Annotated in this window: 55 protein-coding genes and 3 tRNA genes; 18 read left to right on the top strand and 40 right to left on the bottom strand. The window is 60.0% G+C overall.

Annotation, left to right across the window (positions count from 1 at the left end; genetic code table 11):
• Window positions 1–237 precede the first annotated feature (237 nt).
• A complete protein-coding gene (locus QP891_RS09910) occupies window positions 238–1,182 on the bottom strand; it encodes an MsnO8 family LLM class oxidoreductase (protein WP_284771067.1) in 945 nt (314 codons plus the stop codon).
• A 20-nt stretch (window positions 1,183–1,202) separates the two neighbouring features.
• A complete protein-coding gene (locus tag QP891_RS09905) occupies window positions 1,203–2,408 on the bottom strand; it encodes a L,D-transpeptidase (RefSeq protein ID WP_284771066.1) in 1,206 nt (401 codons plus the stop codon).
• 210 nt (window positions 2,409–2,618) lie between these two features.
• Between QP891_RS09905 and QP891_RS09900 the strand changes: the two genes are divergently transcribed.
• Window positions 2,619–2,691 (top strand) — tRNA-Lys (locus QP891_RS09900).
• 104 nt (window positions 2,692–2,795) lie between these two features.
• Here QP891_RS09900 and QP891_RS09895 read toward each other — a convergent pair.
• The 5 genes from QP891_RS09895 to QP891_RS09875 all read right to left on the bottom strand — a co-directional run bounded on the left by QP891_RS09895 (window position 2,796) and on the right by QP891_RS09875 (window position 7,485).
• Window positions 2,796–3,563 carry an ABC transporter ATP-binding protein gene (locus QP891_RS09895; RefSeq protein WP_284783360.1) on the bottom strand — a complete coding sequence of 256 codons (768 nt, stop codon included), beginning with the start codon at window positions 3,561–3,563 and terminating at the stop codon, window positions 2,796–2,798.
• Window positions 3,554–4,609 carry a FecCD family ABC transporter permease gene (locus QP891_RS09890; protein ID WP_126319676.1) on the bottom strand — a complete coding sequence of 352 codons (1,056 nt, stop codon included), beginning with the start codon at window positions 4,607–4,609 and terminating at the stop codon, window positions 3,554–3,556. Before QP891_RS09890 ends, QP891_RS09895 begins: the two co-directional genes overlap by 10 nt.
• Window positions 4,609–5,787 carry an ABC transporter substrate-binding protein gene (locus QP891_RS09885; protein ID WP_284771064.1) on the bottom strand — a complete coding sequence of 393 codons (1,179 nt, stop codon included), beginning with the start codon at window positions 5,785–5,787 and terminating at the stop codon, window positions 4,609–4,611. The genes QP891_RS09890 and QP891_RS09885 overlap by 1 nt, the downstream gene beginning before the upstream one ends.
• Window positions 5,788–5,870: 83 nt before the next feature.
• Window positions 5,871–7,148, bottom strand: a complete 1,278-nt coding sequence (locus QP891_RS09880) for a glutaminase (RefSeq protein WP_284771063.1) — start codon at window positions 7,146–7,148, stop codon at window positions 5,871–5,873.
• Between the two features lie 58 nt (window positions 7,149–7,206).
• On the bottom strand, window positions 7,207–7,485 hold the full coding sequence (locus QP891_RS09875; protein WP_005277817.1) for a DUF3618 domain-containing protein: 279 nt from the start codon (window positions 7,483–7,485) through the stop codon (window positions 7,207–7,209).
• A 97-nt stretch (window positions 7,486–7,582) separates the two neighbouring features.
• Here QP891_RS09875 and bcp point away from each other — a divergent pair, with 97 nt between their 5' ends.
• The 3 genes from bcp (at window position 7,583) to QP891_RS09860 (ending at window position 9,743) form a co-directional block, all read left to right on the top strand.
• Complete coding sequence (bcp, locus tag QP891_RS09870) at window positions 7,583–8,050, top strand: thioredoxin-dependent thiol peroxidase (protein ID WP_284771062.1); 468 nt, start codon at window positions 7,583–7,585, stop codon at window positions 8,048–8,050.
• A gap of 4 nt (window positions 8,051–8,054) precedes the next feature.
• Window positions 8,055–8,672 carry a TetR/AcrR family transcriptional regulator gene (locus QP891_RS09865; protein ID WP_284771061.1) on the top strand — a complete coding sequence of 206 codons (618 nt, stop codon included), beginning with the start codon at window positions 8,055–8,057 and terminating at the stop codon, window positions 8,670–8,672.
• Between the two features lie 84 nt (window positions 8,673–8,756).
• Window positions 8,757–9,743 (top strand): HNH endonuclease signature motif containing protein, encoded by a 987-nt coding sequence (locus tag QP891_RS09860; protein WP_284771060.1) that lies wholly within the window; start codon window positions 8,757–8,759, stop codon window positions 9,741–9,743.
• Window positions 9,744–9,764: 21 nt separating this feature from the next.
• On the opposite strand, the gene bioD is transcribed toward QP891_RS09860, so the two are convergent.
• Together bioD and QP891_RS09850 are read right to left on the bottom strand one after the other, a co-directional pair.
• Window positions 9,765–10,439: a dethiobiotin synthase gene (bioD, locus tag QP891_RS09855; protein ID WP_284771059.1), complete on the bottom strand. Its 675-nt coding sequence runs from the start codon at window positions 10,437–10,439 to the stop codon at window positions 9,765–9,767.
• Window positions 10,436–11,710 (bottom strand): adenosylmethionine--8-amino-7-oxononanoate transaminase, encoded by a 1,275-nt coding sequence (locus QP891_RS09850; RefSeq protein ID WP_284817048.1) that lies wholly within the window; start codon window positions 11,708–11,710, stop codon window positions 10,436–10,438. Before QP891_RS09850 ends, bioD begins: the two co-directional genes overlap by 4 nt.
• A gap of 41 nt (window positions 11,711–11,751) precedes the next feature.
• On the opposite strand from QP891_RS09850, the gene QP891_RS09845 reads away from it, so the two are divergent.
• Window positions 11,752–13,146, top strand: a complete 1,395-nt coding sequence (locus tag QP891_RS09845) for a peptide MFS transporter (protein WP_284771058.1) — start codon at window positions 11,752–11,754, stop codon at window positions 13,144–13,146.
• Window positions 13,147–13,150: 4 nt separating this feature from the next.
• Here the strand turns inward: QP891_RS09845 and QP891_RS09840 are convergent, their stop codons facing one another.
• The 5 genes from QP891_RS09840 to pflB are packed head-to-tail and all read right to left on the bottom strand — an operon-like array spanning window position 13,151 to window position 18,597.
• Complete coding sequence (locus tag QP891_RS09840) at window positions 13,151–14,056, bottom strand: SPFH domain-containing protein (protein ID WP_284771057.1); 906 nt, start codon at window positions 14,054–14,056, stop codon at window positions 13,151–13,153.
• A 56-nt stretch (window positions 14,057–14,112) separates the two neighbouring features.
• Window positions 14,113–15,351 carry an alpha/beta fold hydrolase gene (locus QP891_RS09835; protein WP_284771056.1) on the bottom strand — a complete coding sequence of 413 codons (1,239 nt, stop codon included), beginning with the start codon at window positions 15,349–15,351 and terminating at the stop codon, window positions 14,113–14,115.
• A gap of 11 nt (window positions 15,352–15,362) precedes the next feature.
• A complete protein-coding gene (gene pflA, locus QP891_RS09830; RefSeq protein ID WP_005277788.1) occupies window positions 15,363–16,232 on the bottom strand; it encodes a pyruvate formate-lyase-activating protein in 870 nt (289 codons plus the stop codon).
• 2 nt (window positions 16,233–16,234) lie between these two features.
• Window positions 16,235–16,486, bottom strand: coding sequence for an autonomous glycyl radical cofactor GrcA2 (gene grcA2 / locus QP891_RS09825; RefSeq protein ID WP_005284503.1), 252 nt, complete (start codon window positions 16,484–16,486; stop codon window positions 16,235–16,237).
• Between the two features lie 23 nt (window positions 16,487–16,509).
• Window positions 16,510–18,597, bottom strand: a complete 2,088-nt coding sequence (gene pflB / locus QP891_RS09820) for a formate C-acetyltransferase (RefSeq protein WP_284771055.1) — start codon at window positions 18,595–18,597, stop codon at window positions 16,510–16,512.
• A gap of 310 nt (window positions 18,598–18,907) precedes the next feature.
• Here pflB and QP891_RS09815 point away from each other — a divergent pair, with 310 nt between their 5' ends.
• Window positions 18,908–20,815, top strand: coding sequence for a solute carrier family 23 protein (locus QP891_RS09815; protein WP_284771054.1), 1,908 nt, complete (start codon window positions 18,908–18,910; stop codon window positions 20,813–20,815).
• A 52-nt stretch (window positions 20,816–20,867) separates the two neighbouring features.
• Here the strand turns inward: QP891_RS09815 and QP891_RS09810 are convergent.
• Window positions 20,868–20,949: transfer RNA gene (locus QP891_RS09810), tRNA-Leu, on the bottom strand.
• Between the two features lie 96 nt (window positions 20,950–21,045).
• Here QP891_RS09810 and QP891_RS09805 point away from each other — a divergent pair.
• Together QP891_RS09805 and QP891_RS09800 are read left to right on the top strand one after the other, a co-directional pair.
• A complete protein-coding gene (locus tag QP891_RS09805; RefSeq protein WP_284771069.1) occupies window positions 21,046–21,558 on the top strand; it encodes an MreC domain-containing protein in 513 nt (170 codons plus the stop codon).
• Between the two features lie 3 nt (window positions 21,559–21,561).
• Window positions 21,562–21,912, top strand: coding sequence for a DUF3817 domain-containing protein (locus tag QP891_RS09800; RefSeq protein WP_005277777.1), 351 nt, complete (start codon window positions 21,562–21,564; stop codon window positions 21,910–21,912).
• Here the strand turns inward: QP891_RS09800 and rdgB are convergent, their stop codons facing one another.
• The 8 genes from rdgB to clpS are packed head-to-tail and all read right to left on the bottom strand — an operon-like array spanning window position 21,913 to window position 27,281.
• Window positions 21,913–22,515 carry an RdgB/HAM1 family non-canonical purine NTP pyrophosphatase gene (gene rdgB, locus QP891_RS09795; protein WP_284771053.1) on the bottom strand — a complete coding sequence of 201 codons (603 nt, stop codon included), beginning with the start codon at window positions 22,513–22,515 and terminating at the stop codon, window positions 21,913–21,915.
• Complete coding sequence (gene rph / locus QP891_RS09790) at window positions 22,509–23,237, bottom strand: ribonuclease PH (protein WP_284771052.1); 729 nt, start codon at window positions 23,235–23,237, stop codon at window positions 22,509–22,511. The genes rdgB and rph overlap by 7 nt, the downstream gene beginning before the upstream one ends.
• 15 nt (window positions 23,238–23,252) lie before the next feature.
• Window positions 23,253–24,014 carry an MBL fold metallo-hydrolase gene (locus tag QP891_RS09785; protein WP_126319697.1) on the bottom strand — a complete coding sequence of 254 codons (762 nt, stop codon included), beginning with the start codon at window positions 24,012–24,014 and terminating at the stop codon, window positions 23,253–23,255.
• A gap of 60 nt (window positions 24,015–24,074) precedes the next feature.
• On the bottom strand, window positions 24,075–24,854 hold the full coding sequence (gene murI, locus QP891_RS09780; protein WP_284631042.1) for a glutamate racemase: 780 nt from the start codon (window positions 24,852–24,854) through the stop codon (window positions 24,075–24,077).
• Complete coding sequence (locus QP891_RS09775) at window positions 24,854–25,486, bottom strand: rhomboid family intramembrane serine protease (RefSeq protein WP_126319699.1); 633 nt, start codon at window positions 25,484–25,486, stop codon at window positions 24,854–24,856. Before QP891_RS09775 ends, murI begins: the two co-directional genes overlap by 1 nt.
• Window positions 25,487–25,499: 13 nt before the next feature.
• On the bottom strand, window positions 25,500–26,414 hold the full coding sequence (locus QP891_RS09770) for a P1 family peptidase (protein WP_284771051.1): 915 nt from the start codon (window positions 26,412–26,414) through the stop codon (window positions 25,500–25,502).
• A complete protein-coding gene (locus QP891_RS09765; protein WP_284609792.1) occupies window positions 26,414–26,950 on the bottom strand; it encodes a DUF2017 domain-containing protein in 537 nt (178 codons plus the stop codon). Before QP891_RS09765 ends, QP891_RS09770 begins: the two co-directional genes overlap by 1 nt.
• Before the next feature lie 4 nt (window positions 26,951–26,954).
• A complete protein-coding gene (gene clpS, locus QP891_RS09760) occupies window positions 26,955–27,281 on the bottom strand; it encodes an ATP-dependent Clp protease adapter ClpS (RefSeq protein ID WP_005277757.1) in 327 nt (108 codons plus the stop codon).
• A 117-nt stretch (window positions 27,282–27,398) separates the two neighbouring features.
• Here clpS and QP891_RS09755 point away from each other — a divergent pair, with 117 nt between their 5' ends.
• Window positions 27,399–28,727, top strand: coding sequence for a nicotinate phosphoribosyltransferase (locus QP891_RS09755; RefSeq protein ID WP_284612756.1), 1,329 nt, complete (start codon window positions 27,399–27,401; stop codon window positions 28,725–28,727).
• A gap of 18 nt (window positions 28,728–28,745) precedes the next feature.
• Window positions 28,746–30,710: an ATP-dependent DNA helicase gene (locus QP891_RS09750; RefSeq protein WP_284771050.1), complete on the top strand. Its 1,965-nt coding sequence runs from the start codon at window positions 28,746–28,748 to the stop codon at window positions 30,708–30,710.
• Here QP891_RS09750 and QP891_RS09745 read toward each other — a convergent pair.
• The 4 genes from QP891_RS09745 to nrdF all read right to left on the bottom strand — a co-directional run bounded on the left by QP891_RS09745 (window position 30,676) and on the right by nrdF (window position 35,607).
• Window positions 30,676–31,398: a peptidyl-tRNA hydrolase gene (locus tag QP891_RS09745; RefSeq protein ID WP_284771049.1), complete on the bottom strand. Its 723-nt coding sequence runs from the start codon at window positions 31,396–31,398 to the stop codon at window positions 30,676–30,678. The two genes, QP891_RS09750 and QP891_RS09745, sit on opposite strands and share 35 nt — an antisense overlap.
• On the bottom strand, window positions 31,391–32,512 hold the full coding sequence (gene serB, locus QP891_RS09740; RefSeq protein ID WP_284771048.1) for a phosphoserine phosphatase SerB: 1,122 nt from the start codon (window positions 32,510–32,512) through the stop codon (window positions 31,391–31,393). Before serB ends, QP891_RS09745 begins: the two co-directional genes overlap by 8 nt.
• A gap of 81 nt (window positions 32,513–32,593) precedes the next feature.
• Entirely contained in the window at window positions 32,594–34,288 is a 1,695-nt protein-coding gene (gene ctaD, locus QP891_RS09735) for an aa3-type cytochrome oxidase subunit I (protein WP_284771047.1), read from the bottom strand.
• 329 nt (window positions 34,289–34,617) lie between these two features.
• Window positions 34,618–35,607 (bottom strand): class 1b ribonucleoside-diphosphate reductase subunit beta, encoded by a 990-nt coding sequence (nrdF, locus tag QP891_RS09730; protein WP_239269910.1) that lies wholly within the window; start codon window positions 35,605–35,607, stop codon window positions 34,618–34,620.
• A gap of 130 nt (window positions 35,608–35,737) precedes the next feature.
• Between nrdF and QP891_RS09725 the strand changes: the two genes are divergently transcribed.
• Window positions 35,738–36,424 (top strand): FadR/GntR family transcriptional regulator, encoded by a 687-nt coding sequence (locus tag QP891_RS09725; RefSeq protein ID WP_284771046.1) that lies wholly within the window; start codon window positions 35,738–35,740, stop codon window positions 36,422–36,424.
• Here QP891_RS09725 and nrdE read toward each other — a convergent pair.
• The 5 genes from nrdE to QP891_RS09700 form a co-directional block, all read right to left on the bottom strand.
• Window positions 36,421–38,583, bottom strand: a complete 2,163-nt coding sequence (gene nrdE, locus QP891_RS09720; protein ID WP_284771045.1) for a class 1b ribonucleoside-diphosphate reductase subunit alpha — start codon at window positions 38,581–38,583, stop codon at window positions 36,421–36,423. The two genes, QP891_RS09725 and nrdE, sit on opposite strands and share 4 nt — an antisense overlap.
• Window positions 38,584–38,637: 54 nt before the next feature.
• Window positions 38,638–39,069, bottom strand: coding sequence for a class Ib ribonucleoside-diphosphate reductase assembly flavoprotein NrdI (gene nrdI / locus QP891_RS09715; RefSeq protein WP_284771044.1), 432 nt, complete (start codon window positions 39,067–39,069; stop codon window positions 38,638–38,640).
• Between the two features lie 24 nt (window positions 39,070–39,093).
• The gene (gene nrdH, locus QP891_RS09710) at window positions 39,094–39,333 is read right to left on the bottom strand and encodes a glutaredoxin-like protein NrdH (RefSeq protein ID WP_284771043.1); all 240 of its coding nucleotides are present in this window, start codon (window positions 39,331–39,333) and stop codon (window positions 39,094–39,096) included.
• 369 nt (window positions 39,334–39,702) lie between these two features.
• Window positions 39,703–39,825 carry a type B 50S ribosomal protein L36 gene (gene ykgO, locus QP891_RS09705; RefSeq protein ID WP_003847162.1) on the bottom strand — a complete coding sequence of 41 codons (123 nt, stop codon included), beginning with the start codon at window positions 39,823–39,825 and terminating at the stop codon, window positions 39,703–39,705.
• A 127-nt stretch (window positions 39,826–39,952) separates the two neighbouring features.
• Entirely contained in the window at window positions 39,953–41,302 is a 1,350-nt protein-coding gene (locus QP891_RS09700; protein WP_284771042.1) for a sugar porter family MFS transporter, read from the bottom strand.
• A 27-nt stretch (window positions 41,303–41,329) separates the two neighbouring features.
• Between QP891_RS09700 and nadE the strand changes: the two genes are divergently transcribed.
• A complete protein-coding gene (nadE, locus tag QP891_RS09695) occupies window positions 41,330–42,151 on the top strand; it encodes an NAD(+) synthase (protein WP_284771041.1) in 822 nt (273 codons plus the stop codon).
• Here nadE and QP891_RS09690 read toward each other — a convergent pair.
• A complete protein-coding gene (locus QP891_RS09690; protein WP_284771040.1) occupies window positions 42,148–42,885 on the bottom strand; it encodes a fructosamine kinase family protein in 738 nt (245 codons plus the stop codon). The two genes, nadE and QP891_RS09690, sit on opposite strands and share 4 nt — an antisense overlap.
• Window positions 42,886–43,052: 167 nt before the next feature.
• Here QP891_RS09690 and QP891_RS09685 point away from each other — a divergent pair, with 167 nt between their 5' ends.
• Both QP891_RS09685 and QP891_RS09680 read left to right on the top strand, forming a co-directional pair.
• A complete protein-coding gene (locus tag QP891_RS09685; RefSeq protein WP_284771039.1) occupies window positions 43,053–43,898 on the top strand; it encodes a GDSL-type esterase/lipase family protein in 846 nt (281 codons plus the stop codon).
• A gap of 44 nt (window positions 43,899–43,942) precedes the next feature.
• Window positions 43,943–44,740, top strand: coding sequence for a GDSL-type esterase/lipase family protein (locus tag QP891_RS09680; RefSeq protein WP_284771038.1), 798 nt, complete (start codon window positions 43,943–43,945; stop codon window positions 44,738–44,740).
• A 61-nt stretch (window positions 44,741–44,801) separates the two neighbouring features.
• Here the strand turns inward: QP891_RS09680 and QP891_RS09675 are convergent, their stop codons facing one another.
• From QP891_RS09675 to QP891_RS09660, 4 genes are all read right to left on the bottom strand, one after another.
• Window positions 44,802–45,626 carry a cutinase family protein gene (locus tag QP891_RS09675; RefSeq protein WP_284817046.1) on the bottom strand — a complete coding sequence of 275 codons (825 nt, stop codon included), beginning with the start codon at window positions 45,624–45,626 and terminating at the stop codon, window positions 44,802–44,804.
• A 173-nt stretch (window positions 45,627–45,799) separates the two neighbouring features.
• A tRNA-Ala gene (locus QP891_RS09670) sits at window positions 45,800–45,872 on the bottom strand.
• Window positions 45,873–45,948: 76 nt separating this feature from the next.
• On the bottom strand, window positions 45,949–46,665 hold the full coding sequence (locus tag QP891_RS09665) for a DsbA family protein (protein ID WP_284771036.1): 717 nt from the start codon (window positions 46,663–46,665) through the stop codon (window positions 45,949–45,951).
• Between the two features lie 53 nt (window positions 46,666–46,718).
• Window positions 46,719–47,165 (bottom strand): MauE/DoxX family redox-associated membrane protein, encoded by a 447-nt coding sequence (locus tag QP891_RS09660; RefSeq protein WP_284771035.1) that lies wholly within the window; start codon window positions 47,163–47,165, stop codon window positions 46,719–46,721.
• 85 nt (window positions 47,166–47,250) lie between these two features.
• On the opposite strand from QP891_RS09660, the gene QP891_RS09655 reads away from it, so the two are divergent.
• From QP891_RS09655 to QP891_RS09640, 4 genes are all read left to right on the top strand, one after another.
• Complete coding sequence (locus tag QP891_RS09655) at window positions 47,251–47,553, top strand: fluoride efflux transporter family protein (RefSeq protein WP_239270137.1); 303 nt, start codon at window positions 47,251–47,253, stop codon at window positions 47,551–47,553.
• A complete protein-coding gene (locus QP891_RS09650; RefSeq protein ID WP_239270136.1) occupies window positions 47,550–47,909 on the top strand; it encodes a fluoride efflux transporter FluC in 360 nt (119 codons plus the stop codon). Before QP891_RS09655 ends, QP891_RS09650 begins: the two co-directional genes overlap by 4 nt.
• Before the next feature lie 62 nt (window positions 47,910–47,971).
• Window positions 47,972–49,171, top strand: coding sequence for an alpha/beta hydrolase (locus tag QP891_RS09645; RefSeq protein ID WP_284771034.1), 1,200 nt, complete (start codon window positions 47,972–47,974; stop codon window positions 49,169–49,171).
• Window positions 49,158–51,293 (top strand): bifunctional lysylphosphatidylglycerol flippase/synthetase MprF, encoded by a 2,136-nt coding sequence (locus QP891_RS09640; protein ID WP_284771033.1) that lies wholly within the window; start codon window positions 49,158–49,160, stop codon window positions 51,291–51,293. Before QP891_RS09645 ends, QP891_RS09640 begins: the two co-directional genes overlap by 14 nt.
• On the opposite strand, the gene QP891_RS09635 is transcribed toward QP891_RS09640, so the two are convergent.
• From QP891_RS09635 to QP891_RS09625, 3 genes are all read right to left on the bottom strand, one after another.
• Entirely contained in the window at window positions 51,290–53,833 is a 2,544-nt protein-coding gene (locus tag QP891_RS09635) for an ABC transporter permease (RefSeq protein WP_284783330.1), read from the bottom strand. The two genes, QP891_RS09640 and QP891_RS09635, sit on opposite strands and share 4 nt — an antisense overlap.
• Complete coding sequence (locus QP891_RS09630; RefSeq protein WP_284771031.1) at window positions 53,834–54,562, bottom strand: ABC transporter ATP-binding protein; 729 nt, start codon at window positions 54,560–54,562, stop codon at window positions 53,834–53,836.
• A 124-nt stretch (window positions 54,563–54,686) separates the two neighbouring features.
• Window positions 54,687–55,751 (bottom strand): HNH endonuclease signature motif containing protein (locus QP891_RS09625; RefSeq protein ID WP_284817044.1); only part of this gene is annotated, 1,065 nt, incomplete at its 5' end.

Here is a 55,751-nt window from a genome sequence, read left to right as displayed (position 1 = left end):
TTTGCGGACTGCCTTGACGATGGCCATGTTGCGGTTGGGACTATTCATAGTGTCAAACATGTCGCGACTGATGAGTAAAACATCACCCGACACGGCCAGGTAACCCTAAGCGTCAACTATGTCGCGACTGACCTGTCAACCATCACGACCACTTACCCAGGAACAGACTGTCAAATAAGTCATGAATTCGGACACCGTCAGCCACCCCAACGTCCCGAGCCTCGCGCTCGGGATTTTTTATATCTCCACCACCATTTCCTCCGAGCGGGCCCTGCCAGCGAGATCCGGCATATCTCCGGTAATCAGGAACTCATCGACACCCAGCTGCTTGCCGATGTCCCTTAGTTCCTCCCCCACGTCCTCCACCGTCCCCCAAACATCGTGGCTCAGGGACTCGTCGATGCGGCGCTGTTGCTGACTCGTCAGGCCCTCTAGATCCAATTCGCGGGCCGGGCGCAGCGGCGCGAATTCCCCGGTGGACTGGGCCATGACCTTTGCATAGGACTCCGGCAGCAAAAGGTCGCGCGCTTGGTCCGCGGTATCGGCGACGGCGATATTGAGGGAGGAGATGATAGGTGGGGCATCGGCAAGCGCATGCTCGCGGTAGAGCCGCGCCGCCTTTTCCTGCATCTCTACGGGCCCGCCCAGGATGACGCCCAATCCCAGCCGCGCGGCCACCGTAACCGACCGGAAGCCGGCGAGGATATAGAGGGGCGTGCCCGCGTACTCGGGCCGCACCGTCACCGCCTCCTCGCCGTGCAGGTAGCGCAGCAGGGTCTCGACCTCGTTCTCGAACTGCGGCTTGAGATCTAGCGGATCGCCCTGGCGCAGCGCCTTGCGCACCGGCTCCGTAAAGCCCACCGAGGAGCCCAGCCCAATATCAATCCTGCCCGGGTATAGAGCTTCCAAGAGGTTGATTTGTTCCGCAATCAGAAACGGTGGATGGTTGAGCACCATGATGCCTGCGGTACCCACGCGAATGCGCTGCGTGCGCGCCGCCACGTGCGCAGCCAACATGCCCGGCTGGCCCGCGGGGATGCCCGGCACCCCGTGGTGCTCGGCGAGGAAAAACCTGTGAAAACCCAGCCGCTCCACATGCTGCGCATGCTCGGCTACCCCATCGAGTGTGCCTGCCGCTCCGCGGTCCAAAATAGAAAAGCGCATGGCCACCACTGTAGCCATGCGCCTAAAAATTGTACGGATTATTGATTAGCGTCCGCGTTGCCCTTAGACCATTCCTCCCAGGACATATTCCAATCGCCCAAGCCGTCCATAGGGTTGAGCGTCTCGCCATAAGTATTAAATACGTGGACGATATCGCCGCGCTTGACGGTGTTCTGGAACCACTGCGCAGCCTCTGGCGTGACGTTGATGCAGCCGTGGGAGGTATTGGAGTTACCCTGCGCCCACACGGACCACGGTGCAGCGTGCACGTAGATGCCCGAATAAGACATTTGGGTAGCCCAGTCCACCTCGGTGCTGTACCCGCCCGCCTCGTGCGGCAACCCGAAGGTCTCAGAATCCATCAGCAGCGACTGGTGTTGATCACCAATGACGTAACGCCCATTCGGGGTGTCAAATTGGTAATCGCGCCCCAGCGATACCGGAATGGTGCGCAAGAGCTCCTTGTTCTTGTAGACCTTCATGGTCTTGGTGGCATTATCCACCAGCGTGACGGTGCGATCCCCGATGGTGAAATCCGTCCCGGTATTTTCCCCACCGTAGATTCCGCCACCGAGATCCTTGCCGTACTGATCGACCTTGACCTCAACCTTGGTGCCCGGCTCCCAATACTCCTTGGGGCGCCACCGCACCTCTTGGTTGTTCACCCAGTAGAACGCGCCTTCCACCTCCGGGTTGGTCTTGACCGTAATCGTGTCCTCTGCCGCCTTGCGGTCGGTGATATAGGTACCGAAATTGACGCCGATTACCTGGCCCACGCCCACCTCGGAGCCCGGGATAGGCGTCATCGCCACCTGGGCGACACCTGCCGCCTGGGAGGTGGAAAAGCTCAAGTTCTTCTTATTTCCATCCTTATCAGTGGCCACGATGGAATAGGTGTGGTTATAGCCAAGATCCTCGGCCGTGGTCCACTTCTTGCCGTCCTCAGAGAGTTTTTCTTCAACTTCCACGCCCAGCTCATTGGTCATGGTCACGCTCTTGAGCTCGGTGGTGGATTCCACGGTGACGGGCTTGGATGGATCGACGTCTTCTGCTCCATCCTTCACGGAGGCGGAAAGCTTCGACTTTTCTTTCTGCTCAGATTTCTCTGCTGAGCTCGAAGTAGTTTCCTTTTCCTCCGGGCGGTTTTCGGCGGCGGAATCAACGGAACACGAGGCTACTACCAGGGAAATGCACGCAATGCTCGCAGCAGCAATGCGGCGGGAATTAGAGAGGGAGTTAATCACTAAGTAGACCTTAGAAAACACAGTAGTTCGTTCAAGACCAATCCAGACTATCGCCTTGCCACCCCAAATACCAGAAACAAGCGCACCATTGTCCAAACTGTTATACTCCCCCGAAAACACGCTATGACCAGTCGATTTTACAGTTTTTCAACCGGGGTGCTAGAGTTTCTACTCGTTGCACAGAGAGCCACACGGCAGGACGTCAACACTGCGCCATTAGCTCAATTGGCAGAGCAACTGACTCTTAATCAGTGGGTTCGGGGTTCGATTCCCTGATGGCGCACAACAGCGAAATCGCGAGGTATATTCCTCGCGATTTTTTCGTTTTCAAAGTTCGCTTTCAAAGCTAGCAAAAAGGCCGAGCATTTCGCTCGGCCTTTGCTTATCTTACTGCTTATTTACGCGCTGGGGCGCGACGACGGGAACACCGCGGTGCTCCACGATGTCCGCCTCTACCCCATAGACGCTTTCCACCAGCTCGCACGTGAGCACGTCTCCAGGCGCGCCCTGGGCGCGGATATGGCCCGATTTGAGCACCACCAGTTGGTCACACATACGCGCGGCCAGGTTGATGTCGTGAATGGCCACCAACCCCAGGCTGCCCTCGCGCCTAGCCTTCTCGCGCACCTCCTCGAGGACGAAGAACTGGCGATGCAGATCGAGCGCAGACGTCGGCTCGTCCAAGAGCATCAGGCCAGGATTTCCCACCAGCATCTGCGCCACGGCCACGAGCTGGCGCTGGCCGCCAGATAGCTCGTTGAGGTAGCGCGAGGCAATGGCATCCAGCCCCATCGCGTGCAGCACCTCGCCGCTGCGGGTGATGGGATCCTCGCATGCTTCCCGACGCGCCGCGATCAACACCGTCTCAAACGCCCGCAGCGCCGCGGTGCTGGGCAGATCCTGCGGGACGTAGCCGATGAGCTGGCGGCGGTGCTTGCCCCGCGGGCTTTCGCCATCCACCAGAAAATCCACCTCGCCTTTGTACCCGCGGTGCACGCCGGCAAGGGACTTGATCAGCGTGGTCTTGCCGGAGGCGTTGGGCCCTAGCAGGCCAACCAACTGGCCGCCTTGCAGCGTATCCACGTCGACCGCTTCGAGCACGGTGTGCTTGCCGTAGGCTGCGCTAATACCGCGCAGGGTGAGTTCTACGTCCACAGCGCCCTCCTTCGAGTCATCACGATGGCAATAAAGAACGGCACTCCCAAGAGCGAAGTCACAATGCCGATCGGAATAGCCAGCCCAGGCTTAATCATCAGGCTCGCCGCGTGCGCCGCGCACATCACGGCCGCACCGGCAGCCATGGAAGCAGGCACGAAGTAGCGCTGATCCTCGCCCACCAGCATGCGGGCGATGTGCGGGCCCACGAGGCCGATAAAGCCGATGATGCCGGCGAAGGCCACCGTCGTTGCCGCCACGAGGGAGACTACGATGAGCACCACCACGCGCAGCCGCGCGGTATTAATGCCCATGGCGGCGGCGCGGGCATCGCCAAGCCGCAAGGCGGTAAGCCGCCAAGACAGCGCCCACAAAATGGGCAGGGCAACCAGCAGCACGCCCGCCAGCACGCCGTTGGCGACCCAGTTGGCGCGCGTAAGCGAACCCATGGACCAAAAGACGATCTGCTGCAGCGCCTCGGCCGAAGACTGGTATTGGATGAGCGCGAGCATGGCCTGGAAGAAGAAGACCAAACCAATGCCGAGCAGCACCATCGTCTCTGCCTTCGCACCGCGGATAATGGCAGCCACGACGATGATCGCCGTCGCCACCGCCGCCGACAGCCACGCCACCAACGCCAGGTTGAACTGCGGCTGGGTCAGCAGCTGCCACTTCAGCACGATGGAACTAGCACCACCGAAGGCCGCCGCGGCGGAAATGCCGAGCGTAAACGGCTCCGCCAGCGGGTTATTCAAGATGGTCTGCATCTCCGCGCCGGCCAGCGAGAGGCTGACGCCGATGAGCAGGGCCATGACGGCCATCGGCAAGCGCAGCTTCCACAGCACCGTATGCGTCTGGTCATCCAGGCTCGAGGGCTTCACGATGCCCCTGATGACCTCGCCGGGGCTGATGTCGATGGCGCCGACGAAGTTGCTGACCACAAACGCCACCGCCGCGATAAGACACAGGCCCGCGACGATGCTAATGCGCTGCCAGGTGAGCTTTTTGTGTTGCTGCGTAAGGGCAGCTACCTCCGCGCTCACCATTAATTCGTGCTAAAGAAGGTTCCCTCGCCAGCAACCGGCGAGTACTTTTCTTGCGCTTGCATCCACTGCTTGTCGATGTCCATATCCTCATACGCCTCCGGGTTGATCCACTTCGCGATCTGCAGCAGCGCTAGGTAGTTGAACGGCGAGTTGTAGAATTGGTGCCACATGCTGTGCAGGTTGTGGTCCTTGACCGCGCGCAGGTTCTCGAATCCTGGCTGGTTGCTCGGCAGCTTGGCGATGCTCGCCTCCGCTTCATCTTCGCCGATGCCATAGCCCACCGCAGCGTAGCCGACGGGGTTGCCCTCATCGTCCTTCTTATCGGACCAGTCGCCGCCGGTCGCAATCACCATGTCTGGATCCGATTCGAGGACCTTTTCTGGGGTCACGGCACCGGATTCGCCCGGGATGATGCCGTCGGCCACGTTTTCGCCGCCGGCCTCGTTGACCAGCTGCGAGATATTGGAGTTATTCCAGGAGCCACAGCAGTCCATGACGCCGGCCGCGCGCCAGACGAAGGTCTTGGGCTTATCCTTTACCTTGTCCGCGCGCTCCTTGACCAGATCCACGGTCTTTTGCCACTCTTTGTTGAATTCCTCGGCGCGCTCTTCTTTGCCGAAGATCTCACCGAAGATTTCCATGGACTTGGTGGTGTTTTCCAGCGGCTTGGCGCGGAAATCGGTCACGGCGTACTTAAGGCCCGCCTGGTCCATCTTTTCGGTCAATCCCGCCTCTTGCGAAGCGTCATACTGGTCCTTGGACAGCACGATGAGGTCTGGGTCCAGGCTCACCAGGTTTTCCACGGTGACATCGCCCTTGGAGATAGCACCAACTTCCGGCAGTTCAGTGACCTTGGGCAGCTTTTCTTCCAAGACGTTGTAGTAGTCCGGTACGTTTTTCTTCAGATCGGATCCGATGCCCACGACTTTATCCAGCGGGTCTTCAGTGTTGAGAATGCCGGTGGCGAAGATGGAGCGGCCCTCGCCCAATAGAACGCGCTCGGGGGCCTTGTCGAGTTCTACGTCGCGGCCCGCGAGGTCGGTGAAGGACAGGGCGGCATCGTCGCTGCCGCTGCTGCTGTTGGTGTTGTTGGTGGTTTCTTCGGCGGCGCTGCAGCCTGCCAGTACGGTGGCGGAGGCCGCTACCACGGCCAATACCTTGGGGAATCTATATGCCATTTTGAGTCCTTGGTCGATCGGGATCCTCGATACGAGGATAAGGGCGAACCTATCCTAGCCTAACCAGGTAAGGTGACCCAAACCTAAACTGCTTCCTCGGCAATTGCGTAATCTTCCGGCTCGCCCTTGGGCACCTCAGTGCCGTCCGCCATGGTGCGGTTCTCCAATTCGCCCTCCGGATCCACGATGGCGATATCGAAACCGGCCTCGCGGATGCGCCGGAGGCCCTCCTTTAGCATGCGCCGGCCCATCCGGTTGGATCCGGTGATATGGGATAACTCCAACACCACCGTGCCCTCCCCGAATTCACATTCGGTGAGCTGATGCAAGATGGTCTCCGCCGCGTTGAAATTGATAAGCCCCTGCAGGAAGATCACCGTGAGGTCGTCCTCGGTTTCCATCCTGCGCACCGGGTGCACGCCGTAGCGCTCATCGGTGGACATCAAGTGCAGCCCCATATCCTTTGAGAGCAGGGTCAAGGCATCCACCCCGCGGACGGAATTGCCCTCTTTATTAAGCCGCGGCGAAAACGTCGCTACCCCCAATTGGCCAGGCAACGTACCCAGCAGGCCGCCCGAAACGCCGGATTTCGCTGGGATGCCAACCTCGGCCATCCAGCGCCCAGCGCCGTCGTACATGCCCGCAGAGCTCATGACAGAAAGCGTCAAGCGGCAGACATCGGCATCCAAGATCTTCTCCCCCGTTACCGGCTGCGTGCCACCATTAGCCAGGGTGGCAGACATCACGGCGAGGTCACGCACCGTGACCTTAATCGAGCACTGCTCCACGTAGGTCGAGACCGCATCATGGGCCTCGTCCTGGATGATGTCGTAATTGCGCAGCATGTGCGCCAAAGACAGGTTCCTATCGGAGACCTGCAGCTCGGAATCGCGCACTTTTTCATCAAGTTTCAGCTCGCGGCCCGCCAGCCTTGAAAAGTAGATGCGCAGCTGTTCCACGCGCTCGGCTGGATCCGAATCCACGCCATTAATTAGCTGCGTTACCGCGATCGCGCCCGCATTAATCATCGGATTCACCGGCCGGTGATCATCGCGGTTGAGCGAAAGCTCATTGAAGGCCTCACCGGACGGTTCCATGCCGACGATCTCGCGCACCGCATCCAAGCCCAGTTCCTGCAACGCTAAGGCATATGCAAAAGGCTTCGACACGGACTGCAGGGTGAATTCCACCTCTGCATCGCCAGCGGAATACACGTGCCCCGTCGTGGTGCAGATGGCCACGCCGAGGTAGTCCGGTTCCGCCTTCGCGAGCTCGGGAATATAGTCCGCCACCGCGCCGCTGCGGTTTCCTCGCACCTGGGTCAAAATTTCCTGCAAATAAAAAGGAATTGGAGTTTTCATCGCAACTTAGCATACGAAAAAAGCCCCCACGGCGCGCGTGGGGGTAAGGCGGGGAAAATTAGTGGCGCTCAGACAGCAAGCGCTGCAATTCCTTCAGGTCGCTCTTGCGACGACGCGAGCGGAACACGGAATAGGCAATCAGCCCAGCAACGGCCGCGCCGACGCCACCGAGCACCAACTGAACGTTGCGGTCCTGCAACTTTTCGGTGGCGGCGTTCTTGGCGTCATCGACGAGGTTTTGCGGCTTGCTGCGATCCGCAATTTCATCCAGGGTGCTAGCCAGCTGGCGCCGGGTGCGTTCGATATCGCGTTGAATATCTTCAATATTGCGTGCCACGGAATTCTCCTCTTAGCTTAAGTTTCGCTCTTAACGAGCTTATCTTACCGTGCAGGGCCTCCCCCGCGCAGGCCGGGGAGCACGTAAAGTAGGTCCCATGACTGAAACTCGTTTGAACGTAGGAGATACTGCCCCCGCTTTTGCGCTTGCCGATGCCACCGGCAACACCGTTTCCCTTTCCGATTACGCAGGCCAGCGCGTGCTTGTGTACTTCTACCCGCGCGCCAATACCCCAGGCTGCACCAAGGAAGCCTGCGATTTTCGCGATTCCTTAGAAGAGCTCAATGAGCTCAATATCGCGGTGGTGGGCATCTCCCCCGATAAGCCCGAGGCGCTGGCGAAGTTCCGCGATGACCACGATCTCAACTTCCCGCTGCTTTCTGATCCAGATAAGTCCGTCATGACCGCATACGGCGCTTTTGGGGAGAAGAAGAACTACGGCAAGGTAGTCCAGGGCGTTATCCGTTCCACCTTCCTCGTGGAGCCGGATGGCATCATCGGCCAGACCCACTACAACGTGAAGGCCACCGGGCACGTCGCGCGCGTGATGAAGGGCCTCGAGTAAGCCGGTGGAGGAAATCCTCGTTCCGCGGCGTCGGCCAGCGCAGGCGCGCAGCCGGGAGCGCTTTGCACGCATCGTACAGGCGGCGCGCGCCGTGCTTGTCGATGTCGGCTTCGAATCCTTCACCTTCGATGAAGTAGCCCACCGCGCCGAGGTTCCGATCGGCACGCTGTATCAATTCTTTGCCAATAAATACGTGCTCATCTGCGAGCTCGACCGGCAAGATACCGCCACCAGCCTGGCCGAAATCGAGCGCTTTTCGCGCCTCGTGCCAGCCCCACAGTGGCCGGATGTCTTGGATGAATTCATCGACCACCTCGCGCGGATGTGGCGCGAGGACCCCTCCCGGCGCGCCGTTTGGCACGCCATCCAGTCCACCCCAGCGACGCGGGCCACGGCGGCCGATACCGAGCTGCAGCTCTTGGAGCCGCTCGCCGAGATCCTTCGCCCGCTGGCCACCGAGCACAGCGATGCGCAACGCATTGAGCTGGCGCGCTTCCTTATCCACACCGTGGTCTCGCTGCTTAATTACGCCATTTCGGGCGATCCAGACAAGTTCGATTCCGTGGTCATGGAGCTAAAGCGCATGCTGATTTCGTATCTCTTTGCGGTGGCCGCGGGATAAGTTTGTAGATGTTTATACAAGTTATCCACAGGCGGGCGCTGGGCGCGATTGGCGCCGCGGCAGCGCGCGCCTAGATTTGCAGGCATGAACGCACTGCAGGCCTATGCCACCCAGATTTCCTCGGCGATGGATATTCTCGCCGAGGCCCACGGCATGCCTGAACGCGACCTCATCGAGCTCGGCCTGCCGGATGTCGAGGCCCGCGAACTGCTCACGCTGGCTGAAGTTTATTTCGGCACCACCTCCTTTAGCCGCAAGCAGCGCCTTGCCGCCGCGGGCGCGCGCCACCACGATCTGGTGACGCTGAAGCTCATCGAGAAGTACGCCACCCGCGCGGCCACCAAGCGCGCCGCGTGGAACCTGCGTGTAGAGCTGTGCCGGCAACACGGACCGGCTTCTGAGATCGCCCGGCTCGCTAAGAAGCGCCTGCGCGAATGGCGCCCGCGCCGCCGGCCGCCGCGCGAGGGCGTACAACTCCTGCGCCGCCCGGAAGGCCCGTGGACGATGCGCATTACCGCGCCCTCATCCTTCCTCGCGGATCTTGATTCCGCCCTCGACCCCGATGACCCACTCGCGTCTTTCCGCGAGCTCCTCCGCGGCGAGGGCGCTGCCACGGTACAGACCACGACGAACGTGATTATCCCGCTCAACGCGCTGGACCAAATACTGGAAGGCGATGGCGACGAGGTCACGCTTCGGCTCACCAACGGCTCGACCATTACCGGCGCGCAGCTCGTCGAGCGCACCTTCAGCGAACACGGGCTAGCCACGCTTATCCACCCGGTGAAGGGCCCGGTCAACCTGTATCGGACCTCGCGGTTCGCCTCAGAAAAACAGCGGCTGATGGCCGCCGCCGAAAACCCCACCTGCCCGTGGCCGCCGTGCAATCACCCGGCGGATAAGTCTCAGATCCACCACCTACAGGCGTGGAAGCACGGCGGGATGACCAACGCGGACAACCTCACCGTGTGCTGCCCGTACCACAACGGGGTGAACCAAGACGATCCGAACGCCCCTCCCCTGCGCGGCCGCCTTGCCCGGGTAAACGGCAAGGTCCGCTGGATCCGCTAGCGCTGCCTCACCGAGGTAGCGCTACTCGGCGTGCGCAAGCAACTCCGCGCACATATCAGCGGGAAAGTGCGCCCCAGCCATCAGGGTGAAGTCCTCCCGGCCCAGCGCTCCGGCGCCCTCTGGCACGCTGCCCCACAACCGGCAGTCCGTGACCGCTGGAAGCTCGTCCACGTTCAGCCTCGTCGCCAAGTCCGGCTTCTCGGGCAAACTGCCACCGATAAGCCCCAGCACGTTAATCCCGCGCCGTTGCGCCTCGCGGACGGTGAGCTCTGCAGCGTTGAGGCTGCCGAGTCCGAGGGAGGTGACGATGAGGAGATTGGTGGCAACATCGGCAAGCGTGTAATCATCGGCCAAACGCACTAGCAGCCCACCGGCGCCTTCCACCAGCACTACGCGGCCTGGTGCGTCCAACCCCGCCACCCAGTCACTGAGCTCCTCTTTAGTCGGCGGCGTCATGCCCGCCCGGCGCGCCGAAAGGTTTGGTGCTAGCGGTTCGGGAAAGCGCGCCATCTCCGTAACCTCGACCCCGGCCAGGGCCCGCACCGTCGCCGCATCGCCGCTATTATCCGGCTCCCCAGTCTGCAGGGGCTTGGCATAAACAACCTCGCGCCCGCTCTGGGCAAAAGCACTGGCGATGGCCGCGGTCGTCACGGTCTTTCCCACGTCGGTATTGGTGCCGGTGATAAAGATAATCATCGCTTTCCTCCTGCCACCGCGGCGCGCACCCCGCGGCAAATCTGCGCAACCTCGTCCTCGGTGCTGATAAACGGCGGCATGGTATAGATAAGGCGGCCAAACGGGCGCAGCCACACGCCCTGCTCCACCGCCGCATCCGTGGCGCCTGCCATATCGACATCGCGCTCCATCTCCACCACGCCAATAGCGCCCAGCACGCGCACGTCTGCCACGCCCGGCTCATCCTCCAGCCCGGCAAGCCCCGTACACAACTGCTTCTCGATGCTCCCAACCTGCCCCCGCCACGTTCCTTCCAGGATCATGGCGGTAGCCTCGGCCGATACCGCGCAGACCAGGGGGTTGGCCATAAAGGTAGGGCCGTGCATCAGCGCGCGCGGGTGCATGCCCTCGGCAACGCGGGCGGTAGCAAGCGTGGCCGCCATCGTCATGAATCCACCGGTCATCGCCTTGCCCACGCACATGATATCCGGAACTACACCCGCCGCCTGGGTAGTAAAAAGGTCCCCGGTGCGGCCAAATCCCGTGGCGATTTCATCCGCGATCAGGACGATTCCGTGGCGGTCACAGATTTCGCGCGCCCCGCGCACCAACTCGTGATCGTGGAAACGCATGCCGCCGGCGCCTTGGACGACGGGCTCGATGATCAAGGCCGCGACCTCGTTCGTAATGCAGCCTTCCAACTCCCGCAGGTAATCCGCGCGCATCTTCTCGCTCGCCCCGCGCGTGGGCGGTGCCGGGGCGAAAATCTGCTGCGCCAGGGTGCCGGTCCACATCGAGTGCATGCCGCCATCGGGATCGCACACGCTCATCGCGGCAAACGTATCGCCGTGATAGCCCGAGCGCCACGTCAACATCTTCGTGCGCTCTGGGTGGCCGATCCCCTGCTGGTATTGCAGGGCCATCTTGATGGCGACCTCCACCGAGACCGATCCCGAATCCGCATAAAAGACCTGCGCGAAGTCGTGGCGCGTGAGCTCCATGAGATTGGCCGTCAGCCGCGCAGCCGGTTCGTGCGTAAGCCCGCCGAACATCACGTGGCTCATGCGGTCGATCTGTTCCTTGGCAGCGGCGGTAAGCCGCGGGTGGCTGTGGCCATGGGCGGCGGCCCACCAGGAGGACATGGCGTCGATGAGCTGGGTGCCATCGGCAAGCGTGAGGTGGACGCCCGCGGCAGACTCGACCACGCGCGTGGGCGCGCCGGGTTCGGCGTAGGGGTGCCAGATGTGGTGGGCATCGATTGTCGCTATGTCTTTAGTAGAAATATCCACCAAATTAGATCTAGCACACACTCTCGGCCGCTATAGTCCTTTTTATGAAAGTTCTTGAACGGCGTTCAATTCGCCGCTTACCCGTGGTTTTGCCGGCAATTGCGGGCATCGAAATGTGGGAGCGCTTCAGCTTTTATGGCATGCAAGCCATCCTCGCGTACTACCTCTACTCCACCTCCGGCGGGCTCGGCATGGAGCAAACGCAGGCCACCGCGCTCGTCGGCGCGTACGGCAGCCTGCTCTACCTCTTTACGTTTGTGGGCGGCTGGGTTAGCGACCGGCTCTTGGGCGCCAAGCGCACCCTACTTACCGGCGCCGGGCTGTTGGTGTGCGGGCACTTTGCCCTCTCGCTCGTCCCCGGCACGGCGGGGCTCATCATCGGGCTTTTGCCGCTCGCTCTCGGCTCGGGGCTGCTCAAGACCGCCGCGATTACGATTCTGGGCGCCGCTTTTCCCGCCGAGGCCGGCGCGCGCGACGGGGCCTTCCAGATTTTCTACCTCGGCATCAATGTCGGCGCGCTCTTTGGCCCCATGCTCACTGGGTGGCTGGCCGAGGAATACGGCTACCACGCCGGATTCTTCGCCGCAGCGGTGCTCATGTGCTGCGGCTGCGCCACCTACGGCGCACTGCGGAAAAAGATAGACGTTCCGTCGCGCCCACCACACCCCACCCAGGCCCCGGGTAAGGCGGGGCTGATCGCGCTGGCGGCGCTTGTAGCCGGCGTGCTGCTCGTCATCACCGTCTCCCCAGGCACGCTGACCGTGCTGCTTCTTATCGCCACGGTAGCGGCCGCGGCCAGGCTTTTTGCCAGCATGCTGCGATCCCCGCAGGTCACCGCGGATGAGCGGCGCCGCATCCTGGATTTCATTCCGCTCTTCGCCTGCTCGACAGCCTACTGGACCCTGCAACCACAAATCTACGGCGTGCTTGCGGTCTATTCGGATCAGCGCCTCAACCGCACCATCGGCGGATTCGAGATCCCACCGGCTTGGACGCAATCGCTCAACCCGCTATTTATCCTGCTGCTCTCGCTGCCCTTGGCCGCGGGCATGACGCGCTGGGCCAACTCTCGGCGCGCGCTCATGGGGTGCGGCATCATCTTCGCCGGTGCCGGCATGTTCCTCCTGCTGCCATTCGTGGGCGGCGGAGAAAATTCCACGCCGTTTTTGGTACTAGCGGGCACCATCTTTTTGATGTCACTCGGTGAGCTCTTCATCGGCCCAGTGGGCATGGCCGCATCCGCCGCCCACGCACCGCGGGCCTATGCCACCCGCTTTTCCGCGCTGTACTTCCTCACCATGGCCATAGGCACCTCGCTGGCCGGATCGATGTCGCAGCTGTACGATCCCACCTCGGCATCCGCCGAAACGACCTACCTCCTCATCATGGGCGGCGTCCCCATCATCTTGGGGCTAATGCTCCTCCTGCGGCGCAGGTAGGCCCTTAATGCCCGGCGGACTCATCCAGCGCGCGGTCCGCCATCAGCACGTCACGCATGCCGCTGAACAGATCGCCCATTCCCTGCGGGTTGGACGGCATGTAGAGCACGGAGGCTTGGCCGTTATTCGAGACATCCACCATCGCGTCAAGGTACTGCGACACCAGCATGAGGACCTCGGGAGATTCCTGCACCCCGGCATCGCGTAGTAGCTCGTATTGCTGAGCGATGCCCTCGACGATCTCCTTGCGCTGCTCTGCAACGCCCCTACCCTGCAGCTTCTTCGCTTCTGCAGCACCCTCGGCTTCTTTGACCACGCGGATCTTTTCCGCCTCCGCCTGGGCGATGGCCGCCTCGCGCTCGCGCTGCGCCGCGTTAATGGAGTTCATGGACTCGCGCACCCGGGAATCCGGGCGGATATCGGTCACTAGCGTATTGACGAAGTTCCAGCCGTATTCGGCCATATTATCCCGCAGTGAGGCCGCCACGTTCTGCGCGATGGTGTCCTTAGAGGAAAAGGACTCGTCCAAGCCCATATTCGCCACCGACGAGCGCACATTATCTTGCACATAGGCCACGATCTGCTGCTCGTGGTTGGAGAGCATATAAAAGGCCTCGCGTTCGCGGCCTTCTACCACCTCGTACTGCACCGCGACCGGAATTTGGACGAAGACATTGTCCTTCGTCTTGGTTTCCACCATTACGTCCAGTTGGCGCACCTGCAGCGAAATCTTATCGCGCACGCGGTCAATCCAAGGCATCTTGAAGTGCAACCCCGCGTGGGCGACTGTCTGGAATTTACCCAACCGTTCCAAGATGGCCGCCTCGCGGGTACGCACGATGTAGTAGCCATCAAATACGGTGGCGAGAACCAGCAAGATGATGATTCCGATGATGATTAAGCTAAACATTCCCTCTCCCTAACTACGAGTGTGAAATTAATTTTCGCACAGGCAGAAAGCATTCGCTAGTGGTCATCGATAAGCGCAAAGAGCTTGCCCATCACCTCCGCGCCGTTCTCGCCGATGCCATTGTGCTGGTACTCATTCGTCACCCACGGGCGCACATCGCCCAAATGTGCCGCGGTGGCCAAGGATTCCTCCAGCGGAACGAAGATATCGTCGAGGTAGATGGCGGCGGCGGAGGTGGGGGCATCGGCAAGCGCATAAGGCGCCGTAAATTCCCGCTCCGCCAGCCCCTGCGCTCCCTCCTTGAAGGCCTGCAGCGCCGGATCCTCATCAAACTGCCACGGGAAAATGTGCTCACCGGTCAGCCAGGTGCCGGACTCGGCAAATTCCGGGAACTCCTCCCGCACGCGGTGCGCCGACCACTGCGTCGCCGCCTGCCCGCCGCTGCCGGCATAAATGGACTCGTGGATAGCCGCATAAAGCGGCGCCTCCGCAAAGCTCACGCGCTCGCCGATGCCCCACAGGAAATCATCCCGCAGCACCTTCTCTCCCCGCACGGTGCGGAAGGGCTCTTCCAGGAGGTAGGCCAATCCGTCGAAGCCCGTGCCCCGCCCCAAATCGGTGCCGATGGTGCGAAAGCGCAGCGAGGACAGCCGCTCGCCGGTGTGCAGGCGCTCATCGGAATTATCAAGGTGGGCGATGATTTCCTCGACGCGCCGCTGCACCCAAGGGAACTCGCGGAAGAAACGCTCCTGGCGGGCTTTGAGCTTGCTAAAAGTCGCGCGGTAAAGGTGATCCGCGCCCTGCAGCGTGGGGATGCCGCCGGTGAAAAACGCGTGCTTGACGGACTCGGGCGCCTGAGATAGGTACGCAGTGATGCAAAAGCCGCCAAAAGACTGGCCAAATAGGGACCAAGTCTCCAGCCCCAGGTGTTCGCGCAGGCGCTCGGCATCGCGCACGATATTGTCCTGGCGCAGCAAGGCCAGGTGTTCTGCGCTGCGCTCTTCTGCGGGGCTCAGCCTATCGATGCGGTGCGAACGCCCCGTGCCGCGCTGGTCGAGGAGGATGACGCGATAGCGCTCGAGCGCCTTGCCGATAAGCCCCGTCGGTTTGACTGGCCGCGGGGCCGGAAAGCCAGGGCCACCCTGCAGATACAACAGCGCCGGCAGGTCCTCGCCGCCGGGCGGGATTATTTCGCGGGCATAGAGAGCAAAAGTCCCGCGCGGATTGTCATAATCCCACGGGACTTCCAGGGTGTGTTCAATAATATCGTGGCCGAAGCGGCGGTAGTGAGTCATGCCCACCCAGGTTAGTAAACCTCTAGGCCCTTCGCGCGGAAAACGTCGCGGACTTTTTCCACGTCCTCCGGTTTCGGTGGCTTGGTATCTGCCAAGTGGTAGGTCATATCGAGCCCCTCCCACTTGTCCTTGCCCATATTGTGGAAGGGCAGGACCTCGACGCGCTCCACATTGGATTTCCACCGCGCCACGATGGAGGCGACGTTTTCGACGTTCTCGGCCGAATCCGTCAGGCCCGGTACGACGACGAAGCGAATCCACACCGGCTTGCCTATCGCGTTGAGGCGGTCACCAAAATCGAGCGTGGGCTGCAACTGCCGCCTCGTTACGCGCTGATAGGTTTCCTCATCGCCCGACTTCACGTCCAGTAGCACCAGGTCGATATTGTCTAGATCCTCATCGCGCAGGCGCGAGCCTAAGAAACCGGAGGTATCGATGGTGGTGTGGATGCCGGCGTCGTGGACTTCCTTGAGGACGCGGCGGGTAAAGGCAATCTGGAAGAGGGGCTCACCACCGGAGATGGTTAGGCCGCCACCGGAAGCTTGGAAGATGGGCTTATAGCGCTTGATGCGTTTGACCACATCGTCTACCCGCTCCAAGGTGCCGGTCTTCATCTCCATGGTGTCCGGGTTATGGCAATACTGGCAGCGCAGGGGGCAGCCGGACATGAACATGGTCATGCGGGTGCCCGGGCCGTCGACGGCGGTTACCAGCTCCCAAGAGTGCACGAGGGCGATATCGCCGGTGCGGCGCGCCTCCATGAGCTCGGGGCGGGTAATCTCATCGAGTTCGTGGTCGGTTCCCAGGCCCGCGGCAACACCGCGAACGCGCTCGCCGGATTCCGGCGACAGGGTGACCACACCAGTAATGCCATCAGCCATGATTATGAACCCTGGTGGAAGGTGCGGGAAATGACGTCAAGCTGCTGCTCCTTTGTGAGCTTGACGAAGTTGACCGCGTAGCCAGAGACGCGAACGGTGAGGTTCGGGTACTTCTCTGGGTGCTCAACGGCATCTTCCAGCGTGGACTTGTCCAGCACGTTGATGTTGGCGTGGTACAGGCCAGAGTTCATCTTGTGTTCGTCGCGGCTGGCCTTCATGTCTGAAAGGCGTTCTGCATAGGTTGGGGTTGCCATGATGGTTCTCCTTGTCGTGATTCTTATTGTTCCATGATGAAGCCGGCATCCAGCACGCCGACTAGGTTGGTGATGCGCTCTTCTGGGGTGCGGCCCAATCCGGACGGGGTGATGGTATTGGTCAGCGAGATGCCGTCCAGGGCATCCTTGTAATCCAGCTTGCCCACCGACAGCATGGAGGCGACCATGCCGTGGTTATCCGCACCGTTTTCGGGGTTAGCACCCGGGGAGAAGGGAGTGCCGGCCTTGTGGCCTGACGGGAAGGAACCTGTTGCCTTGCCGTAGACCACGTTGGAGGTAATGGTCAGCACGGACTGGGTGGGGATGGCATTGCGGTACATCGGGATGGCCTTAATTTTTTCCATCACGGTGTGCACGATGGTGGCAGCGATGTCATCGGCGCGGTCATCGTCGTTGCCGTAGAACGGGAACTCGCCCTCAGTGATGTAATCCGTAATCAGTCCGGTCTCATCGCGGACCGGGGTGACCTTGGCGTACTTGATGGCAGAAAGCGAATCGGCGACGATGGAAAGCCCCGCGATGCCGCAGCCCATGGAGCGGATGATATTGGAATCATGCAGCGCCATTTCCACGGCCTCGTAGGCGTACTTATCGTGCGAGTAGTGGATGATGTTTAGCGCCTCGACGTAGGTGCCAACCACCCAGTCCAGCATCTCCTCGTACTTTTGCCAGACCTCGTCGAAGTCCAACGGGCCATCGCCTTGAATCGGCTCGTAGCCTTCAACGATTTGCTTGCCGGAGACCTCATCCCGGCCGCCGTTCATGGCATAGAGCAGGGCCTTGGCGGCATTGACGCGGGCGCCGAAGAACTGCATCTGCTTGCCCACTTCCATCGGGGACACGCAGCAGGCAATCGCCGCGTCATCGCCCCACTCGTCGCGAATCTGGCGGTCAGACTCGTACTGGATGGAGGAGGTTTCGATGGAGATGTGCGCGCAGAATTCCTTGTAGCCTGCAGGCAGCTCCGGATCCCAGAAAATGGTGATATTCGGCTCCGGTGATGGCCCCAGGTTGATCAGGGTCTGCAGGAGGCGGAAGGAAGTCTTGGTGACCATGTGGCGGCCATCGCTGCCGAAGCCGGCATCGGACCAGGTGGCCCAGTACGGGTCGCCGGAGAAAATCTGGTCATAGTCGATGGTGCGCAGGAAGCGGACGATGCGCAGCTTCAGCACGAGCGCGTCGATGATTTCCTGTGCCTGCTCCTCGGTGATGATGCCAGCGGCCAAGTCGCGCTCGAAGTAGCAGTCGAAGAACGCAGACAGGCGGCCGATGGACATGGCGGCACCATCCTGCGACTTGATGGAGGCGAGGTAGCCAAAGTAGGTCCACTGCACGGCCTCGTGGGCGGTGCGCGCCGGCTCGGAGATGTCAAAACCGTAGGACTCGGCCATCGCCTTGAGCTTCTTCAGGGCCTTGATCTGCTCGGAGTGCTCCTCGCGGTAGCGGGCCCAGTGCTCGGAAAAGCCGGCATCGGCAATGGCATCGCGGGCCTTAATCTTTTCCTGGATGAGGTAGTCCACGCCGTACAGCGCCACGCGGCGGTAATCGCCGATGATGCGGCCGCGGCCATAGGCATCGGGCAAGCCGGTGATGATGTGTGATGAACGGGCGGCGCGAATGCGCGGGGTGTAGATATCGAAGACCGCATCATTGTGGGTCTTGCGGTAGCGGGTGAAGATCTTCTCCACCTCGGGGTCTACCTCTTTGCCCGCCTCGCCGATGGCCTGCTTGACCATGCGCCAGCCGCCGAACGGCATCATAGCGCGCTTGAGCGGCGTATCGGTTTGCAGGCCGACGATGACGTCATCGTCTTCTGAGATATAGCCAGCCGGGAAGGCATCGATATCGGTCGGGGTGTGCGTATCGACGTCATAAATGCGCTTTTCGCGCTCGACCGACAGGTAGTTCTTTTCCAGGGTGTCCCACACGCGCAGCGTCTTATCGGTGGGTCCAGCGAGGAAGCTGGAATCGCCGTTAAAAGGCGTGTAGTTGCGCTGAATGAAATCGCGGACATTGATGCCCTCGGTCCAAGGGCCGGGCGCAAAACCTTCCCACCCTTGATACTGCTGGGGCTTAGTTGCGGTAGTCATAATTCCCTTCTTCTGGGTCAAATTTCCCGGGGCACATGCCGCCTTTTCATCCCGCAGCATCAAGCCCCGTCACCTCTTCATTGTCGGCTCGATTCGCGAAATTAACAACCATAAACATTGCCGTGAGCACCAGTTATAAACCGGTCATCATGCTTTGCTGGTAGCTCGATTCATATAAACCACCCGTACGTTTTTGTTCGGGGGCAATCCAGCCCCGATCGTGGCTTTGCTCACGTACACTTTGGCGCCGACTTGTGTCTACCTCTACTGTTAAGGCGGTCAGCTTCGCTTCCGTAACAAGGAGGACTTCGTGGCGTCCCAGCCCAAGCACCCCGTAGACATCGTTCCCCCCGCGCCGAAACTCGCCGCCCTTGGGCTGCAGCACGTCCTCGCGTTTTATGCCGGGGCGGTCATCGTCCCGCTGCTCATCGCCAGCTCGTTGAACCTGGATGCGGAAACGACCATCCACCTCATCAATGCCGACCTTTTAACCTGCGGTATTGCGACGATTATTCAGTCGGTGGGCATCGGCAAGCATATTGGCGTGCGCCTGCCCATCGTGCAGGGCGTGACCACGACGGCGGTATCGCCCATCATCGCGATTGGCCTCGGCGCCACCGATGGCGAGGGCGGGGTGGCTTCGCTGCCCACGATTTACGGCGCCATCATCGTCGCAGGCCTTTTTACCTTCTTCGCCGCGCCGGTCTTTGGCAAGGTGCTGCGTTTCTTCCCACCGGTGGTTACCGGTTCAGTGCTGCTGGTGATGGGTACTTCGCTGCTGGCGGTATCGGCCAATGACTTTGTCAATTATGCCGAGGGCGTGCCGGCCACGCGCGATTTGCTCTATGGCTTTGGCACGCTCGCGGTCATCATTTTGGTGCAGCGTTTTTCCTCCGGCTTCGTGGGTACGTTGGCGGTGCTCATCGGCTTGGTGCTGGGCACGGGCGTGGCGCTCGCGCTTGGCGATGCCTCCTTTAGCGAAGTCTCCTCCTCCCCCGCCCTCGGCATTACCACACCGTTTTATTTCGGCATGCCGCAATTCGACCTCGTGGCGATTTTCTCGCTGATTATCGTCATGATCATCACCATGGTGGAAACGACTGGCGATGTGTTTGCCACCGGTGAAATCGTCAAAAAGCGCATCCGCCGCGATGACGTGGTGCGCGCCATCCGCGCCGATGGTGTCTCCACCCTAGTAGGCGGCGTGATGAATTCGTTCCCCTATACCTGCTTTGCGCAAAACGTTGGCCTGGTGCGCTTGACCAACGTGAAATCGCGCTGGGTGGCCGTGGCGGCTGCGGGGTTCATGATTGTGCTGGGTCTTTTGCCGAAGGCCGGCGCGGTCGTTGCTGCGATTCCGTCGCCGGTGCTCGGCGGCGCATCGCTAGCGCTTTTTGCCAACGTGGCGTGGGTGGGCCTGCAGACCATCGCTAAGTCAGATCTCAGCGATGGCCGCAACTCCGTCATCGTCACCTCCGCACTGGGCCTGGCCATGCTGGTGACCTTCAAGCCGGAGGTAGCCAGTGCCTTCCCGGAGTGGGCGCAGACCTTCGTTTCTTCTGGCATGTCCATCGGCGCGATTACCGCAATCGTGCTCAACTTGTTGTTCTTCCACACCGGCAGCGCGAGCGCGCAGGTCTCGCGCGCCGATGGCAAGGGCGTGAGCCTTAACGAGCTTAATGAGGCCTCGCGTGAGGAGTTTACCGCCGCGCTGCGCCCGCTATTCAATAATGAAACCTGGCCGCTCGAGCTGGCCTGGCAGTCCCGGCCGTTTAGCGATGTCAACGAGCTGCGCGCCGCCGTCCAGGTCGCCGTGCTGACCGCGGATGCGGACCGGCGCGATGCGCTCATCCACGACTACCCAGCCATGGACGAGCTGCTACTGGCCTCGTCTGATGAGGCAGCGAATATTTCCGCTGACCGCGGATCGCTCGGGCTGAGCGAGCTCGACGACGTGCAAACCGAACGCATTACCGAGCTGTCCGCCGCCTACCGCGAGCGCTTTGGTATGCCGTTCGTCGCGTACCTCGATACCAACGACACGGTGGAGCGTGTGATCGACGCCGGCGTGCGGCGCCTCGCTAATTCCGATGCGCAGGAATACCGCATTGCGTTAAGTGAAATCGTCGAGATCGCCAATGACCGCTTCGATATCCTGCTTGCCGATGCCAACCCCGTCCGCTCCTCCTGGGACCGCAAGTTCACCGAGGTAGATTAGGATCCACAAAAGCACCGCAGTCCTTAGAACAAGTACTGCGGTGCTTTTCTTGTGCGCCCGGTGAGACTTGAACTCACACGTCATAAGACACTAGAACCTAAATCTAGCGCGTCTGCCAATTCCGCCACGGGCGCAAGCAACGTTGAATAGTGTACACGGCGCGTCGATAAACGAGAAACCAGGGTCATTCCGTATTGCGGCGGTGGATAGGTAGGGTGGGTGAAGTGAGTATGCAAGAGGAACAGAAGAAACGGCGCGTGAAGGTGCGGTGGTGGCACATCGCCCTCGTCATATTTTTCGTGGTGCTTTTCCTCTTCCTCGCCTATTGGCAGTGGACGCGCTTCCGCTCCGGCTCGGGCACCTTTCAAAACTTGGGCTACGCCTTTCAGTGGCCTCTATTTGCGGTATTCGTGGTCTATGCTTATCGCACCACCCTGCGCTATGAAAATGAGCGCCTTGCCGCAGAAAACGAAGCCCGGGAGATGGATTCGCTGCAGGCCTCAGAAAACGCCCCTGAAAATATCGGCGAAACCGCCAGCGCAGGATCTGATTCGCCCGATGGTTCTGAGGTGAGGGGCTCGGCAGCTAGCTCGGCGGAGAAAACCGCCATCGATGAGGATTTCTTGCCGCAGCGCCCGCAGCTGAATGTGGAAGAGTTTAATGCGTTGAATCAGCCTCGGCGCCGCCGCGGTTCCCCCGCAGAGGATCGCGGCGAAGGCCCGACAGATAAAAGGAGAAAATAAATCATGACAAACCAGGTACACCCAGACCGCAAGGCGCGCATCCGTGGCCCGCTGAAGTTCTTTTCCATCGCGGCCACGGTGACCGGTATCTTCCTGATCATCCTGGTCATCCGCATGTTCTTCCAGTACGTCATGGGCGCAGAAATCCCGGAATGGGCGACCTACATCGCCATCGTGCACGGCATCGCGTACATGACCTATCTGCTGTCCATCCTGATTCTGGGCCCGCGTGCGCTGTGGCCCGCCGGCAAGCTGATTACCACCGCGCTCGCCGGCGTGGTGCCCTTCCTGTCCTTCTGGATGGAGCACAAGCGCCGCAAGGAAATCGAGGAGCAATTCCAGCTCAACGCTTAATTAGCTGGCCAGCTCTGCGATAAGCGGGACCAGCTGGGAAAGGGCGCGGCCGCGGTGCGAGACCGCGTTCTTTTCCGCAGGCGACATGTCTGCCGCAGAACGCGACTCGCCTTCTGGTTGGAAGAGCGGGTCGTAGCCAAAACCATTGGCACCGCGCGACTCGCGCAGCAGCTTGCCCTCCCAGCGGCCCTCGGCCACGCGCTCTGTGCCCTCGGGGGTCACGAGGGCACACACGGAGACGAAGGCGGCGGCACGCCGCTCGTCAGGGACATCGGCCATCTGCGCCAAGACCAGGTCATTATTGGCCTGGTCATTGCCGTGCTGGCCGGACCACCGAGCGGAAAGCACGCCGGGCATGCCGTTGAGCTCCTCGATGGCCAGCCCGGAATCATCCGCGATGGTCACCAGACCCGTGGCGGCGGCGCCGGCGCGGGCCTTGATGAGCGCGTTATCGGCAAAGGTGCGGCCGTCTTCGATGGGCTCTGGGTAGGCTTCGACCTCAGAAAGCAGGCGCAGTTCCACGCCCTCGATGCCCGCCTCGGACAAGATACGATCGAGCTCGGCCAGCTTCTTCGGATTGCCGGAGGCGACGAGGATTACCATCCCAGCGCCGCTTTCTGCGCCGCGATGAGCTCGCTGCAGCCCTTCTGGGCCACATCCAGCATCCCGTTGAGCTGCTCGCGGCCGAAGAGGCCGTGCTCACCGGTGCCCTGGATTTCTACGAAGTCGCCGGATTCCTGCATCACCACGTTAAGATCCACCTCGGCGCGGGAATCTTCCTCATAGGGCAAATCCAGGCAGATTTCGCCGTCGATGATGCCCACGGAAACCGCGGCGATGGGATCGAGCAGCGGTTCGCCGGGGACGGCGCCTTCGGACTTGAGGTGGGTGATGGCATCGGCAAGCGCGACATAGGCGCCGGTGATGGAGGCGGTGCGGGTGCCGCCATCGGCCTGCAGCACGTCGCAGTCGAGCTGGATGGTGTTTTCTCCCAGCTGCTCCAGGTCCACGGCGGCGCGCAGGGAGCGGCCGACCAGGCGGGAAATCTCGTGGGTGCGGCCCTTGACCTTGCCGCGCATGGACTCGCGCGGCATGCGGTCGTGGGTGGCGGACGGCAGCATGGCGTACTCGGCGGTCAGCCAGCCCTCGCCGGAATCGCGCTTGAAACGCGGCACCCCGAGTTCGACGGAGGCGGTGCACATCACGCGGGTATTGCCAAATTCCACCAAGACGGATCCAGCCGGGTTGGTGGTGAAATTGCGGGTAATGCGGACGCTGCGCATTTGGTCGAGCGCGCGCCCATCGGCACGAGTAAATTCAGTCATGCCCTCCAGCGTAACTTAGAACTGCATGCCCGCAGTACCCAGCACGATCTCGCCGTCGAATTCCTCCCGCGCCGCCGCCACGGTGGCCTCAGCATCGCCCCAGGGCTGGATGTGGATCAACACCAGCGTGCGAACGCCCGCTTCCCGCGCCGCGCGCCCCGCTTCCGCACCCGACATGTGCATGCCGGGTGCCATGCCCTCGGAGGAAGCACCCCAGGTGGCCTCGCAGAGGAAGAGATCGGCGCCCCGGGCGGCATCGACAAGCGCGGGCGTATAAGACGTATCGCCGGAATAGGTAATGGTCTTGCCGGTCTTGGCGTGCTCGATGCGCAGCGCATAAGCCTCTACCGGATGGTTGACGGGGAAGGGGGTGATAAAGACGTCATCGACAAGCTGGCGCTCCCCCGCCACCCACGGGCTAAACGCCAAGGTATCGGACATATCGTCGATCCCATTTACCTCGTCGGAGGACAGGCGGCCTAGGTGCGTCGGGGTGGCGGACGGGCCGAAGCAGAAATTGCGCGAGGCCGCCGGGGCGGTGGGATGGAAGCGGCGCCACACCATGAGGGAGGGAAAATCCGCGCAGTGATCCGCGTGCAGATGGCTAAAGGCCACGTGGGCATCGCACGGATCCTGCAGTTGAGCTAGCTGGCCCAGCGTGCCCGAGCCCATATCCAGGATGATGGACGGTGCATTGTCGAAGGACACGACATAGCCGGAGGCAGGATTGTCTGCGGTGGGTACGCTACCGGAGCAGCCTAGGATGGTCAGCTTCATGAAACCAATAGTTCCATGAATCCGGACCAAATGCTGGTACCGCGCGCAAAAGGGGGAGGATTAGCCGATCTGCGGGCCCAAAAAGCGCGTGGCCAGCTGGGCGAAGACCTCTGGATCGCCGGTGGATTCGAAGGAATGGACCGGCTGGTTGCCCTCGGGGGCGAGCATGTCAGTTTCCGTAAGAAGGCGCATGACGTCCTTGGTGGTTTCCTCTGAGGAGGTCACCAGGGACACGTTTTCGCCCATGGCGAGCTGGATGATGCCGGTAAGCAGCGGGTAGTGCGTGCATCCCAGCACCAAGGTATCCACGCCCTGGGCCTGCAGGGGCGCAAGGTAGCCCTCGGCGACGCCGAGGATCTGGCGGCCCGCGGTAATCCCGCGCTCAACAAAGGGCACGAAGTCCGGGCAGGCGGTGGCTACCGCCTCGACATTGGGGTTAACCGCGAAAAGGTCCTGGTACGCGCCGGATTTGATGGTGCCCTCAGTGCCGATGACGCCGATCTTGCCATTGCGCGTGGTGGACATGGCGCGGCGCACGGCCGGGCGGATAACCTCCACGATGGGGATATCGTAGCGCTCGCGGGCATCGTGCAGGAAGGCCGCGGTGGCGGTATTGCAGGCGATGACCAGCATCTTGCAGCCGCGCTCCACCAGCTCATCGGCAATATCCTGGGAAAAGGCCCGCACCTGCGAGATGGGCCGCGGGCCGTAGGGGCCGTGGGCGGTATCACCCTTATAGATAACGGATTCTTGCGGCAGCTGCTCCATTACCGCGCGGGCCACGGTCAGCCCGCCGACGCCCGAGTCAAAGATGCCGATGGGAGACGACGCGTTGGGCATTATTTCCTCCCTGCCTTTGCGGGGTTATCGGAAGTGATGAACATGCCGGCCGCTACACCGCCCAGGGCGCCGAAGAGGTGGCCTTGCCAGCTAATGCCCTCGGCGACGGGCAGCACGCCCCAAATCAGCCCGGAATAGGAAAAGCCCAGGATGATGCCCAAAATGATCTGCAGCAGGGAGCGATTGAAGACGCCGCGCACCACGAGGTAGGCCAGCCAGCCATAGACCAGCCCGGACGCGCCGATATGCGAGGTTCCGGCTCCGCCCAAAAACCACGTGCCAAGGCCCGCCACCACGGTGGTGATCAAGGTGACCTCCCACCACACCCGGCGCCCGGACAAGCCGATGAGGAAGCAAAACAGGGCACCCGGCAGCGAGTTGGACATCAAGTGCTCCAGGCTGCCGTGCAGCAGCGGCGCCGTGATAATGCCCCACAGGCCGTCCACGTCGAGCGGGCGGATGCCGTAATTGGACAACCCGCCGCCGAAGACAACGGCGTTGATGAGGTGGACCGACCACTCCACCGCGAGGAAGCCCAATGCCAGGGATAGGCCGGTGCTGATGCGGCCACGGCCGCGGTTGTTCGTGCTGGTCGGCGCCGGCTGATTACGTGAAGTTCCACCCATAGTCATAATGGGCAATATCTTAGCCGAGCAAGTCGCGATACGCGCGAAGCCCCAGGCCAGGGCGTGCGGCAGTGACCGCGGTGACGATGGCCTCCTCCACCACATCGGCCGCCGCAGCACACAGCTGGACTATGTCCACCTCGGCGGGGGCCTGCGCCGTTGACAAGGCGAAAATGGTATCGCCGTCCAGTGGCGAATGCGCGGGGCGAACGGCGCGCGCAATACCGTCGTGAGCCGTCATGGCGAGGCGTTGGGCTTGGGCGGTGGTGACGGGGGCATCGGTAAGCACGGCGCCAATCGTCGTATTCAGCTTCGCCGCTGGGTGCGGCAAATCGCGGTAGGCGGCCAGGTTGACCGGTGTGCGCCCCTGCGCGCCATAGAGGCGGCCGGATTGCGGGTCGATGACCTCGCCCACGGGATTGGCTACCATCGCGGCACTGACCTCGTAATTTCCGACCTTGCGGGTGGCCAGGCCGAAGCCGCCGCGCAGCTTGCCCGCCGTGGCGCCCACGCCCGCGCCGACCGTGCCGACCGTCTCGTCGTGGCCGGCCATGGCCGCCCGCAGCGCCGCCGCCCCATCCTCCGGTCCCGGGCGGGAGGGGCCGACCAGCAGATCGAAAATCACCGCCGCCGGCACGATGGGCACACGTGGGCCGGGCTTGTCCTCGCCAAAGACGGGGAAACCCACCCCGTGGGCTTCCAATTCGCGCATGACGCCGTCAGCGGCCGCCAAGCCGAAGGCGGACCCGCCCGCGAGCACGATGGCGTGGACGCGCTCAACGGTATTGTGCGGTTGCAAGAGATCGGTCTCGCGCGTACCGGGCCCGCCGCCGCGCACATCCACGCTGGCTAGCGCGCCCTTCGGGCCGCAGTAGAGCACGGTGGCGCCAGTGTCCTCGCCGGAAAAATGGCCAATGCTAATGCCGTCAATCATTAATCCATCAACACTTCCAGCAGGGAATCCTGGCAATAGGCCAGCCATTCCACCAAGGTATCGCGGTCCGTCATGAGGTTTTCGTCGGTCGCTTCCCCGGCCGCGACGTATAAGCGCAGGTCATTGAGGCCGGCCACGAAGGCTTGGGCTTCCTGCTCCGAAATGGAGACCTCTACCCCGCCGGTGGGGCCGAGCGCATTGCCGATGACCTGCAGGTTCTGCAGCTTCGCCCGTGCGATGTCATTTTCGTGCAGCGAGCGCAAAAGGGATGCATCGCCGTCGTATTCCTCATCGCCGGGCTTTTGGAAGTCCGGAAACAGCCGCGCCAAGGAGGGATCTTCGGGGGCCTCGGTGTGGCCGGTGGGCATGTCCAGCATTTCCGCGAGCTCGTCTTTCGGCGCGGATTGGGCGCGGCCGATAATCGCCTCAGAGACGGTGGCGGTGAGGTTGCCAATGACCTCGCGCTCCATGGGCTCGAATACCGCCGTGATTTTGGGCCCGCGCATCAGCGATTTCTTCTTTTTCCACGGTTGCATCTATCTACCCTGCCTGTTGCATCGTCGCCCACAGACCCGCGATCTGGAGCTTTTTCACGTCCGCCTCAACCTTGTCCTTTTCGCCGCTGGACACGGCGGCCTTGCCTTCCGTGTGGACCTGCATCATCAGCTCGTTGGCCCGCTTTTTGTCGTAGCCCAAAACGGTTTGGAATACGTAGGACACGTAGCTCATCAAATTGACGGGATCGTCCCAGACGATGCACATCCACGGCAGATTCTCGCTCGCGGCCACATCAACTTCGATTCCTTCATCCAAGTCGGGCGTGGCCATGGGAGAGCTCATACGGACTTCGGGGTGTTGCGGCTTCATGCCTTATAGCCTAATCATTTTTCGCTGGCATTTTGGGCATTGGGTCTCCCCGCAGCTCACTGGGGTGGTGGCCCGGGTATGCTGAAAGCTTCTTAAGCTGTGAGTAGTATCAGGCTCATGAATGACATAGCACGCTCTATCGATCGCTCCACCGCTTTGCTCACGGATAAATACGAGCTCACCATGCTGCAAGCCGCGCTTCGCGATGGCACAGCCCACCGCAACGTGACCTGCGAGGTCTTTTCCCGCCGCCTGCCCAATGAGCGTCGCTACGGCGTCGTCGCCGGCACCGACCGCGTGTTGCGCGCGGTAGAGGACTTCCGCTTCTCCCCCGAACAGCTGGAACAGATGGATTTCCTGGATGAAGATACCCGACAGTACCTGCGCGACTGGCGCTTTTCCGGGCAGATCGATGGCTACCGCGAGGGCGAGCTGTATTTTCCCAACTCTCCTATCTTGACGGTGCGCGGCACCTTTGGTGAGTGCGTGGTGCTCGAAACCATCGTGCTGTCCATCTTGAATGCCGATTCCGCCGTCGCCTCTGCCGCATCCCGCATGGTCACTGCCGCCGATGGCCGCCCCATTCTGGAGATGGGCAGCCGCCGCACCCACGAATACGCGGCCGTAACCGCCGCCCGCGCCGCCTACCTCGCCGGGTTTACCGCCACCTCCAATCTGGAGGCCGGCTTCCGCTACGGCATCCCGGTATCTGGCACCGCCGCCCACGCCTGGACCTTGGCGCACACGAACCCGGATGGCACGAGCAATGAGGAGGCGGCCTTCCGCGCACAAATCGATACCCTGGGCATCGATACCACCTTGCTGGTGGATACGTACGACATCACCAAGGGCGTCGAGACCGCCGTCAAGGTCGGTGGCCCGGAGCTTGGCGGGGTGCGCATCGATTCCGGCGACCTTGGTGCGGTGACCCGGCGCGTGCGCAAGCAGCTCGATGAGCTGGGCAATCACAATACCAATATCGTTGTTTCCTCCGATTTGGACGAGTTCGCCATCGCGGGTCTGCGCGGCGATCCCGTCGATGTCTACGGCGTGGGCACCTCCGTGGTCACCGGCTCTGGTGCCCCAACCGCGGGCATGGTCTACAAGGTCGTCGAGGTCGACGGGGTGCCGGTGGCCAAGCGCTCGTCATCCAAGCAATCGGTGGGCGGGGCCAAGCGCGCACTGCGCACCTACCGGTCCTCCGGCGTGGCGGTAGAAGAGGTCGTCTACCCCTTTGCCGCAGACGCGCCGGATACGGGCCAGCTCACCACCCGCGAGTTGACCATTCCTTTAATGCGCGATGGGCACATCGTAGAGGACCTGCCCGATCTGGAGGCCTCCCGCACCTACTTGGACGAGGCCCGCAAGACCCTGCCGTGGGAGGGACTGGCGCTTTCGCGCGACGATGCCGCCGTGCCCACGCGAATGGTGGGCTTTAAGGACTAGGTCGCTAGACTGTGTGGGGTGAGTGACCCCGCAGATGAGCCCCTAAACCACGACACGGAAACGCTGCTAGGCGCGGCGGTGGATGCGCTCGGCGGCTCCCGCCGCGAGGGCCAGGTTCGCATGGCTAACGCGGTATCCAAGGCCTTGGAATCCGAGCGCCACCTCGCCGTTCAGGCGGGCACGGGTACGGGTAAATCCTTGGCCTACCTGGTTCCGGCTATCCGGCATGCGATGAACTCGGGTTCCACCGTCGTCGTCTCCACCGCCACGCTGGCCCTGCAGCGCCAGTTGGTGGAGCGCGACCTCCCGCGGCTGACGGAGGCGCTAGCCGATGTCATGGAGCGCACCCCCACCTTCGCCATCATGAAGGGCCGCAATAATTACGTGTGCCTGAATAAGATCGCGGCCACCCCGGATGACCCGGAGGCTCTTATCGATGAGTCCGATATCTCCTACCGCGGCAAGGCCGTGCGCCGCATCCACGACTGGGCGCAGGAGACCGAAACCGGTGACCGGGATGATTTAGACTTCGGCGTGCCGGATTTGGTGTGGCGAGCGGTATCGGTGACCTCAAATGAATGCTTGGGAGCCGGGCGCTGCCCGCATGGTGCGGATTGCTTCGCCGAAGAGGCCCGCAGGGCTGCTGCCGATGTCGATATCATCGTCACCAACCACGCCATGCTCGCCATCGATGCCATCTCTGAGGCCAGTATCCTGCCCGAACATGATGTGGCGATCATCGATGAGGCACACGAGCTCGATGGGCGCATTACCTCCGTTTCCACCGCGGAGATTACCTCCCGCGCCATTAAAATGGCGGCGAACCGCGCAAAGTCACTGGGCAATGCCGGAAACCTAGCGGAGTTGGCCGATGAATTCGATGATCTGCTGCGCGTCCAGGAGCCCGGCCGGTGGACGGATTTGGATGAGACCTCCCAGGCGCACTTGCGCGCGCTTGCCGATGAGTTCTTGCGCGTTAAATCCCTCATCTCCCGCGCCCCAGAAGGCGAGGCCAACGATGACCCCGAAAAGAACGCCGAGCGCCAAAATTTAAGTAATCACCTCACGGACTTGGCCGAGGCGATCCGGCGGATCCTGGAAGTCTTCGCCACCGACGACCCCGCCGCGCAAGACGATGTGGTGTGGCTGGAAGGCACCGATACCCTCGCCGTCGCGCCGCTGTCTATCGCGCACATGCTGCGCGAGAACCTATTTGGGGAGCAAACGGTGGTGCTTACCTCGGCCACGCTGGCGCTGGGCGGGCGTTTCGACGCCATGGCGGCACAATGGGGCCTGCCGTCCGGTACGTATGACACGCTCGATGCAGGAACGCCCTTTGACCCGGCGAAATCCGGCATCCTGTATACCGCGAAACACCTCCCCGCACCGGGGCGGGATGGCCTGTCCTCCGAAACCTTGGAAGAAATATACGAGCTCATCATGGCCGCCGGCGGGCGCACGCTGGGGTTATTCTCCTCGCGCCGAGCGGCGGAAGAGGCCGCGGAGGCCCTGGCGCCGCGTTTGCCGTTTGACCTGTATGTGCAAGGCGAAGATGCCATCGGCACGCTGGTAGATAAGTTCTCCACGAAGGAGAACTCCTGTCTCTTTGGCACCTTGACGCTTTGGCAAGGCGTGGATGTGCCGGGGCCATCGTGCTCGCTAGTCCTCATTGACCGCATCCCCTTTCCGCGGCCCGATAACCCACTGCTGCAGGCCCGCTCCCAGGCAGCCGACGCCGCCGGGCGCTCCGGGTTCATGGAGGTCTCCGCCAATCACGCGGCGCTCCTCATGGCGCAGGGATCCGGGCGGCTATTGCGCCACGTAACGGACCGCGGGGTCGTCGCCGTGCTGGATAACCGACTGGAATACAAGCGCTACGGCGCATTCCTCAAGGCCTCGATGCCGCGGTTCTGGCAAACCACGAACCCGGAAACGGTACGCGGTGCCCTTAAGCGATTGGTCGCCGCAGCGCACACACGGTAGCCGAATCCGGGGCGATCTCAGTAAACCCGGCATCGATGATGACTACCGCGTCCTCCTGCGCGCAGGCGGTGCGAAATGTCTCTGCGTCCACCTCGCGGACAGAGAGCGGAAAACCTTCTGCCGCCCAAGCCGCAGCCTCCTCTTGGCTCATGGCGGCGGCGAGCATCATCGAGCCGTGGCCCACTTGGGCGGCTGCCTTGCCCGCGGTCATGGCGAGGCTGCGGTCGACGTAGATAATGGGGGCATCGGCAAGCGGAGGCCCTGACTCGTCCATCGCGAGGTCGGTGTGGCCGATCTGCAGCTTGCTAATGAGCGGGTCCACCTCCCCCACCGCTGAAGGTGCAAAGGCACGCGCGCGGTCATCCACGGTGACACCAGGCAGCAGCTGCACATCGCGCCACGCCTTATTGCGCGCCCGGCGGGCAATCTTGCGGATGCGGTGGCCGTACCACTGCGCGAGCGCCGCGGCGAAGGCACCGTCCTCGCCGGCGCGGTCATCTAGACAGGCGGCCACCACGGCGCGGGCGGCCGCGGTAAGCACCTCGCTGCGCGCCGGGGGATCCTGCTTGGGGAGGTGGAGGGCTATCTGCATCGCCTGCACGGTCGACGGATCCGCGGGGTCCTCGTGGGAATCCCGAGCGGTACAGGCGGCAACGAGGCGTTGGTGCGCTATCTCGAACTTAGACATTGGCAATTCCCAACATCGGTAGGACGGCGTCGAGGCGGCGCGGTGTGATGCAGGCATCGGCGGCCTCGCGCAGCGCCGGCTTCGCATCAAAAGCGACGCCCAGCCCGGCGGCGGTGACCATGGCGATGTCATTGGCGCCATCGCCCACCGCAACGGTGGACTCCATCCCGATTCCGGAATCCGCGGCGAATTCGCGCAGAAAGTCTTCCTTGGCCTGGCGGTCGACCACCTTCCCAATGACCTTACCGGTCAGCTTGCCATCGCGGATTTCCAGAGTATTGGCCCGCACGTAGTCGAGCTGGAGGTCTGTGGCCAAGCCCTCGAGCACCTGAATAAAGCCACCCGAGACCACGGCGGTGCGGTGGCCCAGACGGTGGAGGGTTCCGATCGCTTCCTTAGCGCCGGGTGTCAGCTCGATATCGCGGGCGACCTCATCGATAATCGAGGCATCCAGGCCCTCCAGCACCGCGACGCGCTCGCGCAGGGACTCCTCAAAGTCCAATTCGCCGCGCATGGCGCGCTCGGTTACGGCGGCCACTTCTGCTTCCTTGCCTGCGTGGGCGGCGAGCATCTCGATGACCTCACCTTCAATCAGGGTCGAATCGCAGTCGAAGCACACCAAACGCTTGCCGCGATGGCCTAGGCCCTCGAGGGAGATATCGATACCGCGTTCAGCGGCAATCTCCCGCAGAGCCCGCCGCGCCGCGGCGGCATCTTCTAGTGCCACGGTAAGTTCCACGGCGAAAAGGGAATCCAGCGCTATCCGGCGCATGCGGACCGTCTCCCCATTCACGGCGCTCTGCACCGCGCTAATATCCCCCGCGTTTATCTCCTCACCAATAATGGCAACAGCATAGCTTTGTGCAATAGACACCTCATGCTCGAACGGCGCCATGGCCTCGCGCACGCGATCCCCTAGTGCTGCGGTATCGGTGCTGGACAGATCGCACTGCGCGGTGAGGGCGAGGTGGTTGGAGGCGGTGGCGAGGTGGACATCGGCAAGCGGGACGGGAAAATCAGCCAACGCAGTAAAGAAAGCGGCGGCCGCTCCGGGAGCGTCTGGTCCGAGACTAGTAATGGTCGTGGTGTCAGCTTGAGTATTCACAACGACCATTATCCCACACGCGCCAAAGCCGCCCTCCCTACCTCTAAGAGGCTGGGGAAGGCGGCTGTAGTCAGGAGTTAAAGTGCGGCCTTAGTGCTTGCCCACGTGAGCTTCCTCGCGCATGCGCTCAACCATGTGCGGGTAGTGCAGCTCGAATGCCGGACGCTCGGAACGGATGCGTGGCAAGGAGGTGAAGTTGTGGCCCGGAGGCGGGCAGGAGGTTGCCCACTCCAGAGAGTTGCCGTAGCCCCATGGGTCATCCACGGTAACGACCTCACCGTAGCGCCAGGACTTGAAGACGTTCCAGACCAGCGGGATAACGGAAGCGCCGAGGACGAAGGAGAAGATGGTGGAAATCTGGTTGAAGACCGTGAAGCCATCGGACTCCAGGTAGTCGGCGTAGCGACGCGGCATACCCATGTTGCCGACCCAGTGCTGAATCAGGAAGGTGCCGTGGAAGCCGATGAAGGTCAGCCAGAAGTGAATCTTGCCCAAGCGCTCGTCCAGCATGCGGCCGGTCATCTTCGGGAACCAGAAGTACAGGCCACCGAAGGCGGAGAACACAACCGTACCGAACAGGGTGTAGTGGAAGTGCGCAATCAGGAAGTAGGACTCAGCCAAGTGGAAGTCCAGCGCCGGAGAAGCGAGCATAACACCGGTCATACCACCGAAAAGGAAGGTAGCCATGAAGCCCATGACCCAAATCATCGGGGTATCCCAGGTGATGTGGCCCTTCCACATGGTGCCGACCCAGTTGAAGAACTTCACACCGGTAGGCACCGCAATAAGGAACGTCATGAACGAGAAGAACGGCAGCAGGATGGCGCCGGTGACGAACAGGTGGTGTGCCCACACGGCCATGGACAGCGAGCCGATGGCCAGAATGGCGAAGACCAAGCCGATGTAGCCGAAGACCGGCTTGCGGGAGAAGACCGGAACGATTTCGGAGACAACGCCGAAGAACGGCAGTGCGAGGACGTAGACCTCAGGGTGGCCGAAGAACCAAAACAGGTGCTGCCACAGGATGGCACCGCCGTTAGCTGAATCGTAGATGTGGCCGCCCAGCTTGCGGTCATACAGCACGCCCAAGGCGGCTGCGGTCAGCAGCGGGAAGATCATCAGCACGATGGCGGAGGCGGTGAAGATGCCCCAGCAGAAGACCGGCATGCGGAACATGGTCATGCCCGGTGCGCGCAGGGTCAAGATGGTGGTGATCATGTTGATGGCGGAGGCAATGGTACCGACACCGGTAGCGCCCACACCGACGATCCACATATCGGCGCCGATGCCGGGGGTGTGTACGCCATCGGCAAGCGGCATGTACATGGTCCAGCCGAAGTCAGCCGCACCACCAGGAGTGATAAAGCCCAGCAGCATGACGACACCGCCGAGCAGGGTTACCCAGAAACCAAAGGAGTTCAGACGTGGGAAGGCCACGTCCGGCGCGCCGATCTGCAGAGGCAGGATGTAGTTACCAAAGCCCCAAACAACTGGCGTAGCGAACAGCAGCAGCATCACGGTGCCGTGCATAGTGAACAGCTGGTTGAACTGCTCATTGGACAGGAACTGCAGACCCGGGGTGAAAAGCTCCGCACGGATCAGCAATGCCATAAAGCCACCAAGGAAGAAGAAGCTGAAGGCCATGATCAAGTACATGATGCCGAGCTGCTTGTGGTCGGTGGTGGTTAAAAATACCCAAGCCTTTGAACCGGTCTTTTCCCTACCGGTTGGCTCTGGACGTGTGGGAGCGACGTAATCGTCGACCCGTGGCGCCACAGCGGTCATAGAATCCTCCTGAATAACAAAGTGTCAGCGGACTGGGTCCACCTACACCTAGGTTTACTTCGATTATATTAGGACATTTTCCCCCGTTCTTGCCAGCTTCTCTTAATGGTCCTCCAGCTTGGGGGTATTCCCTCAATAACCACAACCGTCACATACCCCCTGCACGTGGGGCGGGCACGATTTAAGGTTTAAATTCTTTAGGGCAGGCAGGGGTGTCATATGTCACAACGCCTGCGAGATGTGCAGGTCAAAAACCGAAAAACGCACCCCCGCTCGTTATCAACCTTTCGGTTGAGTCCGAAGCGAAGGTGCGCGGGGACTAAGAACGGCTAGAAGTCCCAGTCATCGTCCGTGGTGTCCTCGGCCTTGCCAATGACATAGGACGAACCCGAGCCCGAGAAGAAGTCGTGGTTCTCGTCGGCGTTGGGAGAAAGAGAGGACAGGATAGCCGGCGAGACGCGGGTCTCATCGGCTGGGAAGAGGCCCTCAAAGCCCAAGTTATTCAGGGCCTTATTGGCGTTATAGCGCAAGAAGCGCTTGACGTCTTCGGTCCAGCCCAGCTCGTCGTAGAGGTCCTCGGTGTAGTCGATCTCGTTGTCATAGAGCTCAAAGGCCAGGTCAAAGGTGTAGTCCTTCAATTCTTCCTGGCGCTTTTCATCCAGCTTCTTGTATTCCTGCTGGAACTTATAGCCAATGTAATACCCGTGCACGGCCTCATCGCGGATGATCAGGCGGATGATATCGGCAGTATTGGTCAGCTTCGCCCGGGAAGAGAAGTACATCGGCAGATAGAAGCCGGAGTAGAACAAGAAGGACTCCAGCAGCGTAGAGGCCACCTTCTTCTTCAACGGATCATCACCGTTGTAGTAGGCCAAGATGATCTTCGCCTTCTTCTGCAGGTTCTCGTTTTCCTCGGACCAGCGGAAGGCATCATTGATCATCGGGGTGGAAGCCAAGGTCATAAAGATATTGGAATAGGACTTGGCGTGCACCGACTCCATGAAGGCGATATTGGTATACACCGCCTCCTCGTGCAGGGTCTGCGAATCCGGAAGCAGGGAGATCGCACCGACCGTGCCCTGGATGGTATCCAGCAACGTCAGGCCAGTAAAGACCCGCATGGTGGTTTCTTTTTCCTTTTCCGTCAGCGTCTTCCAGCTGGGGAGATCATTAGAGACTGGGACCTTTTCCGGGAGCCAGAAGTTACCGGTCAACCGCTCCCATACCTCGAGGTCTTTGTCATCGGGGATGGTATTCCAGTTGATAGCTTTTACCGGGCTGTCATGACTAGCAACGTAGTCATCGTATTCGTGCGACACGCGATGTCACTCCAATGCTTCACTGTGTAGAATTTCGAGTCCCAGCATACCCAATGCCAACCCGCATCATCCCGCCGCACCGCACCTATAATAAAAGCGCAGTACACAGCCAGGAAAGGACGCCCGCGCCATGGCAGAAACCACTCCCCTTTTAGGCCCTGTAGTAGACCAGCTGGGCACGGATATCGTCAGCGGGGAAATGGCGGAGGGCACGCGGTTTCGCCTTGGGGACATCGAAAAGCGCTTTGGCATCTCCCGCACCGTAGCGCGCGAGGCCATGCGTACCCTCGAGCATCTGGGGATGGTTTCCTCCGGGCGCCGAGTGGGGCTCAAGGTGCTGCCGCGCAGCAGTTGGGCGGTCTATGATCCCGCCGTTATTTCGTGGCGGCTGGCGCACGATAAGACGCGCGCGGAACAGGTGGCGCGACTCAACGAGCTGCGCCTTGGTATCGAGCCGGTGGCGGCGCAGCTTGCCGCGCGCAATGCCAGCCCACAGCAGCGCCGCGAATTGCTGCGACTGGCGGGCCGGCTCAGCGAGCTCGAGACCACCCCTTCCCCCCGGGTAGGCGAAGAACTCGAAACCGACCTGCAATTTCATACCCTTATCTTGGAGGCCTCCGGCAATGAGATGATCGCGGCGCTGGCACCGGCGTTGCTGACTATCTTGAAGGGCAAATCCGTTTTTGGCTCCCGCAAACGGGATCCAATTCGCGGCACCACTCAGCTACATATGGATTTAGCGCGGGAGATTGACGCCGGCGAGGCCGAAGCCGCCGAGCGCACCTCCCGCGCTATCCTGGACCGCGCCCGCGCTTAGAGCATGCAGGAAACGCAGCCCTCGATCTCGGTGCCTTCCAGCGCCATCTGGCGCACGCGGATGTAGTACAAGGTCTTAATGCCCTTGCGCCAAGCGTAAATCTGCGCCTTATTCACATCGCGGGTGGTAGCGGTGTCCTTGAAGAACAGCGTCAGCGATAGCCCCTGGTCCACGTACTTGGTGGCCTCAGCATAGGTATCAACGATCTTCTCGTAACCAATTTCGTACGAGTCCTTGAAGTACTCCAAGTTGTCGTTATCCATATGCGCAGCCGGGTAGTATACGCGGCCGATCTTGCCTTCCTTGCGGATTTCAATCTTGGAGGCAATCGGGTGAATGGACGAGGTGGAATTGTTGATATAGGAAATCGAGCCCGTCGGCGGCACCGCCTGCAGGTTGCGGTTGTAGAGGCCGTGCTTGGCAACGTCCTCCTTCAACTCCGCCCAGTCCTCTGCGGTGGGAGTGTAGATGGAGGAGGCATCGAAAAGAGCCTTGACCTTCTCCGTGCGCGGCTGGAACTCCGCCGGATCGTAGGAGTCAAAGAACTCGCCACTGGCGTAATCGGATTCGGGGAACTCGGTAAAGGTCGTGCCGCGCTCGCGGGCAATCTTATTGGAGGCGCGCAGGGCTGCGTACATGATGGCGGCGAAGTAGGCGTTGGTGAAGTCCAACCCCTCCTCGGATCCGTACTCGATGTTCTCGCGACCCAAGTAACCGTGCAGGTTCATCTGGCCCAAGCCGATGGCGTGTGAGTCATCGTTGCCCTTGCGCACGGATGGAACGGAATCGATGGAGGTCTTATCCGCCACCGAGGTCAGCCCCCGAATCGCGGTCTCCACCGTTTGGGAGAAGTCCGGCGAGTCCATGGTCATGGCGATATTCAGCGAACCCAGGTTGCAGGAAATATCGTTGCCCACCTGGTCATAAGAAAGATCCGCGTTGAGCTCGGAAGCGGAGTTGACCTGCAATATCTCCGAGCACAGGTTGGACATATTGATGCGGGAGGTCTTGACCGGGTTGGCGCGGTTTACCGTATCTTCATACATGATGTACGGGTAGCCGGACTCGAACTGCAGCTCCGCCACGGTTTGGAAGAAGTGGCGCGCGTTGATCTTCTTCTTCCGGATGCGCGGATCCTCCACCATTTCTTCGTAATGCTCGGTAACGGAGATATCGCCGAAGGCCTTGCCGTAGACGCGCTCGACGTCGTACGGCGAGAACAGGTACATGTCGTCGTTGTTCTTGGCCAGCTCGAAGGTGATATCCGGGATCACCACGCCCAAGGACAGGGTCTTAATGCGGATCTTTTCATCCGCGTTCTCGCGCTTGGTGTCGAGGAAGTTCATGATGTCCGGGTGGTGGGCGTTGAGGTACACCGCGCCCGCACCCTGGCGCGCACCGAGCTGGTTAGCGTAGGAGAATGCATCCTCCAGCATCTTCATCACAGGGATGACGCCAGAAGACTGGTTCTCAATGTGCTTAATCGGCGCGCCGGATTCGCGGATATTGGACAGCAGCAGGGCCACGCCGCCGCCGCGCTTGGACAGTTGCAGCGCGGAGTTGATGGAACGACCGATGGATTCCATATTGTCTTCGATGCGGAGCAGGAAGCAGGAAACCAATTCGCCGCGCTGCTGCTTGCCGGCATTCAGGAAGGTTGGCGTAGCCGGCTGGAAGCGGCCGGTCATGATCTCATCGACGAGGCGCTCTGCCAGCTCACCATCGCCATCACCAAGGAAAAGCGCCGTCATGGAGACGCGGTCCTCAAAGCGCTCCAGGTACCGGCGGCCGTCGAAGGTCTTCAGCGTATAGCTGGTGTAGTACTTATAGGCGCCAAGGAAGGACTTGAAGCGGAACTTATAAGAGTAGGCGCGCTTGAATAGGGACTTGATGAACTCGAAGTCATAAGCCTCAATGACCGCTGGGTCATAGTACTTATTGCGCACCAGGTAATCGATCTTCTCTTCCAAGTCGTGGAAGTAGACCGTGTTCTGATTAACGTGCTGCAAGAAGAACTGATTGGCGGCCTCGCGGTCCTTATCAAATTGAATCTTGCCGTCTCCGTCGTAGAGATTCAGCATTGCGTTGAGCGCGTGGTAATCCAGCTGCTCTTCCTGCGATACTGGCTCTGCTACGGTCTTTCCCAATTGCGTACTCACAGCTGACGCGACCTTTCTTAAAATCAGGATTCTATTAGGTGTGTCGCACCGCGGCTAGGCTGCCCCATCCAGTCCCAACTGGGAAGCATTAGCCAGCAGGCCTTCGCGACAAATTTTTATATCTTCATCGTTTCCGAGCAATTCGAAACGATATACATAGGGCACCTTACATTTGGCGCTGATGACGTCACCAGCCTTGCCAAAATCGGCGCCGAAGTTGCTATTTCCTCCGGCGATAACCGCCCGAATAAAACTGCGGTTGTGCTCATTATTAAGGAATCTAATTACCTGCACCGGTACGGGCCGGGAGTTTTGGTGGCTAATGGAAGCTCCTCCGCCGTAGGTGGGACACACCAAGACGAAAGGCTCGTTGACCACTAGCGGCTCATCGGTGCGGCGCAGGGGGATTCGCGCGCTAGGGAAACCTAGCTTCTGCACGAACCGGTGCGTATTTTCCGTAGTAGAGGAAAAATACACGACCAACATGACGGCACCTCCCTCCTCGGCTACTTACGCAGAGGCGGCTAGCTCGGCAAGGTTCTTGATGCGGTCGGGGCGGAAGCCGGACCAGTGCCCGCCGTTGGCTTCTACGACGGGTGCTTGGACGTAGCCCAGAGCCATAATGTAGTCACGGGCCTCATCGTCCACGGTGACATCTACCACGTTGTAATCCAGACCCGCGCGGTCAAGGGCCTTCTTGGTGGCATTGCACTGAACGCAAGCAGGCTTGGTGTAGACGGTGATAGACATAATAACTCCCTAAAATCCTTTTGCGAGATAGCTTTTGCTCGTAGAAAGCGGAGGTTCTGACCCCTTTTCAGGCCACTTCCTGCACCGCTCTGAGCGACACCAACGACACTATACTTTGGGGGAATTGACCGCAACTAACACAACATATAGTAGTTACACCCATGATATTCCCAGGAGGGCCAGGGGCGAGACCCCACATGTTGACCGCCCCGGCACCCAACCGTGAAACTACACGCCTGACATTCCTGCGGGTTTACCTTCTATTCACCTAAACATGTGGCAAAGTTCACATTCTGGCGTCGAAGCGTAGAAATAAAAAATCCGCCCCGCTCCAAATTCTCGGAGGAGGCGGACTTTCTTAAGTTTCAATTAGCCCTGACGGGCCTTGAAACGGGGATCCTTCTTGTTGATCACGAAGACCTTACCGTGGCGGCGAATAACCTGGGCGCCCGGCTTCTTCTTCAGCGACCGAAGGGACTTACGGACCTTCATCGGGCGCTCCTTTCGTTATGCGCAATCTACATGCGGTTGAGTAAATAAAGCACGGACTGGGAATCCCCAGCCATGACACGAGGAATAATTTTACCTCACGCGGCCATTAAGACCAAAACACTAGGACTTAATGGGGTGCGGATTCCCGCGAGTAGCGGGATTTCATCTCCTCGCCTACCTCATCCAGGCTACGTCCCATGGTCTCTGGTACCAAAATGCGGGTGTAGCCGATGGCGATGAGCCCCAGCACGCCAAAGACTCCAAAGGCCACCGGGCCGGTGAGCCACTCCACCAGCGGCAGGAAGTACTGGGCCACGGCCCAGTTGGTGGCCCACAGCGAGAGCCCGGCGATGCCCATGCCCAAGCCGCGTACCTGCAGGGGCACGAGCTCCGAGATGAGCAGCCAGGTCGTCGGCGAGACCGCTGCTTGCTGGAAGGCAATGAACGAGGCCATGAATACCAGTGAGACCATCGCCATCGTGGTGGAATCGGCTGCGTGCGAGTACGCCACGGACAAGATGAATAGCGAAATCACGTTGCCGGTCAGGCCGATAAGCAGCAGGCGCTTGCGGCCAATACGGTCGACCACCTTGAGGCCCACCCAGCAGGCGATGACGGAGACCACACCAATGACAATCGAGGTATAGACCGAGTTGGTGGTGGAAATTCCTACCTGGCTCATCATGGTGGGCGCGAAGTAGACGATGGCATTAACGCCAGTAATCTGCTGGGTCAGGCCCATCAGCATGGCGAGCAATACCGTCACTTGCATCCAGCGATTGGCCTTCAGCGCCTTCCACTCGGAGCCGCTGGAACGACGCGCCGTCTCCTGGGAGGTAAGCTCCGCCAGATCCATCCCGGCGCGGCTTGCGACCTCGCGGGCCCGCGACATCTTATTGTGCGTGGCCAACCAGACTGGGGTTTCTGGCAAGAAGATCATCCCCACAGCCAGGGCCGCACCCGGTACGGCCGCAAGTCCCAGCATCCATTCCCAGCTTTCAGTGGGCGCGAGGGCCGAGTTCACCAGGTAGGCCAGCAACTGGCCTACCACGATCAACAGGGTATTCAGGGAGACCATGCGTCCGCGGATCTTGGCTGGCACCATCTCCGAGATATACATGGGCGAAACAATGGATACCGCACCGACGGCAAAGCCCAGGAAGGTACGGGCCGTGGCTAGCATGGTCACCGAGCCCGCCAGTGCACACCAGATGGAGCCCAAAACAAAGATGATGCCGCCGGCAATCAGCGTAAAGCGGCGGCCAAACCGGTCCGCAATGCGGCCTGCGGTCAAAGCACCTACCGCGGCACCTACCAGCAGCATGGAGGTCACCCACCCCTCTTGGTGGGCTGTCATATTAAATTCCGGGGTGATATACAGCAAAGCACCGGACATCACGCCGGTGTCGTATCCAAATAATAAACCGCCAAGGGCGGCAATTGCTGCAACTACCTTGACATAACTTTCTTTATTCACAGCACGCAATTGTGTCAGGAGACTACGATGAACGTCATGTCACCCGATGCCGAAAACTTGCAACAATCCATCATAAAACAGCTGGATGTACGCCCCTTTATCGATCCAGAAGAGGAAGTTGCCCGCCGCGTAGATTTCCTCGTGGAATACTTGGAACTGACCCGTGCCAAAGGCTACGTGCTAGGCATTTCCGGCGGCCAGGATTCCACCTTGGCGGGAAAGCTCGCCCAGATGGCAGTAGAGCGGGTAGAAGGCGCCGATTTTTGGGCCGTACGCCTGCCCCACGGCACGCAGGCCGATGAGGACGATGCCCAGATCGCCCTTGATTTCATCCACCCCGATCACCGGGTCACCGTTGATATTCAGCCGGCCACCGCGGCGCTGAGCCAAGAAGTGGCGCGCGCGGTGAACCAAGATTCCTTGAATGATTTCAATCGCGGCAATGCCAAGGCGCGCCTGCGCATGACCGCGCAATATGCCATCGCCGGCGAGGTGGGCGCGCTGGTTGTAGGTACGGATCACGCAGCCGAAAACGTCACCGCGTTCTATACCAAGTGGGGCGATGGCGCAGCGGATCTCCTCCCTTTGGCCGGGCTAAATAAGCGCCAAGGCGCGGCATTGCTCAAGCACTTAGGTGCGCCAGAGTCCACGTGGTCCAAGGTCCCTACCGCGGATTTGGAAGACGATAAACCGCAGCTTCCCGATGAAGAGGCGCTCGGCGTCACCTACGCCCACATCGATGACTACTTAGAGGGCAAGGCGGTTCCCGATGCCTCCCGCGAACGCATCGAAACCTTGTGGCACCGAGGTGGCCATAAGCGCCAGATGCCACAGGGTCCAACCAGCTAAGCCAGCGCCTCTAGCGTGGCGAGCGCCGCGCGCTCTAGCGGCCGGTTATACGCCGAGCCGTGGGTGAGCGCGTGTACTGCCAGTGGGTGCAGTTGGTGCATGGGAATCCAGGTCTCAATATCCTGCGGCGCCCCATAGCCGCGGAAGATTTCCTCTATATAGGGCGCGCCGAATAGCGCCAACATGCCCAAATCCGTGTGGGGATGTCCGCCGTGAGCGGCGGGGTCGATCATGATGCCACCCTGGGCATCGAAAAGCAGGTTGCCCGCCCACAGGTCACCGTGGATGCGTGCGGGGGCCACATCCCAGCTGCGGGCGGCGATCGCATCGCAAGCGCGCTTAACCAAGTCCCTTTGCGCGGTACTTATTCCGGCCGGCTCCGCAAAGGGCAGCACGCGCTGCTGGGCATAGAATTCACCCCAGTTATCGGTGGGCGTGCACTCCTGCTCGATGGTGCCGATGAAGTTTTTGCCTTCCCACCCCTCCGGCGCACTGCCAAAGGCCGGCGCCCCAGCGCGGTGCACGCGCGCGAGCTCTGCACCAAATTTTCGCGCGGCCTCTGAAGTGGGCACTACCTCGTTGATGCGTTCTGTAACGATTTCCTTGTCGTCGGCGCTAATTACTGTGGCTACCGCATCCGTGGCTTCACCCAACCACCGGAGGCCGGCAGCCTCAGCACCAGCTTGGTCTTTATCGCTTACTTGCTTCGCAAAGGTCTGCATATTGACCAGCATAACCGCTTCAGTAGCACACCAGGTTAGGACGGAAAAGTGATTACATATCCCACACCCTAATTGACAGCTTTTACCATTTAGTTTATTGGCCTACGGCGCACTAAGATGCTGCATATAAAGCATTTACCGAATGGTAAATTGTCTCTCTCGAATTGAAAAGGATAACTATGATCGGAATTAACAGTATTAAAAAGAAGATCGCCGGTGGTCTCCTCGCACTTGGTGCCGCCTTGACGATGGCCCAGTCTGCCAACGCAGCAGAGCCCCACGGAAAGGAAATGGTCACTTTCGGCGACTCTTTTTCCGCTAACGGCGGCGCCCCTGGGGACCGCGCAGCAGTCAGCCCCTTCTCTATCCCTGGTATTCCAGTCCACACGTGTGGCAATGACACCCACAACTGGCCACACCAAACCGCCCGGAATCTCGGCCACAGCCTTGCGGACTACACATGCAACGGAACCAGTTATTGGGTAGCTGCCCACGTCGAACACGCGATCCGTACCGGAAATATCGGCCCCGATACGAAAGAAGTCGCCTTCATGTATGGCGGCTTACAGCCTGGCTCCTATGTCGATGCACTGGCTAACGCCGCCGCCCCAAATATCCCTAAGGGCTCAACCTACCGCGGATTACTGACCGCACAATTCGATAAAATTCGGTCCGTCGCCCCGAATGCCCGCATCACAATGGTCAACTACATCCCGATGACGGTTAATGACACCCTCTGTGTGATCAATGACGACCGGATGCAGCTGCCACTGTCCATCCCTGGTGTTACTGGCGCCGAAGAAGAGTTCAACCGCGAAATCGGACGTGCCGCAGACTCCCTTGGCGTGAACTTCATCGATCTACACAACCAAGCGAAAACGCACGATCCTTGCCAGCCGGATACCAACCACCGGTGGGCTGTCATTGCTAAGACCCCCACGGCTCCTTCCGTGATGCCTATGCACCCAACTGATGTAGGGCACACAGGAATGGCAGGTATTATTACCAATGGTCTAAGGAACTAGGCCCTACCCCTCCCCTATTCCCAGAAAATAAACGCGGAGTAAAAGTGAAGCGTATTAATAAGCTCGCCGCAGCTGCTACTTTCATCACAGCGCTTGTGGGCACGAGTACCGTTGGCACAGCTGCAGTCCCAGGAAACACTGTTCTCGTTGGTGACAGTATTGTAGCCAACCCAACCTTCACCGACCATGCACTGAACAAGGCACATAAGAAGGCCAATACCGGAGTAGGTTGCGTTACCGATAACGCCATTGCCACTGAGATGAACAATGTTTCCGGTGCACACGTTGACCAGTACCAATGCGCAGGTGCCTCTTTAGCCACTGGCGGTATTCACGTCGATAATTCTCTCCGAAAGGCAGCAGAAGACGGCAACCTCAACCACGAGACCAAAAATGTCGTCATCGTTGCCGGCGCAAATGACACTTACCCCTACAAATCGGATATCGAGGCTTCCGACCGTGCGATTCGCGGTGGTCTCCGCAGTGCACTCGATATAGCCCACCAACATGCGCCAAATGCCAAGGTGACTGTCGTAGGTTACCCGCACATTACCCGGGAGAACACCACTTGCCTGACCTCTTCGATCACTCCCCTGCCTATCGCAGCCGTCTCTGATACAGAGCAGCGCCTGCAAAACACCCTGCGCGAAGTGTCCGAGCAAAACGGCGCAACATTCTTAGATGCACAGCCCATATCTGAAGGACATGACATGTGCTCCCCAGACCGCTGGTGGGTTAACCTCGTTGACCCAGTACCACCAGCTCCCGGCAACCTACCACTGCACCTTAATGCCCACGGCACCGCAGCTTATGGCCAGTTCATCGGCCACGCTCTGCAGTAAGTAGGAAGAAAATATCCCGCATAGTTTTGAACTATGCGGGATATTTTTATGAGTTTTCTGGTTAGTGGTTATTGATCCAATCGATGCCTGCCTGAAATTCAGCACCACCGTACTGCAGGTGCGCAAGTTGTCCGCGCAACAGGTTTATATTATCCATTGGGCCATGCTGCGCAGCCTCACCTACGATCTGCTGCAGAGGAAGCTTGCCGTGTACCGCGTCCACTTCCATGGACGGGGATACCAATCCCAGATATTCCTGTGGGTAGTTACAAATAATATCCTGCGGGTTGCAAACCTCAAGCACGTCAGCCCCCAGTTCGCCGTACCCACCGTCGAGGTGGCCTAGCGCGCCGGTCGCATTGGACATGTCATCGTGATACTGCGCAGCACCATTACCGCCTTGATACGGGTTGGCATAGAGGGCTGCAGATGCAAACCTATCTTTATCAAGTGGTCCGCGCCCGTGCGCTGCATCGTTGATGATGCGTGCGGAAATATCTGCTCCCTCGGAGTAGCCGACCAAGGAAATCTTACTATTCGGGCAATCATTCTGGATTTGCTGGATCTTAGCTGCCGTGCGGTTATATCCTTCGTTAGAAGAGTCAGAATATTTCGACACAGCAAATGGGAAGGCCTGGTAGCCCACAAAGGTGGCGTTCGTATCCGGCTGGAGTCCGAGCTTTACGCCCATCTGTCCGGTAATCAGACCGTGCGGAACATCCGAAGGTGCTGACGGAATAGTATTCGCTCCGACAGGAACAAAAACGACCTGCTGATTAGCACACGTCGGAGCAGACATTGGGTTCCCAGGAATCGCCGCAGTGGCGGCGGGAGCAGAAAGTGCAAGTGCGGCTGCAGAGATTGCGCCAGCAGCCGCAGCTTTCACAGTAAGATCCATATGATTTCCCATTTTCAAAAAGGTTCCAACGGTTTACACGGGTTACATTACATGATTCTTTGTTAACAGGCGACACCACCAACACACGGTGAACCAGACGTGTTTTCGCATAAAAAATCCCGAGTCACCGTTCTTCAACGATGCCTCGGGACACTATATTGTGGAGCTAACGGGATTCGAACCCGTGACCCCCACACTGCCAGTGTGGTGCGCTACCAGCTGCGCCATAGCCCCATATACGAGGTGCAACCCTGTGGGCCGCAACTCGTATGAATATACATGGCGAGTATTTAACTCACCAAATCGCCTGCTACTTGGTGGCGACGTCTACCCAGTCATTCAAAGACTGACCAGAATCCTTATCCGGAATATCCTTGCCGTTTTGGACAACGCGCGGCGAGGAAACGGAGTCGGTTTCCTTTTTCAGCTTGTCTGAGTTTGCCTTGCCAACCTTATTACCTTGCTCGATATCCACGTTCTTGATGGAATCAACCACGGCATCCTCGGCGCCGAGCTCCTTCGCTTGGTCAGCGATGTCCTCGATGTCCCACTTGGTGGCAACGCTCTGCTGGTTCTGCATCATGTAGTCGCGCAAATTCCAGTAGGTCTTCACATCGCCGGACTTAGCTAGTTCCGACAAGGCTGCCGCAGCCTTAGTGGAGTAGCCATCATTGTTTTCATCACGCACCTTGTCCAAGAAATTCAGTGTGCGCACGTGGACGACCAGCTTGCCATCCTCAATCGCCTGCTTCATCTCCTCATCGGTGCTTTCCGCCAACTCCGCGCAGTGGGGGCAGGAGAAGTCTTCGTAGAGATCTACTTCTGGAGTATCGTCATTGGCCGCATCGGACTTCAGGGTAATCGCGTTGTCCTTATAGTCCATGGACATATTGACCTCGATTTCATTGGCTTGCTTGCCATTCCACACGATGTAGCCAATGACCACGGCGATAATAACGAGGAGGACGCCGACGCCCCAGATGAAACCATTGCCAGACTTGGCATTTGGGTCACTTACTTTGCTCATTTAAACCTTGCCTGTTGATACTTTCGGACTCTTTCAACCTACTGTGCCCACCACTACGGGTGGAGCGCAAATTTCGTGAACGGGCGTTTGATGGTCCATGCGGTAAGGGCGAGGAAGGCGGCATCGCGAAGCAGCGTCAGCCCGTAGTTCATGCCGGGCTCCGCAGCAGCATCACCAGCACCAAAGCACCCGCAATCGATGTCCAGCCCACGCAGCCATGCCTGGAGAATGCCGACCATGAAAAGCACCATGACCACGGCCGCAACTTTGGAGGACTCGCGGAGGAAAATCCCCAGCAGAAGGAGCATTCCGCCCACCAGCTCTAGCGGGCCAATGAGCTGGACCAAATACCCAGACCATTCGGGCGTGAAAATCTCATAGGCCTCGATAGATTGCATGGTGTCCAGCGGGTGGGCCATCTTCTCTACGCCGGCGATGATCCACACCGCGGCCATGCCAAAGCGAGCAATAAAGCTCACCACATCAAACGTCTTGTTCACGCCGATTAGTTTAGCGTTTAACCTCCCTTTTTCAGATACAATGCCCTGTGCTTTTCCTGAGACTTCGCCCACTATGATGGGCCCCATGCCGCACTTCCTCATCGCCGGGTCCGGTGCCGCGCTCGGCGCCGGTGCCCGCTATCTCTTAACTATCGCGCTCGGCGGCGGGCTGATCCCGCTGCTTATCCTCAACATCGTCGGCAGCGCGCTGATGGGATATACCCGCCCCGGGCCTTTCTGGGGCACCGGATTCTTGGGCGGTTTTACCAGCTTTGCTGGCTTTGCTTTCTTCACCGCAGATTCCCACTGGAGCATCGCCCTGGCCTATGTCGCGGCCACGCTCGTGGGCTGCACCGCCGCCTACCTCGCTGGGGATAAGCTGCGATGAACCTGCTCTTCGTCCTTATCGGCGGTTTTCTCGGCGGCGCGGCGCGCTACGGTTTTACCCGCCTGCTGCCCTCGCCGTATTGCACCTTCGTATCCAATATCCTGGGCTCCTTGGTTTTTGGCTTGGCGGTGGGCTTTTCGCAGCTTGCCGATGCCCCCTTCACCCATCCCCTCTTCGCCCTCGGCCTCGCCGGTGGACTTTCCACCTGGTCCACCATGGCGAAAGAGCTAGGGGAAATGGTCAAACAGCGGCAATGGTGGCCCCTATGCAAATACCTCTTTTGGACCATCGGGATCGGAGTGGTTTTAGCCTGGCGCGGGGTGATGTGGGCTGGACTTATCTATCACGGGATCTAGGTACGCAATTCCCAGCTCGCTCCTAGATAGATTGGACCAGCGCAGGCCTACGATTTCTCTGTGTGAACTTCTTTATGAACCTGCCATTGGCCGAGCCCGTCAACGGCGTCATATTCCTCCTCATCCTCGCGGTAGCGGCGATCGTTGTTATCACCCAAAAGAAAATCTGGCCGATACTTTTCGCCCTCGTCCTCTGCGCCATTGGGTGGTTCTTCCTCCGGCACTGGGAAGTACCCTGGCACATCTATCTAGCCGCGGTAGTTCCCTTGGCCGCACTCCTGCGCAGGCCCAAGGTGATCACGGTCGTGGTGGGAATCTTTTCCCTCTTGGCCACCGTCGGGCTAGTCAATATGGAATATCAAACCTATCCAGACGTCGGCTCCCTCGACCCGCGCCCTGTGGCGAAGGAAATGGACTATGACGAGTTCACCACCACCCATTCCGGCGCCGCCCTCGTCCACGTCGATCTGCCCAGCGCAACGTCCCACTTCTCCGCGCGCACCGCCACCGCGTATATCCCGCCCGCATACTGGACGGATCACAACCTCCCGGTTCTGGTCCTTCTCCACGGCAACCCCGGCGGCCCGGATCAATGGTTTGGTTCGGGCGAAGCGGACGAAACCGCCGATCAATTCCAAGCGGCCAATGGCGGGCGCAGCCCCATCGTCATCGCCGTCGATGCCACCGGTTCCGAGACCGCGAACCCCATCTGCGCCGATAGCGATGTCGCCCAAGTCATGACCTACCTCACCCGCGATGTTCCCAAAGATATAAAGTCAAAGTTCCAAGTCAACAACGATCAGCACACCTGGACCGTTGGCGGGCTAAGTTACGGCGGCACCTGCGCGCTGCAAATAGCTACCACCCATCCGAATGCCTACGGCTCCGTTATCGATATCTCCGGCGAGGCCGAGCCGACCATTGGCAACCATTCCGCCACCGTTAATAAGTTTTTCCACGGCGATGAATCCGCCTATAACAACCAAGACCCCGCCTACCTCTTGGAGCGCAACCGCTACGACAACCTTCAGGCCATCTTCATCGCCGGTGATGACGATGCCGCATCCGTCAACGCCCTGCGCTCGCTATCAGATAAAGCTCGGGCAGCCGGAATGAAAACCTATTACGGCACGCGGCCGGGTGGGCACTCCTTCCAGGTCTGGCGCCCCGCGCTACGCGAATCCTTTGCTTGGGCCGCTGCCCGCGGCGGCATCAAGGTAGAAACAGATCCGTTCGATGGGATTAACAATGTCCATTCTTAAAAAGCTTCCCGTTTCCATCGCTCTGCTGGCCATCATGTGGTCGCTACACCTCGTCGATTTTCCCCTCAAACCGTGGCTTGCGCTCACCACCGCTCACCCGGGTGCTTCCATCATCATTACCGTGCTCATCGCCACCTGGCTCGCCCCGGCCGAGTGGCTCCTCGGTTCCACCTATACCCTCACCACCGGGCTGGCGGCGACGGCGATTGGAGTGCCGATAACGCTGGGCATCGCCAAGCACTGGCCCAATAGCACCGACTTCCTCAGTCCGATTGGATTCATCGTAGGCGCGGCCGGGTTCGCCTCCGCGTTCATGCCCCGCCTGTGGCGCCGCCGCCTCCGAATTTCCATTCTTTCCCTGACCGCCACGTACGTGCTGTACGCGGGCGCGCTTTCCGATGTCCTCGGTATCACTACCGCCGCCCTATCCATCGCCGCCGGCCAGCTGCTCGCCAAACCCGCACCCGGTACGCCGACCGTCCGCGAACAACGCGTGCTCATCGCCGTCTGCGTCGCCTGCGTTGCGATAGGCCCCGCCTTCATCGCCCTGGATCCGTTGGCGCAAGGCCCATTTTCCGATGTCACGCGCCTGCTCTGGCAAGATAGCCGCGGAATCGGGCCCGTGGTAGCCAACCTGTTGCCACTCATCCTGCAACTCGTCTTTTGCTTCGGCCTCGTGCGCGGGCGCATCACCGCCTGGAGGCTCGCGGTCTTATCGCAGGTAGCGGCCCTTGCCCTGCTTGCCTATAGGCTTTCTTTCCTCCCCGAGCTCATCCCTGTCACGCTGCCTTGGCTTAGCGTGCTCGCAATCCTGCTCATTAACCGGCGGCTGTTTCCCACCCACGAAAACCGCGCCTATCTCCTGCGCACCGCTCTGTTAAGCGCTGGCATCGCCGCATGCGGTTCGGTGCTCTGGATTCTCATCGCGCAGCTGCACGCCCCGCTGCCGAACGTGCTCGCTGAAACCCCGTTGCGCTTCCTGCCCACCGTGGTGGCCCTGATACTTCCCCACCACGTAATCCCCACGTCCTCCCTTACCTGGTTTCTCTACGAGTGGATAGGAAATGCCTTTTGGATCTTCGTGGCCTTCCGCCTCTATCGCGGCTTCTCCCGGCCCACCGATCCAGCAAACGCGGCAGATATCCGCACCGCGCGCCGCCTGCTCGAATCCGGCACGGGCGACCACCTCTCCTTTATGACCCTGTGGAAATCCAACCGCTACTTCTTCCACGGCGATTCCTACGTGGCCTACCGCGTCTCCAACGGCGTCGCCCTCACCCTAGGCACACCCGTGGGCCGCGATATCAGCACCGAATTCGCCACCTTCGCCTCCAACCAGGGTTGGTCCGTGGCTTGGTATTCCGTCAACGCGGACTTCGCCGCCGCCCACCCAGAACTCAAGCGCGTCCACGTTGCCGAAGAGGCCGTCTTGCCCTGCCGCACAGAGTTCAAGGGAAAGAAATTCCAGAACGTGCGCACCGCCCGCAATAAAGCAACCAAGGAAGGAATTCGCACCCGCTGGACCAGTTGGGCTGAACTCGACCTGACCACCATCGCCAAGATCACCGCGCTCAGCGAGGAATGGGTAGCAGAAAAGGCGCTGCCCGAAATGGGATTTACCTTAGGCGGGCTAGAAGAGATGAAGGTCCCCGGCACTCGCCTGCTGCTTGCCGAAGCCCAGGACGGCACCCTCCACGGCGTCACCAGCTGGATGCCTGTCTTCGAAAACGGCTCCATCGCGGGCTATACCCTCGACGTCATGCGCCGCAACGAGCACGGTTTCAAGGGAGTTATGGAACTGCTCATCTCAGAAGCCTTGCTCATCGCACACTCCGAGGGCTCTACCTGGATCTCCTTATCCGGCGCCCCTCTGGCCGGGCAAGCACCGTCGCCCTCCTGGCTCGACAATCTCTTGCAGCGCCTAGGCAATGAGGTCGAGCCCTTCTACGGATTCCACAGCCTGGCGGCAAGCAAAAAGAAGTTCCAGCCCGAAGAGCACCCATGGTTCCTGTGCTACGACGACGAGCTGAAACTTCCTAATATCGGTCTAGCGACGATGCACGCCTACCTTCCAGACCTCAAGACCACGGATGCGGTCAAGGCCTGGATATCCAGGCATTAATCCGCAATCGCCTCCAGCGGCGGCGTCTTTGCCGCGCGTTGCGATGGCCATACCGCTGCAATGATGCCCACAACTGCGGATCCCAGCAGCATGGTTACCAACATGCCCCACGGAACCTCGGCGCCGCCAAGGCCCTGATCATTCAAGATCTCAATGAAGGACCACCCCAAGCCGAGGCCAATGAGAATGCCCATGATTGCGCCGAAAAGCGAAATCTGGACCGACTCCAGAGTGATCATCCTGCGAATTTGGCGGCGCTGCGTACCCACCGCACGCAACATGCCGATCTCCTGGCGGCGCTCGATAACGCCCAAGGTCAAGGTATTGACAATGCCCAGTACCGCGATGATCACGGCTAGTGCAAGAAGACCGTAGAGAATGGCCAGCATCTGGTCAATGAAGCCAGCAGCCTGACCCGCATATTCCTTACCGGTATTGACCTGTACCACCACGAGATCCTTGACAGCATCCTCGAGGTTCTGGCGCAACTCTTCCTTGTCATAGCCTTCTTGGCCTAATACGCCCACCATCTGCACGGAGAATTCACCGTCAGCGGCGACCTGTTCTGCCACGTCCTGCGAAACCACCATATTTTGAATGGTCTCGATGGGCTCAAAGGTACCGACCAGTTTCGCTTCCGCGGTCTTGCCTGGTTCGCTTCCGGTGACCTCGTAGGTTTCTCCTACCTTCCAGCCATTTTCTTTGGCGAAGTCTTCTGTGGCGGCAAAGCCACCTTCAATATTGGCATCGCCTTCCACCATGTTCATCGCCAGCATCGCGGTCGGGTCAGCATCTACCGTCACGGTGAACAAACCGCCGGCGCCAAAGTCCAAGGAGGCCTGACCGTCCACGGCAACCGGGGCCGAGCCAACGGTAATGACCTTATCCACACCGTCTGCCTCTGCGGCACGCGCACCGGTTTCCTTCGGCGTCGGGAAGCTTCCGGAGCTTGGACCGGACAAAATATAGTCCGATGTAATAGTTTGGTCCACCGTATCCGAGATGGAAGCCTTCATCGTCTGCCCCAGCATGCCGATGCTCGTGACCAATGCCACACCCAGGGTTAGGGCAAAGGCCGTAGCGGCGGTGCGGCGCGGGTTACGCCGCGAGTTAGTAGCAGCCAGCTTGCCGATGGACCCGAAAGGCGCACCAATAGCCTTGCCCAGTGTTGGCACCAGTGGCAAAGAGAGCGCGGGCCCAGCCAGGAAGAAACCAATAATTACTCCGACGGCGCCGAGGCCGACGAGAATGGCGCGGACGTTCGTTTCGGCATCGCTAAGCACGCCCGCAAACGCCGCAATAATACCGCCGATCATGAGGATCGCACCGAAAATCGTGCGGACCTTTAAAGAAGAGCCGGAGGCAGACTCCGTCGTGCGCATCGCCTCGACCGGTTCCACAGCACCCGCGCGCCGCGCAGGAGCCCACGCGGAGACCACGGTGACAATCGTGCCCAAAATAATGGGGACCACCACGGCCGCAACACTCAAGCCCAAGCCGCCGCCGATGTCCATACCGTTGGCGCCCATAATTGCCTTGATAACAGCGACTAATCCCACGCCGGCAAGAACACCGACGATGGAACCCAGTACGCCAACGATGACAGATTCCACCACAACAGAATTGGTGATCTGGCGACGCGAAGCGCCCAAAGCGCGCAGCAGAGCAAACTCCTTAATGCGCTGGGCCACGATCATGGAAAACGTATTGGCAATAATAAAGGTACCCACCAACAAGGCGATAAGACCAAAGGCAACGAGGAAGTAGTTCACAAACTTCAAGGCCTCAGTCATTGCTTCACTGGTTTGCTCTGCCAGACGCTCGCCGGACTCGGCTTTGATGTCGAACTTGTCATTGAGGTCATCGACAAGCGCATTCGCATCTACGCCATCAGCGGCAGAGACCTTCAGCTGGGAGGGATCACCAAATCGTCCTAGGTAATCAACCTCGCCCATCCGCAGCTCGATGCTATCGCCCTGCTCCACCGGCGGCTCCACGATGCCTGTGACCCTAACCTCATCCTGGCTATCCGGATGAACCACCAAAAGCTTCTGGCCAACGGAAATATCGTATTTCTCCGCAGCAGAGGAATTGATCGTTACCTCATCTATGGCTTTTGGCTCATCGCCTTCAACCAGCTCACTAGATCCACCGACGGTTTTATCCGCGGGGTAATACGGCACAAGGCTCGCAGTACCACTTTGGGTTTGGAAAGCCTCCGAATTTTCATCGGCAACAACCACGGTCTGCGAGTCAGCGACGTTGATGTTTTTAACCGCGGGATCATCAAGCAGCTGTTGGCGCAGCACTTCATCCAGCTTCTGGTCACTATCATCGTTCTCACTAACTACTGCGTCTACACCGCGGAATTGGTTATCCACCGCGGAATCAAAAGTAGCCTTCAAAGAGTTAGTGAACATGAAAGAGCCAGCAATAAAGGCGGTGCCTAAAACCACCGCCAAAATTGTCAGCCCAAGGCGCAACTTATGCGCCAAAATATTGCGCACGGACACCCTGCGCATTGCGTTTCCGCGTGCCATTTAACCCTCAATCTCTGCCATTACATTGTGAATGGCCTCCATCGTCGGATCCTGCAGTTCGTTAACGAGCTTGCCGTCAGCAAGGAAAACTACGCGATCAGCATAAGACGCCGCCTTGGCATCATGCGTCACAATGACCACAGTCTGGTCATCCTGATCCACCGCAGTGCGCAGAATATCCAGCACCTCAGCCGAAGAATTGGAGTCCAAGTTACCCGTAGGCTCATCTCCAAAAATAATCTCCGGCCGCGACACTAAAGCGCGAGCACATGCCACACGCTGCTGCTGACCACCAGACAATTCCGCCGGACGGTGCTCCAAACGCTCCGCCAGCCCCAAGCGGCGGGTGACTTCTTCAAACCATTGCTTGTCGACGTCCTTACCTGCAATGTCCGTCGGCAGCGAAATGTTTTCCGCAGCCGTCAAGGTAGGAACCAAGTTGAAAGACTGGAAAATGAATCCCAGGCGATCACGGCGCAGCGCCGTAATGTCTTTGTCATTGAGATGAGACATATCGGTATCCCCGATGAACGCCGAACCAGAAGTAGCAGAGTCTAAGCCTGCCATCGTGTGCATCAACGTCGACTTGCCCGAACCCGAAGGGCCCATAATGGCCGTGAATTGGTTCTTTCCAAACTCGATGGACACGTGATCAAGGGCGATAACGGCTGTGTCATCGCTTCCGTATTGTTTAAACAAGTCAACGGCGCGTGCCGCGGCATCAGTCATAAAGCGTGTTCTCCTTGTAAATGGGAAATTACCTTTCTACATAGTAACCCGCTCATTCGCTGCGTCCCATCATCCCATGGGCTGAATTGGGCGCACTGGTGTGGTGGTGCTGGGTTGGTGGTTCTTATTTTTTGTTGTTGTGTTTGTTTCTTTTGTGTGTGAGGAATTGTTTCCAGGTGTAGTGCCAGTGTGTGTTTGTGGTGGCGAGTGGTCCTGTGGGGTGGTCTATGTGGTAGGTTCCGTCGGTGTGTAGCCAGGCGATGGTGCCGGTTATTGGGTCCATGATGTAGTGGACTCGTTTGTCGGTTTTGATGTTGTGGTGGTGTTGGCACAGGGTGACGAGGTTGTCGGGGCTGGTGGGTCCGCCGTTGTTGTATTCGATGCGGTGGTCGAGTTGGCATTTGTGTGCTGGTGTGGTGCAGCCGGGCCAGCGGCAGGTGAGGTCTCTGCCTTGTGTGTAGGCGCGGATGTGGCTGGTGGGCTGGTAGCCCGAGGTTTCTTCTGGTTTAAGTTGTCGGGTGAAGGTGTCGATGTTTTCTAGGTTGGTGATGCTGGACCAGCCGTAGCCTGGGAAATACACTTTCGCCTCACCAGCACCAGCACCGGCACCGGCACCGGCGGCGTTATTGTCGCCGGTGGTGTCGGTGGTGAAGGTATTAATCGCGACTTTGGTATGCGTGTTGTCCAGGATGAGTTGAATTAAGGCTTCACCGGCACCGCACCTGTTGTTGTCTGCTTGGGTGTCGATATGGCGGGCGATGATGGCAGCAGTAGCTTTATCACACGTCAAACTAATCGTGGCCCGGTTATTATGCACAGCTACGTTAAGGGCAGGCTCGACCTCGTCAGTATCGTCGACTGCTAGCTGATGGGTGTCGATGAAGTCTCGGATAAACCGGCGGATTTCTGCCACAGTGGGCACATGCTGGCTGGGTGCTGTCGGTGTGAGAAAATCTGCCAGGGCGGCATCGACTAGGCCTATGTGTTCGTGGTTGTCGCCTACACGTTCTATTTCCCGGTCGATAACCCTAAGGCGTGGTGTATCTAGTATCCATTGCTGCCTGTTGGTGGCTGTAACCAGCGGTAGTTCCTGCATGCGGAAGTGTGCCCTAATAATGCCAGATAGGATGCTATAGGTTAGGCCTAGGTCTTTAGCCAAGCTGGTCAGTGTCAGATCCACGTCATCATC

The sequence above is a fragment of the Corynebacterium sp. MSK310 genome, from assembly GCF_030227355.1.
GTDB lineage: Bacteria > Actinomycetota > Actinomycetes > Mycobacteriales > Mycobacteriaceae > Corynebacterium > Corynebacterium rhinophilum.
Note: the sequence above shows the minus strand (reverse complement) of the source record. Positions and strands in the feature narration are given on the sequence as shown.

What these genes read in the sequence shown, in the direction of transcription:
- QP891_RS09765 (WP_284609792.1), bottom strand. Translation starts at nt 26,950, where the DNA reads ATGCAACCGTGGAAAAAGAAGAAATCGCTGATGCGCGGGCCCAAAATC.
- QP891_RS09840 (WP_284771057.1), bottom strand. Translation starts at nt 14,056, where the DNA reads ATGTTTAGCTTAATCATCATCGGAATCATCATCTTGCTGGTTCTCGCC.
- QP891_RS09775 (WP_126319699.1), bottom strand. Translation starts at nt 25,486, where the DNA reads ATGACTATGGGTGGAACTTCACGTAATCAGCCGGCGCCGACCAGCACG.
- QP891_RS09630 (WP_284771031.1), bottom strand. Translation starts at nt 54,562, where the DNA reads ATGACTGATGCCGCGGCACGCGCCGTTGACTTGTTTAAACAATACGGA.
- QP891_RS09910 (WP_284771067.1), bottom strand. Translation starts at nt 1,182, where the DNA reads ATGGCTACAGTGGTGGCCATGCGCTTTTCTATTTTGGACCGCGGAGCG.
- bioD (WP_284771059.1), bottom strand. Translation starts at nt 10,439, where the DNA reads ATGATTATCTTTATCACCGGCACCAATACCGACGTGGGAAAGACCGTG.
- murI (WP_284631042.1), bottom strand. Translation starts at nt 24,854, where the DNA reads ATGCCCAACGCGTCGTCTCCCATCGGCATCTTTGACTCGGGCGTCGGC.
- nadE (WP_284771041.1), top strand. Translation starts at nt 41,330, where the DNA reads ATGAACGTCATGTCACCCGATGCCGAAAACTTGCAACAATCCATCATA.
- QP891_RS09835 (WP_284771056.1), bottom strand. Translation starts at nt 15,351, where the DNA reads ATGACTCACTACCGCCGCTTCGGCCACGATATTATTGAACACACCCTG.
- ctaD (WP_284771047.1), bottom strand. Translation starts at nt 34,288, where the DNA reads ATGACCGCTGTGGCGCCACGGGTCGACGATTACGTCGCTCCCACACGT.
- QP891_RS09845 (WP_284771058.1), top strand. Translation starts at nt 11,752, where the DNA reads ATGAAAGTTCTTGAACGGCGTTCAATTCGCCGCTTACCCGTGGTTTTG.
- QP891_RS09650 (WP_239270136.1), top strand. Translation starts at nt 47,550, where the DNA reads ATGAACCTGCTCTTCGTCCTTATCGGCGGTTTTCTCGGCGGCGCGGCG.
- clpS (WP_005277757.1), bottom strand. Translation starts at nt 27,281, where the DNA reads ATGAAGCCGCAACACCCCGAAGTCCGTATGAGCTCTCCCATGGCCACG.
- QP891_RS09800 (WP_005277777.1), top strand. Translation starts at nt 21,562, where the DNA reads ATGACAAACCAGGTACACCCAGACCGCAAGGCGCGCATCCGTGGCCCG.
- rph (WP_284771052.1), bottom strand. Translation starts at nt 23,237, where the DNA reads ATGACTGAATTTACTCGTGCCGATGGGCGCGCGCTCGACCAAATGCGC.
- QP891_RS09770 (WP_284771051.1), bottom strand. Translation starts at nt 26,414, where the DNA reads ATGATTGACGGCATTAGCATTGGCCATTTTTCCGGCGAGGACACTGGC.
- QP891_RS09880 (WP_284771063.1), bottom strand. Translation starts at nt 7,148, where the DNA reads ATGAAAACTCCAATTCCTTTTTATTTGCAGGAAATTTTGACCCAGGTG.
- QP891_RS09885 (WP_284771064.1), bottom strand. Translation starts at nt 5,787, where the DNA reads ATGGCATATAGATTCCCCAAGGTATTGGCCGTGGTAGCGGCCTCCGCC.
- ykgO (WP_003847162.1), bottom strand. Translation starts at nt 39,825, where the DNA reads ATGAAGGTCCGTAAGTCCCTTCGGTCGCTGAAGAAGAAGCCGGGCGCC.
- QP891_RS09860 (WP_284771060.1), top strand. Translation starts at nt 8,757, where the DNA reads ATGAACGCACTGCAGGCCTATGCCACCCAGATTTCCTCGGCGATGGAT.
- pflB (WP_284771055.1), bottom strand. Translation starts at nt 18,597, where the DNA reads ATGACTACCGCAACTAAGCCCCAGCAGTATCAAGGGTGGGAAGGTTTT.
- nrdI (WP_284771044.1), bottom strand. Translation starts at nt 39,069, where the DNA reads ATGTTGGTCGTGTATTTTTCCTCTACTACGGAAAATACGCACCGGTTC.
- QP891_RS09685 (WP_284771039.1), top strand. Translation starts at nt 43,053, where the DNA reads ATGATCGGAATTAACAGTATTAAAAAGAAGATCGCCGGTGGTCTCCTC.
- grcA2 (WP_005284503.1), bottom strand. Translation starts at nt 16,486, where the DNA reads ATGGCAACCCCAACCTATGCAGAACGCCTTTCAGACATGAAGGCCAGC.
- QP891_RS09745 (WP_284771049.1), bottom strand. Translation starts at nt 31,398, where the DNA reads ATGTCTAAGTTCGAGATAGCGCACCAACGCCTCGTTGCCGCCTGTACC.
- QP891_RS09755 (WP_284612756.1), top strand. Translation starts at nt 27,399, where the DNA reads ATGAATGACATAGCACGCTCTATCGATCGCTCCACCGCTTTGCTCACG.
- pflA (WP_005277788.1), bottom strand. Translation starts at nt 16,232, where the DNA reads ATGGCTGATGGCATTACTGGTGTGGTCACCCTGTCGCCGGAATCCGGC.
- serB (WP_284771048.1), bottom strand. Translation starts at nt 32,512, where the DNA reads ATGGTCGTTGTGAATACTCAAGCTGACACCACGACCATTACTAGTCTC.
- QP891_RS09665 (WP_284771036.1), bottom strand. Translation starts at nt 46,665, where the DNA reads ATGAGCAAAGTAAGTGACCCAAATGCCAAGTCTGGCAATGGTTTCATC.
- QP891_RS09785 (WP_126319697.1), bottom strand. Translation starts at nt 24,014, where the DNA reads ATGAAGCTGACCATCCTAGGCTGCTCCGGTAGCGTACCCACCGCAGAC.
- QP891_RS09725 (WP_284771046.1), top strand. Translation starts at nt 35,738, where the DNA reads ATGGCAGAAACCACTCCCCTTTTAGGCCCTGTAGTAGACCAGCTGGGC.
- nrdH (WP_284771043.1), bottom strand. Translation starts at nt 39,333, where the DNA reads ATGTCTATCACCGTCTACACCAAGCCTGCTTGCGTTCAGTGCAATGCC.
- QP891_RS09890 (WP_126319676.1), bottom strand. Translation starts at nt 4,609, where the DNA reads ATGGTGAGCGCGGAGGTAGCTGCCCTTACGCAGCAACACAAAAAGCTC.
- QP891_RS09640 (WP_284771033.1), top strand. Translation starts at nt 49,158, where the DNA reads ATGTCCATTCTTAAAAAGCTTCCCGTTTCCATCGCTCTGCTGGCCATC.
- QP891_RS09655 (WP_239270137.1), top strand. Translation starts at nt 47,251, where the DNA reads ATGCCGCACTTCCTCATCGCCGGGTCCGGTGCCGCGCTCGGCGCCGGT.
- QP891_RS09690 (WP_284771040.1), bottom strand. Translation starts at nt 42,885, where the DNA reads ATGCTGGTCAATATGCAGACCTTTGCGAAGCAAGTAAGCGATAAAGAC.
- QP891_RS09805 (WP_284771069.1), top strand. Translation starts at nt 21,046, where the DNA reads ATGCAAGAGGAACAGAAGAAACGGCGCGTGAAGGTGCGGTGGTGGCAC.
- bcp (WP_284771062.1), top strand. Translation starts at nt 7,583, where the DNA reads ATGACTGAAACTCGTTTGAACGTAGGAGATACTGCCCCCGCTTTTGCG.
- rdgB (WP_284771053.1), bottom strand. Translation starts at nt 22,515, where the DNA reads ATGGTAATCCTCGTCGCCTCCGGCAATCCGAAGAAGCTGGCCGAGCTC.
- QP891_RS09635 (WP_284783330.1), bottom strand. Translation starts at nt 53,833, where the DNA reads ATGGCACGCGGAAACGCAATGCGCAGGGTGTCCGTGCGCAATATTTTG.